Here is a 56,374-nt window from a genome sequence, read left to right as displayed (position 1 = left end):
GGGGCGGCGTGGTGGACGCGGAACGCCCGCCCCGGGTAGGTGGGGGCGGGCGTTGCCCGGGGTCGGTCAGGGGGCGAGGTAGGTGACGGTCACCTCTTCGTAGCCGAGGGAGCCGAGCAGCCCTTCGAGCATCTTGCGGGTGTTCTCCTCGGCGCGGGCGCCGAGCCCGCTGTCCCGGGCGGCGGCGGTGATCCGCTCCTCGGCGAGCCGGTAGACCTCCTGCTGCCGGTTGGGGTCGCTGGCGAAGACGTCGCCCAGCCGGTTGAGCAGGCCGCGCTTCTCGGCGAAGACGTAGCTCTTCTCCAGGTCCAGGTTGGTCTCGCCGAGCTGCGGCGCGGGCAGTTTGATCTCCACCGACTTGCCGTCGGCCGACTCGACCACGGCCCCCTCGGAGATCTTCGCGAAGTCCACGTAGGCCTCCACACTGCCGGCGCCGACGAACAGGGTGCGCTCGTTGAGCAGGAACTCCGGCACGTACTTGCGGTCGGTCTGGAGGTCGACCACGACCTGGAAGTTGCCCTCGGCCGCCACGTAGCGGCTCAGGTCCTGGATCGACTTGAGCAGCGTCGGCTGGCTGCGGTCGGTCTGCTGCTCGGCGAAGGGGTTGCGGAAGCTGGGCCAGAGCCCGCTGGTCTGCACGCCGAGCAGCACGACCACGGCGAGCGCCGCCGCGCCGAGCACCCAGAGCAGACCGCGGGCGGGACCCGAACCGGGCCGGGCGCCCGTCTCGGGAGGCGCCGTTGCCGACCCGGGAGGCGCCGTCGCCGGCTCGGGCGCGGCGTCGGAGCGGGTCTTGAGTGTGTCGCCGGTCGGGTAACCCGGGAACTCCCTGGTGGGCTCGGTGCTGTCACCGTCGCGGGCCATCGCCCTCACCGTCCTCGTCAGACAAAGCCGTCTGAGAATGACGGTACGTCCGCCGTACGACATGCGCGCGGCGAGCCGACGCTTTCGGCATCACCGCAGCTCAGGCGGGGTCAACGGACGCTCAGGCGAAGGCGCTGATCCCGGTGAGGCGCTGCCCGATCACCAGCTGGTGGATCTCCGAGGTGCCCTCGTAGGTGAGCACGCTCTCCAGGTTGTTGGCGTGCCGCATGACCGGGTACTCGCCGGAGATCCCGTTCGCCCCGAGGATGGTCCGGCACTGCCGGGCGATGGCCAACGCCTCGCGCACGTTGTTGAGCTTCCCGACGCTGACCTGCTCGGGGCGCAGCCGCCCGGCGTCGGCGAGGCGGCCGAGGTGAAGCGCCAGCAGGTAGCCCTTCTGGAGCTCCACGGCCATGTCGGCGAGCTTGGCCTGGGTGAGCTGGAAGCCGGCGAGCGGGCGGCCGAACTGGGTGCGGGTGCCCGCGTACGCCAGGGTGGTCTCCAGGCAGTCCCGGGCGGCGCCGAGCGCGCCCCAGACGATGCCGTGTCGCGCCTCGGTGAGGCAGCTCAGCGGCGCCTTGAGCCCGATCGCCTCGGGCAGCCGCGCGTCGGCCGGCAGCCGGACGTCGTCCAGCACGACCTCGCCGGTGAGGGAGGCCCGCAGCGACATCTTGTGCCGGATCTCCCGGGCCGTCACGCCGGGCGTGTCCATCGGCACGGCGAACCCGCGTACGCCGTCCTCGGTGCGCGCCCAGATCACCCCGACATCGGCGATCGGCGCGTTGGTGATCCACATCTTGCCGCCGGTGAGCACCCAGTCGTCGCCGTCGCGGCGCACCCGGGTGGCCATCGACGCGGGGTCGGAGCCGTGGTCCGGCTCGGTGAGGCCGAAGCAGCCGATCGCCTCACCGGTGGCCATCGACGGCAGCCAGCGCTGCTTCTGCTCCTCGCTGCCGTAGCGCCAGATGGCGTACATGGCCAGCGAACCCTGCACCGACACCAGCGAGCGGACCCCCGAGTCGCCCGCCTCCAACTCCAGGCAGGCCAGCCCGTACGCGACGGCCGACGCGCCGGCGCAGCCGTAGCCGGTGAGGTGCATGCCGAGCAGGCCGAGTTTGCCGAACTCCCGGGCCAACTCGCGGGCGGGCACCTGACCGTCCTCGTACCAGCCGGCGACGTGGGGGCGCACCCGGTCGTCGATCACCTGTCGCACGACGGCGCGGATCTGCCGCTCCTCCTCGTCGAGCGAGGAGTCCAGGTCGAGCAGGTCGAGCGGGGCGGTGGGGCGCTGGCTCATGGCAGCCACCCTAACGAAGGCTCAGCGCGCGACGCGACCGCGCGTCACTCCACGGCCTCGGAGAGCACGAGCACCCGGGCGTGGATCTGGTTGCGCTGCTGGAGTGCCGCGCGCAGCGCCCGGTGCAGCCCGTCCTCCAGGTAGAGGCCGCCGTTCCACTGCACGACGTGCGGGAACAGGTCGCCGTAGAAGGTGGAGTCCTCGGCGAGGAGCTTGTCCAGCGCCAGCTCACGCTTGGTGGTGATCAACTGATCCAGGCGCAGCGGCCGCGGCGGGATCTCCGCCCACTGCTTGAGCGTCAGGTTGTGCTCCGGGTAGGGACGCCCGTCCCGGACCGCTCTGAAGATCACGACGGCACGCTCCCCTCCCCGTGGCCGGGCCGACCGACGGCGCCGTGCCGGGTCGCGGCGTGGCACCGCGGGACGCGGCACCGATGACCGTGCCAGCCTAGCCGCCCGTCACACACCACGTTCCGCTCCCCGATGTCAGTTTCGCTACCTCCCGCCCGATCCTCGGCCGGGCGAATGCGGCATACCGCTCAGCTCCACCGTCCCCGCCGGATCACCTCGTCGTCCGGACGGCGTCCGCGACGCAGCGACGGTGACCGATGGTCGGGGGCACGGTAACCCACCGTCACCGCACCGATGGGCGCGAACTCCTCCGGCACCCCGAACGCCTCCCGGTAGCTCGCCAGGCGTTGCGGCGGGATGCCGAAGAAGCAGGCGCCCAGCCCCTCGTCCACGGCGGTCAGCAGCATCAGCAGTGCGGCGAAGCCGGTGTCCACGTACCAGTAGGGCACCGGCCAGCGCTCCGTCGCGCGGTCCGCCCAGCCCTTGTCCGGCTCGGCGTACCGATCGAGGTAGGCCGACCGGTTCGCGTGCGGCACGATGATCAGCGGCGCCCGCCGCATCCCGGCCAGCCAGCGTTCCCGCCCGCCGCCCTCCGGCGTGGCCGCCGTCCAGAAACGTTCCCGGTCCGCCGCGTCCTCCAGGACGAGGAAACCCCAGCCCTGCGCGAACCCGGCGGACGGTGCCCGGACGGCGTGGTCGAGCAGGCGCTGCACCACGTCGGGCGGGACGGGCCGATCCGGGTCGTAGTTGCGCACCATCCGTCGCCGCCGGAGCACCTCGGCGAACTCCATGCCACTCCCCCCGGATCGCCGGCCGGTCAGGCGCCCGGCCGGACACCCCAGACGCCGCGCCAGGTGGCGCCCGGCTTCAGCGTGATGACGTCCTTGCCGGAGCGGAACGCGTCGGGTGGACAGGTCATCGGCTCGACCGCGACCGAGCGGCGGTGCCGCTCACCGGTCAGCGAGTCACCGGTGAAGACCTGCCACCAGCCGAACTCCCGGTCGGCCCAGAGGGTCACGCCGGTCGACCCGTCCGGCGCGGCCAGGCTGACCGACGAGCCGCCGTCGGCGTCCCGGATCACCTCGCCGAAGGTCAGGTCGAGTGTGGCGCTGCCGATCCGGCGCGGGCTGGTCCAGTCGTACTCGGTGCCGCCCACCTCGGTCGCCCCGACCGGCAGCAGCCGCCCGTCGACCACCATCCGGGTCCGGGTCGGCAGCCGCATCGCCAGGTCGTCGACCGCGACGCCGGGCAGTTGGAGATACGGGTGCACGGCGAACCCGAACGGCGCCGGCTCGCCGCTGACGTTGCGCACCTCGTGCTCGGCCCGCAGCCCGTCCGGTCCGACGCTCCACCGGCTGACCAGCCGCAGCGCCCACGGGTAGCCCGGCTGGGGCGGCAGGTCGTAACCGATGGTCACCGCGTCGGCCGACTGCTCCAGCAGCCGCCAGGGCACCCAGGTGACCAGCCCGTGGATCGCCACGTGCCGCTGCGGCTCGGTCAGCGGCAGCTGGTGTGTCCGCTCACCGAACGTGTAGCGCCCGTCGCGGATCCGGTTGGGCCACGGCGCCAGGACCTGGCCCGCGCAGCCGGGGCAGAGCTCGTCCTCGGCGTACCCGTCGACGTAGTCCACGCCGTCGTGCCGGTACGTCCGCAGGCCGCCGCCCACCTCGACGATGACGGCCTCATGGCCGGCGGCGGAGATCGTCCACTGAGTGCCCGAGGGCGGACGCTGGTCGGGGGTGTGCATGTCGGCGACCCTAACCAATCAGTCCCGGTCGCCGCTCGACGACGTGGCCGCCCGGTAGCGCAGCAGGGCCGGGAAGGCGACGGCGAGCACCACCACCAGCACGGCCGAGGCGACACCGCCGGCGATCCAGGCGACCCCACCGCCGAACCCGGCGGCCATCGCCCCGGCGCGCAGGTCACCGAGGCGCGGGCCGCCGGCGACCACCACGGTGTTGACGCCCTGGAGCCGGCCGCGCATCCGGTCCGGCGCGTAGACCAGCAGCATCGACTGCCGCAGCACCGCGCTGACCAGGTCCGCCGCGCCGGCCACACCGAGCAGCAGCACCATCAGCCAGAGCTGGTGCGCGAACCCGGCCGCCGCGATCGCCAGCCCCCACGCGACCACCGCGACCACCAGTCCGAGGCCCTGCCGGCGCAGTCGGCTGATCCAGCCGGAGGTGAGGCCGCCGAGCATCGAGCCGATGGCGATGGCGCTGAACAGCCAACCGACCGACCCACCGCCGCCGAACCGGTCGTGCGCGATCTCCGGGAAGAGCGCCCGGGGCATGGCCAGGATCATGGCGATCAGGTCGACGGCGAAGGACAGCAGCAGCACCGGGGTGGTGGCCAGGTAGCGGAATCCGTCGATGACGCTGGCCAGGCCCGCCCGGGCCGGGCTGCCGTCACCGTCGGGGCTGGGCTCGGGCGGCAGCGCCGGCAGCCGCAGCGCGGCCCACACCATGGCCGTGAAGAGCAGCGCGTCCGCCCCGTACGCGATGGGGAGCGCGACCTGGGGATCGTCCCAGATGGAGAGGATCAGCCCGGCGGCCAACGGGCCGACGACGGAGGCGGCGGTGAACGTCGTGTAGTTGAGCGTGCTCGCCGCCGGCACCAGCTCGTCGGGCACCAGCCGGGGCAGCATCGCGCTGCGGGCCGGCGCGCTGATCGCGAACGCCACGGACTGCACCGCGACCAGGACGAGCAGCAGCACCGGGCTGCCGACCCGGAACACCGCCTGCAGCAGCAGGCCGAGCGTGGACGCCCACAGCAGCGCGGACCCGCCGAGCAGCACCAGCCGCCGGTCCCGCGCGTCGGCCACCGCGCCGCCCCACAGCCCGAAGACCAGCAGCGGCACGAACCCGGCGACACCCAGCAGACCGACCCAGAACGAGTCGTGGGTCAGCGCGTACATCTCCACGGGCACGGCCACCGCGGTGAACTGGAAGCCGAACATCGCGATGCCGTTGCCGAGCCAGAGCCGCCGGTACGCGGGCACCCCGAGCGGCCGCAGGTCGATCGCCCAGCGACGCGCCGCGCGCGTCGGGGCCTGCTGCACCCCGGTCACGGCGCCAACCGTTCGACGGTCCAGGCGGCACCTGCGGTCCAGGCGGCCCCGCCGGTCCGGCGGAACAGCAGCCGGTCGTGCAGCCGGCCGGCCCGGCCCTGCCAGAACTCGACGGAGTCGGGGCGGACCCGCAGGCCACCCCAGTGCGGGGGCGCGGGGATCGGCGTGCCGTCGGGGAACCGCTCGGCGGCCGCCCGGTAGCGCTCCTCCAGGGTGGCCCGGTCCGGGATCACCTGGGACTGGGGGCTCGCCCAGGCGCCCAGCTGCGAGGCGCGCGGCCGGGTCGCGAAGTAGGCCTCGGTCTCGGCGCGGTCCACCGGCTCCACGACGCCGGCGACGACCACCTGACGCTGCATGGGAAACCACGGGAAGACCAGGCTGGCGTACGGGTTGGCCGCGGCCTCGGTGCCCTTGCGCGAGGCGTGGTTGGTGTAGAAGACGAAGCCGTCCGGGCCGTACCCCTTCAGCAGGACCGTCCGGGCGCTGGGCCGGCCGGTGGTGTCGGCGGTACCGACGATCATCGCGTTCGGCTCGGCCAGCCCGAAGGCCACCGCGTCGGCGAACCAGCGGGCGAACTGGGTGTGCCAGTCGCCGGCCAGGTCAGCCTCGGAAAGGCCCACGTCCGCGGCGTACTCGTTACGCATCGCGGACGGGGCGGGTGTGTCGCCCGTCACGTTCCACTCCTTCTCGCCGGGCCGCCGCACAGCCGGAGGCGCTGGCCAGCCCGCAGTCTCCAGTCTTGCCCAGCCGGTGGCCGGATGCGCGCCCGGGGATGTCGTGTGCGGCACAGCCGCAGCGGGTCGCGCGGTCAGTACTGAGCAGGCAAGATGTTGCGAATCGAGGGAGACCGACCACACCCAGGAGAGCGAGATGGCCGATTTCAAGCCCGGGCTGGAGGGCGTCGTAGCCTTCGAGACCGAGATCGCCGAACCCGACCGCGAGGGTGGTGCGCTGCGCTATCGCGGGGTCGACATCGAGGACCTGATCGGCCAGGTCTCCTTCGGGAACGTGTGGGCCCTGCTGGTCGACGGCCGGTTCGGGCCGGGCCTGCCGCCGGCGGAGCCGTTCCCGGTGCCGGTGCACTCCGGCGACATCCGGGTCGACGTGCAGTCGGCGGTGGCGATGCTCGCCCCGTACTGGGGGCTGAGCCAGCTTCTCGACATCTCCGACGAGCAGGCCCGCGCGGACCTGGCCCGGGTCTCGGTGACCGCGCTGTCCTTCGTCGCCCAGTCCGCCCGCGGCCTGGGCCTGCCGGCGGTGCCGCAGAAGGAGATCGACAAGGCGCAGACCATCGTCGAGCGCTTCATGAAGCGCTGGCGCGGTGAGCCCGACCCGCGGCACGTCAAGGCCGTCGACGCGTACTTCATCTCGGCCGCCGAACACGGCCTGAACGCCTCCACGTTCACCGCCCGGATCGTCGCCTCCACCGGCGCGGACGCCGCGGCCTGCATCTCCTCCGGCATCGGCGCCCTCTCCGGCCCGCTGCACGGCGGCGCCCCGTCGCGGGTGCTCAGCATGCTGGAGGCGGTCGAGCGCAGCGGCGACGCGGAGGGCTACGTCAAGGGCGTCCTCGACCGGGGTGAGCGGCTGATGGGCTTCGGCCACCGGGTCTACCGGGCCGAGGACCCGCGCGCCCGCGTGCTCCGGCGCACCGCCAAGGAGCTGGGCGCGCCGCGTTTCGAGATCGCCGAGGCGCTGGAGAAGGCGGCCCTGGCCGAGTTGCAGGCCCGCCGCCCGGACCGGGTGCTGGCCACCAACGTCGAGTTCTGGTCGGCCGTGGTGCTCGACTTCGCCGAGGTGCCGGCGCACATGTTCACCTCGATGTTCACCTGCGCCCGGATGGGCGGCTGGAGCGCGCACATCCTGGAGCAGAAGAAGCTCCAGCGGCTGGTCCGCCCGTCCGCGCGCTACGTCGGCCACAGCCCCCGCAAGCCGCAGGAGGTCGAGGGCTGGGACGCCATCCCGCACGGCGTCTGACCCGCGTACGTCGAGGGGCCCCGTCCGTCGCGGATGGGGCCCCTCGTGCGTCCGGATCCGGGACGGGCTGTGGCGTACGCCTCAGTGGCAAGGGTCGGGACCAGCCGCGAGGAGAACGCCAGGGGATGGGAGGATGAAAACTCGGCAGTGCCGCCGGACCGTGCTCGGATCCCGGCCGCCGCGTGTCCACACGCTCGCCGCCGGTCCGCGCTCGCCAGCTCACCGGGCTCCCGGCCCATGCGGAAGGATCTTGAAGACCGTGGCTGACGCACCGACCATCCGGATTCCCGACGAGATCAAGCCCGCCGACGGACGGTTCGGCTGCGGGCCGTCCAAGGTCCGTCCGGCGGCCGTGTCCGCCCTCGCCGACGTGGCGACCAGCTACCTGGGCACCTCCCACCGGCAGAAGACGGTCCGCGACCAGGTCGCCCGCCTGCGGCGCGGCATCGCCGAGTTCTTCGACCTGCCCGAGGGCTACGAGGTGGTGCTCGGCAACGGCGGCACCACCGCCTTCTGGGAGGTCGCGACGTTCGGCCTGATCCGCGACCGGGCCCAGTTCGCGAGCTTCGGCGAGTTCGGCGCGAAGTTCGCCAAGTCCGTCAAGGACGCGCCGTTCCTCGGTGAGCCGACGATCCGCAAGTCGGAGGCCGGCAGCGCCCCGACGCTGGTCGCCGAGGCCGGGGTGGACGTCTACGCCACCCCGCACAACGAGACCTCCACCGGCGTGGCCGTGCCGATCTCCCGGGTGGCGGGCGCCGACGAGGGTTCGCTGCTGCTGGTCGACGCGACCTCCGGTGCGGGCGGGCTGGACGTCAACGTCGGCGAGACGGACGTCTACTACTTCGCCCCGCAGAAGTGCTTCGGCTCCGACGGCGGGCTCTGGCTGGCCCTGATGTCGCCGGCGGCGCTGGAGCGGGCCACCGAGATCAAGGCGTCCGGCCGCTACATCCCGGCCTTCCTCGACCTGGTCACTGCGATCGACAACTCGCGGCTGGAGCAGACCTACAACACCCCGGCGCTGGCGACCATCTTCCTGGCCGCCGAGCAGACCGACTGGATGAACGCGCAGGGCGGCCTGGCCTGGGCGGCCAAGCGGACGGCCGAGAGCGCCGCGATCGTGTACGGCTGGGCGGAGCGCTCGTCGGTCGCCACCCCGTACGTCGCCGACCCGGCGCTGCGGTCCAACGTGGTCGCCACCATCGACTTCGCCGACGGGGTGGACGCCGCCGCCATCGCGAAGGCGCTGCGCGCCAACGGCATCGTCGACACCGAGCCCTACCGGAAGCTCGGTCGCAACCAGCTTCGCGTCGCGCTCTTCCCGGCGGTCGAGCCGTCCGACGTGGAGGCGCTGACGGCGTCCATCGACTACGTCGTCGAGCGGCTCTAGGACGTGACGGTGGGTGGCCGCGGCCCGGTGCGGCGGCCACCCACCGTGATCATCGTGGCTGCTCATCCGCGACATGCGGGCGTGGCGTCTCCCACCTGAGGACAGATCAGCGTACGGTGGTCCGAGAAGCCCGGGTGGCCGACCCGTGGCATGTGGCCAGCGAAGCGGGACGGAGGCAACGCTATGCGCCCAGTACGCTTCGTCGCCCTCTCCGAGGACGGCCAGGCCCTGGTGCTCGCCGACGAGGTGGGGCGACTGCTCGCCCTGCCGATCGACGAGCGCATCGCCACCGCGCTGCACGCCGAGCCGGGCGCCCCGCCGCTCACCGTCGCACCGACCGCCGCCGATCCCGCTCCCTCGTTGTCCCCACGGGACATCCAGGCCCGGATCCGCTCGGGTGAGTCCGCCGAGGACGTCGCTCGCATCGCCGGGGTCCCGGTCGACCGGGTGCTGCGCTATGCCGGCCCGGTGCTCCAGGAGCGGGCGATGCTCGCCCAGCACGCCCGCCGCACCCGACTCAAGGGCGCGGAGAAGCCGACCCCGCTCGCCGAGGTGGTCAACGGCCGGCTGGCTCAGCACGGCATCGACACCGAGAAGATCTCCTGGGACGCCTACCGGCGCGACGACGGCACCTGGCGGATCATCGCCACCTGGCCGTCCGGCAAGGCCACCGCGCAGGCCATCTGGGATCTCGACAAGACCCGTCAGTCGGTCGCCCCGCACGACGACATGGCGCAGTACCTGTGCGCCGAGCGGCCCACGCCGATCCTCGGCCAGGAGCCGGCGCCGGAGCGGGGCGGGCACGCGCTGCCCGGTCCGTCGCGCGGCGAGCCGAGCCGGGGCGGGCACGGGCTGCCCGGTCCCACCGAGCACCGGCCCGGTCGTGACCCGATCCGCGCCGGCCGGGACGCCCTGCTCGCGTCCCTCGACCGGCCGCTCGGCGGCACGTCGGGGCGGGGCCTCGAGCCGCGCACGCCGGCCGCCCTGGCCGGGTCCGACGCTCCCCGGCAGCGGCCGGTGGGTGGGGGTGCCGCGGCGCTGCTCGGCGGTGGCCCCGGGTCCGCGTTCGACGACGACTCCGACGCGCCGAAGGAAGTGCCGGCCGTGCCGTCGCTGGCGGTGCTCCGGCCGCGCCGCACCGGGGCGGCCGCCGCTGCCGGTGGCGAGTCCACCGACGCCGCCGGCAAGCCCCGCAAGCGCCTGCCGAGCTGGGACGACGTGCTCTTCGGCAGCGGTCCGGCGGCCCGCGAGTCCTCCTGACCGACGCGGTCGACCGACGGTGTGACACCTGCCGTCGGCCACGTCCGGCCGGGCACGCCGCGCCTGCCGGAAGGCGGGGACGCTCCGGTGCCCGTCGCACCGGAGCGGTCAGATCGGCCAGGCGGCGAGCCGGTCGTAGCGGGGCCGGGGGCCGAGGTGGCTGCGCATGAGCAGCAGCTCGGTCGCCGGCCATTCCGGCCCCTCGTAGCCGTCCAGAGTGGCGCGGTCGGCCTCGACGTCGGCCCGGTCCACGCGGTCGCCGGGGCGGGCGACGGTCAGGTGCGCGCGGAACGGCTTGTCGTCGTGCGGCAGGCGGCCGGCGCGCAGGCGGGAGCGGATCAGCCGGGCGAGGACGCTCAGCGCGTCGGCCTCGCCGCGTACGTCAACCCAGAGCACGGTGAACTGGCCGCGACCGAACCGGCCGCCGCCGCCCAGCCGCAGCCGGGGCGAGGCGTCCCGGCCCTCGCGGAACCACTGGGCGGCGAGCCCGAGCGCGCTCTCCACCTCGACCAGCTTCGCCTCCTCGACCTCGCCGAGGAAGGCGAGGGTGAGGTGCAGGTGCGCGGGATCGGCGAGCCGGACGTTGGTGCCCGCACGGGACGCGGCGCCGACGCGGAGCCGTTCGATCTGACCGGTCAGGTCGGCGACGGCGGCGGCCGGCGGGTAGACCGCGGCGAAGAGCCTCAACCCGGGCCCTCGCCGACCTGCCGGAGATGGTCGGCCACTCGCTCAGCGCCCCGAGCCGTCGGCGCCCCGGCCACGCCGTTCGGCCCGGCCGCTGGGCCGACCGGCCCGGGCCGCCGGCAGGGTGAGGCCGGCGTCGTGCAGCAGCCCTTCCACGCGGACGCGCTCGATCTCCTGATCGACGCCGTCCAGTTCGCCGAGGTGCTCGGTGATGTCCAGGGCCCGGCAGGCGAGCCGCAGCCGGTCGTCGTACGCCTGGAGGATCGCACCGTGCCACACCATCGGCCGACCGGCGCCGCCGAGCCGCTGGCTGCCCAGCCGGCGCAGGTCGGCGGCGAGTTGTTCGAGTGGCCGCCGGTCCTCCCGGTCGAACTCGGAGAGGTCGATGTCCCTGGTCAGGGCGTCGGCTTCGATGGCCCGGTCGAGCCGGGCGATGGTGCGCCGTTCCCGGCGGCGGTCCCGCCACTCGGCGTAGCCGCAGACGACCCGGTCGAGAATCTCGTCGGCGCAGAAGATCAGGGCGAAGAGCGCGGGCAGGCTGGCCACGGCGAGGAACGCCAGGGCCAGCAGCAGTGCGCGTCCGACACCCACGCATCGACGCTAAGCCCCATCCTCCGCCTTCGCCACCGGATTGGCGGCATCCGCGCCATCCGCTCAACCGGACGAGACCGTGGGGTCGAGCGGACGGCGCGTGCCGTCACTCCGGCGAGGTCACGTAGAAGCGGGGCATCGGCAGCACCCGGAACCGGAGCCGAGCCCCGGCACGGCGCAGCTGCCAGGTGAGTGCGACCAGCGCGGTGGCCAGCGAGATCAGGCCACCGATCCAGATGCTCGCGCCGGCGCCGAAGTGCTCCGCCACCCAGCCGATCAGCGGCGCGCCGACCGGGTTGGTGCCCAGGAACACCAGCACCCACAGGGCCATCACCCGTCCCCGGAACGCCGCGTCCACGCCGAGCTGGACGCGCTGGTTGGCGGCCTGGGCGAAGAAGACCATGAAGAAGCCGGTCGGCACGAGCAGCGCGACCACCGCCCAGTACGTCGGGGCCAGACCGACCAGGGTGCCGAAGCTCGCGCACCCGACGGCCGCACCGAGCACCAGCCACACCGACGGGCGGCCGCGGCGCCCCGTGCCGCTCAGCGCGCCCACCAGGGCACCGCAGGCGAGCGCGGTGCTGAACAGGCCGAACGAGGCGGCCCCGGTGTTGAAAACGGTCTTGGCCAGCGCCGCCAGGGTGAGCTGGAAGTTGAACAGCGACATGCCGATGACGGACATGACGACCATCGGCAGCAGCAGGTCGGAGCGGCGCCAGACGTACCGCAGTCCGTCGATCACCCGGGCCGAGTCGCGCTCGTCGCGGGGTGGCAGCGCGGCCCGGTGCAGCTCGGACGTACGCATCCGGACGACGTTGACCAGCGGGGCGATCGAGCTGAGCGCGGTGAAGAGGAAGACCGGGCCAACGTCGAAGGCGGCGATGGCGAGGCCGGCGACGGCCGGACCGACGATCCGCGCGGAGTTGAAGACGGCCGCGTTGAGCGAGAGGGCGTTCGGCAGCAGCGGCACGCCCACCAGCTCGGAGACGAACGCCTGCCGGACAGGGGTCTCCACGGCGTTGGCGACGCCGAGCAGCGCGGCGAACGCGAACACGTGCCAGAGCTGCACCAGGTCGGTGAGGACCAGCATGCTCATGCCGAGCGCCAGCACCGTCCAGAAGGTGTTGGCGACGAAGAGCAGCACCCGCTTGTCGTACCGGTCGGCGAGTCGACCGGAGAGCAGGGTGAGCAGCAGCACCGGCGTGAACTGGAGCGCGGTGACCACGCCGAGCGCGGTGGCCGAGTTGTCGGAGAGCTCGAGGACGAGCCAGTCCTGGGCGATGAACATCATCCAGACACCGACCAGCTTGATCAGTTGCCCGGACGCGAAGAGGCGGTAGTTGCGGACCTGTAGGGACTGGAACATCGTGCTCAGCTTCGCCTGCACTCTTGGTGCGCCTCCTCGGGTCGTACGCGTCATCGACGATGGACGGCGCGGACCCGGTGTCGCGGGCGCGTGAGTCAGCCGCGAGCCAGCTGCTGGAGGATCTCCGCGGCCCGCCGAAGGGTCTCCCGGTCCGCCTCGGGGAGCTCGGCCAGCCGGGAGGCCAGCCACTCGTTGCGGGCGCGCTCGAACTGGTCGAGCACCGCCCGTCCCCCCTCGGTCGGCGCGAGGATGACCTGTCGGCCGTCGGTCGGGTGGGGGGTCCGCTGCACGAGGCCGCGCTCCTCCAACTTCGCGACGATCTTCGTCATCGTCGGCGGTTGGACCCGTTCGACGTCGGCCAGCTCCCGTGGGGTCAGCGCGCCGGCCAGCTTGAGGCTGGTCAGCGCCGAGAGCTGGGTGACCGTCAGGTCGCCCATCGGCCGGGCCTGTCGGACCCGTCGGTTGAGCCGAGTGATCGCATCACGCAGCTGGGGAGCCAGCTGCGCCGGTGGCACGCGTTTCGCCGTCACCGTCCGCTCCGTCACGATAGTTAGCTTAACTAATGAGCCTGGCTAACGACATGCGATATGACCCGGCTCACGGGAACCTTCCGACCTGCGCCGGGCTGGAACCCCGTAAGGAGCCCCAGCCCGGCGCACGGCTTTCACAGCACCACGGACTCGATCGGCCCGCGCAGGAAATACACGATGAAGAGCGCGGCCACCCCGTACAGCAGGGGGTGGACCTCCCGGGCCTTGCCCCGGGCCACCTTCATCAGCACGAACGTGATCACGCCCGCACCGATTCCGTTCGAGATCGAGTAGGTGAACGGCATCAGCACGATGGTGAGGAACGCCGGGATGGCGATCTCGTAGTCCGCCCAGTCGATCGTCCGCACCGCGGTCATCATCAGGAAACCGACCACCACCAGCGCCGTCGACGCCGCCTCGAACGGCACCACCACGACCAGCGGCGCCAGGAACATCGCCAACAGGAACAGCGCACCGGTGACCAGGTTGGCCACACCGGTCCGGGCACCCTCCGCCACACCGGCGGCGCTCTCGATGTACGAGGTGTTGCTCGACGTGCTCGCCGCACCGCCGGCCGCCGCGGCGATCGAGTCGACCAGCAGGATCTCCTTCGCCCGCGGCGGGGTGCCCCGCTCGTCGAGCATGCCGCCCTCCTGGCCGACCGCGACCATGGTGCCCATCGTGTCGAAGAAGTCCGTGATGAGCAGCGTGAACACGAACATCAGGACGACCAGCCAGCCGGCCCGGCTCCACGAGTCGAGCACGTTGAAGTTGCCGAGCAGCGACAGGTCCGGCACGTCCACCACGGTCTTCGGCAGCTCCGGGACGTTCAGCGACCAGCCCTTCGGGTTGGGCTGACCGTTGACCACGGACGGGCCCACGTCGGCGATCGCCTCCACGATGATCGCCAGCACGGTCGATCCGAGGATGCCGATCAGGATCGCGCCCCGGACCCGGCGTACGACCAGCACCAGGGTCACCAGCAGTCCCACCACGAACACCAGCAGCGGCCAACTGGACAGCCGCCCGCCGATGCCCAGCCCGACCGGCACCGTCGTGTTCGCCACGTCGGGAATGCGCCGGACGAAGCCCGCGTCGACCAGGCCGATGATCGTCAGGAAGAGGCCGATGCCGACGCCGATCGCCGTCTTCAGCTGGGTGGGCACCGAGCGGAACACCGCCGTACGCAGACCGGTCAGCACCAGCACCGCGATGATCACACCTTCGATCACCACGAGGCCCATGGCGTCCGCCCAGGTCATCTCCGGGGCGATCTCGTACGCCACCAGCGCGTTCACACCGAGGCCGGCGGCCAGCGCCAGCGGGAACCGGCCGACCACGCCCATCAGGATGGTCACCACACCGGCGACCAGGGCGGTCGCCGCGGCGATCGCCGGGATCGGAAGGGTCCTGCCGTCACCGTCGACGGCGCTGCCGAGGATGAGCGGGTTCAACACCACGATGTACGCCATCGTGAAGAAGGTGGCCAGGCCACCGCGCACCTCGCGGCTCAACGTCGAACCACGGGCGGAGATCTCGAAGAACCGGTCGAATCCGTTGCGGGGGTGAGCAGGGTCGGGGGGTGTGCCGTTCTCCGGCGGCGCTACTGCCATCAGCGTCCTCGCAGGTGATCTTCGGGGGTGACGCGCGCATCGTCCCAGATCAGTGGCGAGCGGGGAAAGTTGATCGCGTACGCTTGCCGCGTGCCGAAGGAGCAGCCGCGGCCCGAGCCGCTCGACCCGCCGATGGTGCCGTTCGCGCTCGCCGGGACGGCGGCCTGGGCGGTCGTCGGGCTGGTGCTGCTCGTGTTCTTCCGGGACTGGCTGACCGAGCACGGTCACCGCAACTGGCTCTGGATCTGCCTCGCCGGGTTCCTCTGGGGGTTCCCCGGCCTCGCGGTGATGATGCGGCACGACGCCAACCGTCGCCGCCGCCGCGCCGCCGCCGGCAACTGACCCCTGCGCCCCACCCGCTGACCGTCACCGGCTCGGCGGCGCCGGTCGATCAGGGGTGGCCGTACGGCTCCGCGGGCTCCGCCGCCTCCACCGACCCCGGCGCCCGGCTGACCGACACGGTCTCCACCGCGCTGTCGTCGTAGACGGTGGGCATCTCCTCGACCGACGTGTCGGGCGCCTCGATGAGCGTCTCGGAGTGCGCGCCGCAGCCGTGGTCGACGCTCACCACCCGGCCGTCGTCGGGGGCGTAGAAGTTGCCGCACGCGCCGAAGGCCTGCCGCAGCGAGCCGGCCAGGGGCAGGTAGAAGCCGCAGGTGCCGCAGCGGGCCGCCGCCGGGGCCGCCGTGGAGATCGGGGCGGACGGGCCGTGGTCACCGTCGTACCACCGCTGGGCCGCCTCGGAGCGGCCCTCTCGGGAGAGCACCCGCGCCCGGCCCAGGCCCAGCTCCCACGCCGTCTCCTCGACCGCCGGGTCGTCGGAGAGCAGGTAGCCCGGGGCGAGTCGCTCGTCGTCCGGCGGGGTGGGCAGCAGGTCGCCGGGGCCCAGGTCGCCCGGCTTGAGCCGCTCCTGCCAGGGCAGCCAGCCGGGGGCGAGCAGCGCGTCGGTGCCGGGCAGCAGGACCGTCTCGCAGATGGTCGCGGTGCGGCCGCGGGGCACCCGGGTGACGGTGACCGCCCAGCGCCAGCCGCGGTAGCCGGCGAGATTGCACTCGAAGTAGTGCGTGACGAGGCGGTCGCCCTCGGCGACGGCCTGCAGGTGGTCGCCGACGTCATCGGGGTCCACCTCGGTGATGCCGGCGCGCGCCACGTCGACGGCGGCGGCGAGGATCTGGTCGAGGCGGGCGGCACGGGCGGAGGCGGGCCTGGTCACCGGACCATTGTTCCCCATCCGTACGCCCGCCTGACAGGGACTCCCCGACCACGTTCTCGGCAACTGGTGCGGCATGCCTCGATCAGATGGGCGAGGATGGTGCACATGCCGCAGTCCTCCCGCGCCGGGCGGTCCGCCCTCGGGCGTACCGTCGGCACCGGCATTCGTGCCCTTCGCCTGCTCTTCCGCGGTTCGGTAGGCAGCGGACGCTGGGTGACCCGCAAGGCCGGGCGGGCCCGGGCCCGCGGGGCCGGCGGCGAGGTCGGCATGGTCCGCCTCTTCGACCTGCACGCGCTCTCCTGTGCCGGTGACACCCTGATCGCCATCGGTCTGGCCGGCACGATCTTCTTCAACGTGCCGCTGGGCGAGGCGCGCAGCAAGGTCGCGCTCTACCTGCTGGTGACCATGGTCCCGTTCGCCATGCTCGCCCCGGTGGTCGGTCCGCTGCTCGACCACTTCCGGCACGGCCGCCGCTACGCGCTCGCCGCCACCATGCTGGGCCGCGCCTTCCTGGCCTGGCTCATCTCCGACCACATCCACGGGTTCGGGCTCTATCCGGCGGCCTTCGGGGTGCTGGCGCTCTCCCGCGCGTACGGGGTGGCCCGCTCGGCGGCCGTGCCACGCCTGCTGCCGGAGGGGCTGGGCCTGTCCCAGGTGGGTGCCCGGGCCAGCGTCTACGGCACGGTCGCGGGCGCGCTGGTCGCCCCGATCGGCCTGGCCGCGTTCTGGTTCGGGCCGCAGTGGCCGCTCCGGGTCGCCTCGGTGATCTTCCTGGTCGGCATGGTGATCTCGCTGCGGCTGCCGCCGAAGGCGGATTCGGAGCCACCGGAGCGGGTGCCGCGACCGCTGCGGGCGCTGGGGCGGCGCTCCGGCGATCGGCCACTGGGCCGGGGCCGGCCGGCAGGTCGACTGGTGATCGCCACGCTGATCGGCTCGGCCACCCTCCGCGGGGTCTACGGCTTCCTGCTGCTCTACCTCGCCTTCGCGATCAAGAAGGGTGACCTGACCACCGTCGTGTTCGGCCGCGAGCTGAGCGACGAGGCCGCGCTGGGCCTGGTGGGCGCCGCCCTCGCGGTGGGCACCTTCCTGGCCACGGCCGTCGGCACCCGCCTGCGCATCCACCGGCCCACCGCCATCCAGTCCAGCAGCATGATCATCGTGGCGGGTGTCGCGGTGCTCACGGTGCTCACGTTCTCGCTGCCCATGGTGGCCCTGTTCTGCCTGGTCACGGCCCTGCTCAGCGGCGTCGCCAAGCTCGCCGTGGACGCGTCGATCCAGGAACGCATCCCGGAGCGGCTGCGGGCCAGCTCGTTCGCCCACTCGGAGACCGTGCTGATGCTCGCCTTCGTGGCCGGCGGTGGGCTCGGGCTGGTCCCCTTCCCCGGCCGCGTCGGCATCGGGGTCGCCGCCGGCGTGGGTGTGCTCGCCGCCATCCGGGGTGTGCTGATCGCCGCCCGCCTGCGCGGCGAGCGCCTGGCCGGCCGCCCGCTCGGCGACGACGAGCTGACCGAGACCGACGACGACCCGACGCCCACGTCGCCCGCGCCGGACCGGCTCGGTGACCCCACGCCGACCTCCCCCGCCCCGGCCACCAACGGCGCGGCCGGTTACGACCTCGCCCCGCCCGGCTATCACATCTACCGCCCGTCCTCGGCGGTCGGCGGCGCGAGCGACGACGATTCCCGCCAGGAACCACGCGGACCACGCCCGTGACGGGACTGCTCGTGGTGACCGCGGTACCCGCCGAGGCGGACGCGGTCCGGGCCGGCCTCACCGATCCCACGGTCACCGTGGCCCCGGTCGGGGTGGGCCCGGCGGTCGCCGGAGCGGCGACCGCCCGGCTGCTTGCCCTGGCCGAGGCCGCCGGCCGCCCGTACCGCGCGGTGGTCAGCGCCGGCGTCGCCGGCGGCTTCGTCGACCACGTCGCGGTCGGCGGCACCGTACTGGGCACCGCGAGCATCGCCGCCGACCTCGGAGCCGAGTCCCCGGAGGGCTTCATCCCGATCGACGACCTCGGCATGCCACCCGCGCTGTTGGGCACCGGCAGCACGGTCACCGCCGACCCGGAGCTGCTGGCCACGCTGCGCGCCGCGCTGCCGACCGCCACTGTCGGGCCGGTGCTGACGGTCACCACCGTCACCGGCACCGCCGTCAGCACGCGGGAGTTACGCCGCCGGCACCCCGAGGCCGTGGCCGAGGCCATGGAGGGGTACGGCGTGGCCGTCGCCGCCGCCCAGGCCGGCCTGCCCTTCGCCGAGCTGCGCACCATCTCCAACCCGGTCGGTCCACGCGACCGCGACGCCTGGCGACTCCGCGAGGCGCTGGCCGCCCTGACCGAGGCCGCCCCCGCCCTACGCTGACCCGCTCTACCCGCCCCGGCGCTATCCGCACGGCGTTGTCCACGCCCGGTGTCAGCGCCTGCGGTCCAGCCGCAGGGCCGACGGCCGACTCGCGTCCGGCGCGAAGCCGCACGCCTCAAGGAAGAAAATTCCACCGGAGCTCGCAACGGCACGGGCCGTCCGGATGCCCGCCCGCTCCATCTCCTCGGTGAGCAGCGTGACGAGCCGTCGGCCGATGCCGAGCAGTCGAAGCTCGGGGGCCACCAGGACGCCATCCAGAATGATGTCGCGTCGATCCCCCAGGTCCGCTCCGATGAGCAGATCGTCGCTCCGCTCGTGGGCCCGCAGCTCGCCCACGACCGCCTCGTCGGGCAGCTCGGCGAGGAGCCGCCAGGAGGTCTCCGGCAGCCCGTCCCGCGCGCGCCGCACCCGCACCAGCCGGCGCATCCCCTCGCGCCACCGTCGCTCGTCCCGGCGTCGACGATCGAGATCGAAGGTCACCTCGGGAACCCGCAGCGGCCACCGCTCCGGCGGGAGCGTGTACCAGTGCGCCCACCACGCACCTGACCAGTCCGTGAGTCGCCGCACCCGCCGAACGTCGAGGTGCGCCGGGTAGCGGCGCCCTGCCTCGTCCCGCGGCTCCTCCCGCGGCTCCTCCTGCGGCTCGTCATCGGACGCCGCCGGCACCGTGACCACCACACCGCCTCGCGGACCCATCGTCAGCTCTCCCCCGGCCGCCCGGACCAGCCGCTCCACCGTCCGGAACCTCGCGTCCGGGCCGTTGCCACTCTCGATCCGCGCCAGCGTGCTCTTCGGCACCCCCGAACGCTCGGCCAGCTCCCGTTGGCTCAGGTCAGCCTGCCGGCGCAGGCAACGAAGGACCGCTCCCACATCGATCGGCTCGGTGCCCGTGTCCGTCATGGCGCGATCGTCCCCACTGACGCATACCGATTTCAACAGCCCCGCCGAAACTGTGGATAACCCTGTGGACAACGTGGAGGACCCCGCCCTCACGACCCTGTTGCGCGTCCTGTCAAGCTGCCCCGTTTATGGAGCGGGAGCGGGAGCGGGCGCGTGTGCGGGAGCGGGAGCGGGCGCGTGTGCGGGAGCGGGAGCGGGCGCGTGTGCGGGAGCGGGAGCCGGCGCGTGTGCGGGAACGGGATCCGGCGCGTGTGCGGGAACGGGAGCATGCGCGGGAGCGGGAGCGGGAACGAGCGCGGGAACGAGCGCGGGAGCGGGAACGAGCGCGGGAACGGGCGCGGGAGCGGAACGGGAACGGGCGCGCTGCCGTACCGCCCAGCGGGTCGTGGCGCTCGGGCCGGTGGGTCACGCGGCGGTGCGCCTCACGAGTGCCATCGCCTCAGCCGTGCTGCCCGACGCCGACGTCTTCGCCCCCGCTCGCGGGACGGCGAGCCCTGGGGAGGCCGCAGTCGCGCTCACCTTCCTGCCCGCTCACCTTCCTGCCCACACTCGTTCCTGTCCACACTCGCGCTTGCGGGCGAGATCGGTGGCCTGGCGCACGACGCCCCCTTCACCCCGGGGAGCGCCCCATTTCTGGGGCAGCTCGACAGGACGCGACCAACCCCCCGGGGCCGGGACCGTCCACCGGCACCCGGTCCCGTCACAGCCGCGACGGGAATGAGCTTGCCCACCACACCGCCCCGGCCGGCGTCCGGTCGGAAACGGGCGGGGCTACGGTGGGGGTGTGGCGCTCTCCCTCGCGATCTCGCCCTGCCCCAACGACACGTTCGTCTTCGACGCGCTGGTGCACGGGCGGGTGCCCGGGGCGCCGCCGGTCGAGGTGACGTACGCCGACGTGGACGTCACCAACACGGCGGCCGAGCGCGGCGCGTTCGACCTGGTGAAGGTGAGCTTCGCGGCGCTGCCCTGGCTGCTCGACAAATACCACCTGCTGCCCTGCGGCGGCGCTCTCGGGCGTGGCTGCGGGCCGCTGGTGCTGACCCGCGGCGACCGCACCGACCTGTCCGGCGCGACCGTCGCGGTTCCCGGTGACCGGACCACGGCGTACCTGCTGTTCCGGCTGTGGGCGGCCGGTCAGTCACCGGCACGCATCGAGGTCGTGCCGTTCCACGAGATCATGCCGGGCGTGGCCGCCGGCCGGTACGACGCGGGCCTCGTCATCCACGAGGCCCGCTTCACGTACCACCGGCACGGGCTGACCGCCCTCGTCGACCTGGGTGAGTGGTGGGAGGCCGACACCGGCCTGCCCATTCCCCTCGGCGCGATCCTGGCCCGGCGCGGCGCGGTCGACCCGCAGGCCGCGGCCGGGTGGATCCGGGAATCCGTCCGGCAGGCCTGGGCCGACCCGGCCGCCAGCCGCGACTACGTGCTCGCGCACGCCCAGGAGATGGAGCTCGACGTCGTCGACCGGCACATCGGCCTCTACGTCAACGAGTTCACCGCCGACCTGGGCGACGCCGGCTTCGCCGCCGTCGATGCGCTGCTCGGCCGGGCCGCCGACGCCGGGCTGGTGCCTCAGACCTCCAGCTCGCGCGCCACCGCGTGGACCAGCTGAGCGATCTTCTGCGCCGTCTTCTTGTCCGGGAAGCGGCCCCGGCGCAGGTCCGGCTGGACCTTCGCCTCCAACACCTTGATCATGTCTTCGACCAGGCCGTGCAGCTCCTCCGCCGGGCGGCGGCGCAGCTCGGCCACCGACGGCGGCGCCTCCAGCAGCTTGACCCCCATGGCCTGCGCGCCCCTGCGGCTGTCCACCACGCTGAAATCGACCCGCTGACCACCCGTGAGGTCGGTGACACCCGCCGGTAGCGCGGCCTTCGGCAGGAACACGTCGCCACCCTCGTCACTGGTGACGAACCCGTATCCCTTGGTCGCGTCGTACCACTTCACTCGACCCGTAGGCACCTGAGAACCTCTGCTTCGCTTGAGACGTCTACTGCTCCAAGGCTAGCTGGATCATGCCGTCGAGCGCCGTCGGGAATTCGGTGAGATCATTCAGCACCGCTGCGGCACCGGCCGCCCGCAGCTCGTCCGCCGAGCACGGTCCGGTGGTCACGCCGATGCCGGGCACCTCCGCCGTCGCGGCCGCCACCATGTCGGCGACGTGATCGCCGACGTAGTGGGTCGCCCCGAAGCTGCGCAGCGCGGCCCCCTTCTGCTCCGCGAAGAGGTCCCCGGCCAGCTCGTCGACGACCAGGCCCAGGTGATCAAGGTGCAGCCGGGCCAGCCGGCCCAGCTTCGAGGTGACCACCAGCACCCGCCCGCCCCGGGCCCGGATCGCGTCGATCGCATCCCGGGCACCGGGCAGCGGCACGGTCGGGGTGATCGCGTACGCGGGATAGAGCTCGCGGAAGGTGTGCACGGCCGACTCGACCTGCTCCGGCGGGAACCACCGGGCGATCTCCGTGCGCAGCGGCGGCCCGAGCCGGGACACCGCCAGCTCCGCGTCCACCGGCACGCCGGTCTGCGCGCTGAGCGCCCGGTAGGCGGCGGCGACACCGGGCCGCGAGTCGACCAGGGTCATGTCGAGGTCGAAGCCGACAGTCAGAGGGGACATGCGGGACAACGTACCCGCTGAGGGTGGCCGACCAGCCGGACGTCCGAGGGGCGGAGAGGCCCCCCGCCGGGCTAGCGTGGAACGACGATGACCACCTCACTCGCCGACCACCTGCGGTCGCTGCCCGACGAGTCGCTGGCCGCTCTCCTCCAGCTGCGGCCGGACCTCGTCGTACCCGTGCCGGCCGACATCTCCGCGCTCGCCATCCGGGCCCAGTCCCGGGTCTCGGTCGCCCGGGCCCTGGACGGGCTGGACCAGTTCACCCTCCAGATCCTCGACGCCGCCCGCCTCACCCGCGACCCGGGCGACGGCACCACCTCCACCGACGCCGTGCTGGCCCTGGCGACCTCCGGCCCGAAGCCGCCCGCGCCGACCAGCGTCCGGGGCGCGGTCAACCGGCTGCGCGCGCTCTTCCTGCTGTACGGCCCGGAGAGCGCCCTCACGGTCGTGCCGAGCGTCGACGAGGTGTCCGCGTACCCGGCGGGGCTGGGCCGACCGGCGGCGGAGCTGGACCCGCGGACGGCGGCGCTCTGCGCGGACCCGGCGAAGCTGCGACGGACGCTGCTCGCCGCGCCGCCCTCGGCCCGGGCGATCCTGGACCGGCTCGCCGCCGGGCCGCCCGTCGGCAGCGTGCCCCCGGGCGCCCTCCAGGCCCCGCCGCTCGGGGCGGAGGACGCGGTGCCGCCGGACCCGACGAACGGTGGCGCGCCGACCGGGTCGCCGGTGCGCTGGCTGGTCGACAACCGCCTGCTGGTGCCCGTCTCCAACGGCAAATCCGGCTCGACCGGCACGGTGGAGCTACCCCGGGAGATCGGGCTGCTGCTGCGCCGTGACACCGGTCCGCTCGGCCCGCTGCGGACCAGCCCACCGGCGGTCGCCGCCACGCCGCGCGAGGCGAAGGCCGTCGACTCCGCCGGGGCCGGCCAGACCATGGAGGTCGTACGCCACACGGAGACGCTGCTCGACCAGCTCGCCGCCGAGCCGGCGCCGGTGCTCCGGTCGGGCGGGATCGGCGTACGCGACCTGCGGCGCCTGGCCCGCGGCGCTGCCCTGGACGAGTCGACGGCGGCGCTGCTGCTGGAGGTGGCGTACGCGGCCGGGCTGACCGGTGAGCTGGAGCTGCCCGGGGCCACCACCACCCGCTACGGGGCCGATCAGCAGGTGCTGCCGACGGCCGGCTACGAGGTGTGGCGGGCCGCCTCCCTCGCCCAGCGGTGGGAGCAGCTGGCCCGCGCGTGGCTGACCATGAGCCGGCAGGTGGGGCTGGTCGGGCAGCGCGACGACCGGGACCGGCCGATCACCGTCCTGTCGGCGGAGGCGGAGCGGGCCGGGGCGCCGGCCGCCCGACGGGCCGTGCTGGGGGTGCTCGCCGACCTGGAGCCGGCCACCGCGCCGACCCCCGACGAGGTGCTGGAACTGCTCGACTGGCGGGCGCCCCGCCGCAGCCGAGGGCGGGAAGCCGCCCACCGGGAGGTGCTCGCCGAGGCCGCCCAGCTGGGCGTTACCGGGTTGGGGGCGCTCACGTCGTACGGGCGGCTGCTGCTCGCCGACGTCACCGAGGCCGACGACCGCCCCGACGACCCGCTGGGGCTGCACGCGGAGGCGGACAGCGAGGAGCCGTCCACGGCCGTGCGCGCGCTGGACGCCCTGCTGCCCGCCCCGGTCGACCACTTCCTCGTGCAGGCGGACCTGACCGTGGTGGTGCCCGGCCCGCCCGACCCGACGCTCGCCGCCGAGCTGGACGCGGTGGCCGAGCCGGAGTCGGCTGGCGGCGCCAGCGTGCACCGGGTCACCACGGCGAGCGTGCGCCGGGCCCTGGACGCCGGCTACACGGCGGACGAGCTGCACGCGCTGTTCCGGCGACGGTCCCGCACGCCCGTGCCGCAGTCGCTGACCTACCTGGTGGACGACGTGGCGCGTAAGCACGGTGGGCTGCGGGCCGGGTCCGCCGGGGCGTACCTGCGCAGCGACGACGAGGCGCTGCTGACCGAGGTGTACGCGGACCGACGGCTGGAGTCGCTGTCGTTGCGCCGGCTGGCCCCCACGGTGCTGGTGACCCCGTACCAGGTGGGGCGGCTGCTGGGCGCGTTGCGCGACGCCGGTTACGCCCCGGTGCCGGAGGACGCGAGCGGCGTGGCGGTGCTGTCGCGGCCGAAGACCCGACGGGCACCGGCCCGGGTGTCGGTGGCCACCCGCACGGTGGATCCGCTGGTCGCGCAGAAGCTGCCGATGCCACGCCTGCTCGGGGTGGTGGAGCAGATCCGGCGGGGCGACGCGGCGGCGCGGGCGGCCCGGCGGGCTCCCGCGGTGGTGCGCGCCGGCGCCCGGGGAGCGACCGGTCCGTCCCCGGTGCAGGGGCACTCCGACGCGCTCGCCGTGCTCCAGCAGGCCGTACGCGACAAGGCGCTGGTCTGGGTCGGCTACGTCGACGCTCACGGGGCGACCGCGTCCCGGCTGGTCAAACCGGTGTCGATCGGCGCTGGCTATCTGCGGGCGGAGGACGAGCGGACGGAGATGCTGCACACCTTCGCCCTGCACCGGATCACCGCAGCGGTCCTCGCCGAGTGACGGGCCGCGCCGCGCCACCGCCGAGCTGACCGCCGGCCGGGCCGCCGGGGAGCGGCCCGACCCTCAGCGGCGGCTGCGGCGGACGGTGCCGACGACCGAGATGATCAGTAGGAGGGCGAAGCCGGTGCCGGCCGCCTCGCCGATCGAGTTGACGAAGCCCTGCCGGAGCACCAGCCAGCCCCACAGGAACCAGCCGAGGAGGGCGATCCCGGCGACCGCGTACGCGACGACGGTCGCCGTCGACACCCGGTCGGCCGGGGTCTGCGCGGTCGGTGGCTGCTCGTGCTCGGGGACCACCTCACGGTCGACCGTCATCGTCAGCCTCCCCGTCCGGTACGCGGCCAGATGTCCAGCGTGGCACCGTTGTGGCCGAAGTGACAGGGGATAAACCCGGACTCGCCGCCCCCGACCGGCTCAGGTGCCGGGGCGCCGACCGATGAGGACGACGCGGCTGCCGACCTTGCCCAGCTCCCAGTAGCGCACGGCGTCGGCGTGCAGCAGGTTGACGCAGCCGTGCGAGCCGATCGACATGTCGTGCAGGTACGTGGTGGTCTCGTGGAAGCCCATGCCCTGGGTGAAGTGCTGCCAGTAGGGCAGCCACACCTCGTACGGGTCGGACCACTCCTTGATGTTCCGGAAGTTGATCGTGAATGTGCCGGCGGGGGTGCGGTAGCCGGCCATCCCGGTGCGGGTCACGGTGGGCTTGACGAGCACCTTGCCGTCGCGCATGACCCAGGTGGTCTGCCGGGTCAGGTCGATGCAGAAGGTGGTGCCGGAGCCGGCCTTGCAGCGGCTGGTGTCGGTCGTGGCGAGCCGCTTCGCCACGTCGTACGTCGTGGGACCGGCGGGGCCCTGGGCCGGGCGGATGTCGTACCGCTTCTGGAACTTCTTGATGGCGGCGCAGTCGGCGGCCGACTGCCTGCCGTCGACGGTGACCGCCCCGAACCCGCCCAGTTGGACCAGGTAGGTCTCCACGGCGCGCTGCTGCTCGCCCTGGGGGCAGCCGGCGGGGCTGCTGCTGGTGGTGGGTTTCGCCGTGGTGCGGCTCGGCGTCGGCTTCGGCTTGACCGGCGTCGGCGCGGTCGTCCGGCTCGGGGTCACCCTGGGCGGCGTCGTCGCGGGGTGGTCAGGCTGGTCGGAGCCGGGCGCTGCGCTCGCCCCCGATCCCTGCGCCGTCGCCCCGGCCGGGGCGGCTCCCCCGCCGCCACTCCCGCCGGTCGACGGGTCGAGCGCGCACGCGCCGGCACCGACCAGCGTGACCACCACCAGGGCGACCAGCCGGGAAACGGGTCGAAGACGCCACATGAGCCCTCCCCAGGACAGTCGTCCATAACCTAGACGTCGGCAACCGCCGATCCGGTTGCACCCGGTGCGCGTTTTTCTTCGGGCCTCTCGTGCCGTGCAACACTGGATGGTCGGCCTGCGGTCGGTCGCGCCACGTGATGGGTAACCGGCCGGCGGCAACCCCGAGGAGAGGACGCTGGCGTGAGCGGTGGACCACTGATCGTCCAGTCCGACAAGACCCTGCTGCTGGAGATCGACCACCCCGACGCGCAGGCCTGCCGGATGGCCATCGCGCCCTTCGCCGAGTTGGAGCGCTCCCCGGAGCACGTGCACACCTACCGGCTGACCCCGCTCGGGCTGTGGAACGCCCGCGCGGCCGGGCACGACGCCGAGGGTGTGGTGGACGCGCTGATCAAGTACAGCCGCTACCCGGTGCCGCACGCGCTGCTGGTCGATGTGGCCGAGACGATGGATCGCTACGGCCGGCTCCAGCTCGCCAACGACCCGGTGCACGGCCTGGTGCTGCGGGCGCTGGACCGGGTGGTGCTGGTCGAGGTCGCCAAGAGCAAGAAGCTCGCGGGCATGCTCGGCGCGAAGATCGACGACGACACCATCGCGGTGCACCCGTCGGAGCGGGGGCGGCTCAAGCAGGCGCTGCTGAAGTTGGGCTGGCCGGCGGAGGACCTGGCTGGATACGTCGACGGCGAGGCGCACCCCATCGAGCTGGCCGAGGCCGGCAAGGACGGGCGCAAGCCGTGGACGCTGCGGTCGTACCAGCGGGAGGCTGTCGAGGCGTTCTGGGCCGGCGGGTCCGGCGTGGTGGTGCTCCCCTGCGGCGCGGGCAAGACCCTGGTGGGCGCGGCCGCGATGGCCGAGGCGAAGGCCACCACCCTGATCCTGGTCACCAACACGGTGGCGGGCCGGCAGTGGAAGCGGGAGCTGATCGCGCGGACGTCGCTGACCGAGGACGAGATCGGTGAGTACTCGGGCGAGCACAAGGAGATTCGTCCGGTCACCATCGCCACGTACCAGGTGCTCACCTCGCGGCGCGGCGGCGCGTTCACCCACCTGGACCTGTTCGGCGCCCGCGACTGGGGCCTGGTCGTCTACGACGAGGTCCACCTGCTGCCCGCGCCGATCTTCCGGTTCACCGCGGACCTCCAGGCCCGCCGCCGGCTGGGCCTCACCGCGACGCTGGTACGCGAGGACGGCCGCGAGGGCGACGTGTTCAGCCTGATCGGGCCGAAGCGGTACGACGCGCCGTGGAAGGACATCGAGTCGCAGGGCTGGATCGCCCCGGCCCAGTGCACCGAGGTGCGGGTGACGTTGACCGACGCGGAGCGCATGTCGTACGCGACGGCGGAGGCCGAGGAGCGTTACCGGATGGCGGCGACGGCCCGCACGAAGCTGCCCGTGGTGAAGGCCCTCGTGGACCGGCACCCCGACGAGCAGACGCTGGTGATCGGCGCATACATCGACCAGCTGCACCAGCTCGGCGAATACCTCGACGCGCCCATCGTGCAGGGTTCCACGACGAACAAGGAGCGGGAGCGGCTGTTCGACGCGTTCCGCTCCGGTGAGCTGCGCACGCTGGTCATCTCGAAGGTCGGCAACTTCTCCATCGACCTGCCCGAGGCGGCCGTGGCCATCCAGGTGTCGGGCACGTTCGGGTCGCGGCAGGAGGAGGCGCAGCGGTTGGGCCGGGTGCTCCGCCCGAAGGCCGACGGCCGGCAGGCGCACTTCTACACGGTGGTGTCCCGCGACACGATCGACACCGAGTACGCCGCGCACCGGCAGCGCTTCCTGGCCGAGCAGGGGTACGCGTACACCATCGTGGACGCCGACGACGTGCTCGGCCCGACGCTCCCGACGGTCGACTGATCCCTGGTCGGACCGGCCACCGACAGACAGTTCATCGAGGAACGCACATCTTTTCTGAATCCCGAGATTCCTGCAAACGCATCAAGAGTCCATTTCTTCAAGTGAACATCCTCTCGCCATCCATTGTGGATCAGCGCACCGTCGGACAGTACCGTCTCCGGCGAAGGTCGCTTCCGCGACGAATGACATGAGCCAAGGGGAAGTTCAATGAATCGACACGTGATTGGTCGGCTGATCGCCGCAGCCGCCATTACCGTTACCGGTGTTGCGGTGGCGCCCGCGCCGGCGTCCGCCGCCGTTGGGCTGCAGGTGTGGTTCGACGCGAACAAGAGCGGTCAGTACCGCAACATCCAGGGATCCATCTCCAACTTCGACGGTTACAACGACGTGGTCAGCAGCGTCGTGGCGAACGGCTCCGCTTGGTGCCTGTTCGAGCACAAGGACTTCGGCGGGCGGCAGCTCCGCGTCACCAAGGGCCAGTACATCGCCAACCTGACCAACGTCGGTTTCAACGACATTGCGAGCTCCGCGAAGCGTTGCTGATTTCTGGTTCCAGCGAAAACCCGCGGCCGGCACCTTTCAGCAGCAGTTGTCGGAGCTGATGCCGCGATCGACCGAGGCTCCGCGCGACCCGACTCGTCGGCCAGGTCGGGCGGGGCCCGGAGACGGTTGACGGGCCGCTACCCGCGGCCCGTCAACCCCGCGCGTCCCGGCTACTTGCCGCCGCCGGCGCGGAACGCCACCCAGGCGTCGCTCATCCGGTCGGCTTGGCCCGGGGTGAACATGTTCATGCAGGAGTCCTGCGTGTAGTCCATGAAGTTGTGGATCGGGTCCAGGCCCGGCGCGGTGCAGGTGTCGGCGCCCACCGGGCAGTCGAACTGCGGCGCCGCCTCGCGCGGGGTGTCCTCGACGAAGTCACCGGACGCGGAGCAGCCGTGCGCGAAGGTGTGCTCCAGCATCAGCCAGTGCCCCACCTCGTGGGTCAGCGTGTCACCGAGGGCGTACTTGCCGGCCGTGCCGCCCGGCATCGACTCGTCGAGCATCACCACGCCGTCGATGTAGTCGCGGCCGTTGTTGTAGCCCTTCGGGAAGTACGCCCAGCCGAGCAGCCCGCCACCGATGTTCGCCGCGTACACGTTGAGGGTGCGGGCGTCGCCGGTGTAGAGCGCCTTCTTCATGTCCCGCTCGTTCTTGCCCGGCACCACCGTGTACCAGGCGCTGTTCACCGTCCACGTGGTGTCGACCAGCGAGAAGCGGAACGGCGTGTCGGAGGCGTCCGCCGCCGTACGCCCCGCGAACGAGTCGTTGAGCACCGTCATCTGGGCCGCGATCAGGGTCTTCCACCGGGCCGTCTCCGCCGCGCTGAGCGGGTGGTCGGAGATCATGTGGAAGACCGTGGGGATGGTGACGCTGCCATTGGGCAGGCGCGGCGAGTCCTTGATGACGCCGTACGCGTTCGCCTCGTTCTTGGAGTAAAGCTCCGGCTCCTGGGCGGTGGCGCCCTCGGCGAGACGGGCCGCGCCGTGCGCGTCGCCCGGCTCGCACGCCGCCACCCCCGGCGAGACGGTCGCGGGTGCCGCCGCGACCGCGCCGGAGACGCCGCCGGACGCGAGGAACGTCGCGGCGGCGGCGGTGAGGACTGCCAGTCGGAAGATCGGTCTCCTGTGCATCGGTGCACCTTTCAGGGATGGACGCGGTGCGGATCTCGACGCGGGGTGGCCATGACCGGAACGTCATTGGCGTCGTCTTCCCGGTATCAGACCACGCCGGCCACGGAGACAAAAGGCCTGCTCATGCGGCTGGTTCCGATGTAACGAAAGGCGGCCGGACAGCGCTTGTCACAGGCCCTCGGGCGCGGCCAGTTCGGCCAGGAACGCCGCTATCGCCGGGCGCAGCGGTCCCGCGCCCCGGCTCCGGGTCACCGCGAAGATCCGCCGCTCTGTCACCGGGTCCACGAGCGGCTCGACGTGCACGGTCGGCGGCACCGTGCGCAGCGCCATCTCCGGCACGAGGGCCGCGCCGAGGCCCGCGCCGACCAGGTCGAGCGTCAGTGCGAAGTCGACGGCCCGGTGGCGGATGTCCGGCTCGAATCCGGCCAGTCGGCAGGCGTGCAGGGTGGAGCGTAGGCACGGGGTGCCCTCGGCGCTGGCCACCCACCGCGCGTCGCGCAGGTCGCCGAGCCGGCCGGACCGGCTGCCCCAGCCGACCGGCGTGATCAGGTGCATCGGGTCGTTGGCGACGGGGTGTCGGTCCAGGTCGGACGGGAGCGGCGTCGGAACGTGGTCGTACTCCTGGAGCAGGATGACGTCGAGCATGCCCGAGCGCAGGTCGAGCCGGCTCTGCCGGTCCTCCGCCTCCACGACGCGCACGTCCAGGTCCGGATGCCGGGCGATCGCCCGTGCCGCGGCCGGCGCGACCAGGGCGCCGGCCGCGGAGGGGAACGCACCCACGCGTACGACGCCGCTGACGTCGCGCCGCAGTGCGGCGAGCCCCGCCTGGGCCTGCTCGACCGCGTTGATGATCTGTTTCGCGTGCTCCGCGAGGACGTAGCCGGCCGGGGTGAGCACGACCCCCCGGCCGGACCGTTCGACCAGTTCGCAGCCGGCCTCGCGGGCGAGTTGACCGAGCTGTTGGGAGACCGCGGACGGGGTGACGTGCAGGGACGCCGCCGCGGCGGTGATCCCACCGCGCAGGGCCACCTCGTAGAGCACCCGGAGCCGTCGCACGTCGAGATCCATGAAGTGAGGCTACAGGGAGGCTTAAGAAGTGTGAACTTGTGCTAACAGGTAGCGGCCCGCAGGGTTGATCGCATGAGAATGTCCCACCGGTTCCAGGCCGTCCTGGTCGCCGCCATCTGGGGTGTCAACTTCGTGGTGGTCGAGGTCGGCCTGCGGGACCTGCCACCGCTGGTGCTGACCGCGCTGCGGTTCGTCGTCGTCGCCGTACCACTGGTCTTCTTCGTGCCCCGGCCGACCGCCCGCGCGCGCTACGTCATCGCGTACGGCCTGGTCCTGGGGGTGCTGAAGTTCGGGGTGCTGTTCAGCGCGATGGCCCTGGGCATGGGCGCCGGCCTCGCCTCCCTGGTGCTCCAGGCGCAGGCCCTGGCGTCGGTGGTGCTCGCCGCGCTGCTGCTGCGCGAGCGCCCCGCCAAGCGGCAGATCGCCGGCGTGCTGGTCGGCTCTGCCGGCATCGGCGTGCTCGCGGCCTCGGGCGGTGGCCACACCACCGCGATCGGCTTCGCCCTCACCCTCTTCGCCGCCGCGAGCTGGGCGGTCGCGAACATCGTGGTACGCGCCAGCGGCGAGACCCGGCCGATCTCCCTGCTCGTCTGGTCCAGTCTGGTGCCACCGCTGCCGCTGTTCGGCCTGGCGGCCGTCGTCGACGGCCCGCAGGTGGTGCTCGACTCGCTGCTCGACCTCTCCTGGCGCGCCGCCGCCGCGATCGGGTACGTCGCGTACGTCTCGACCCTGGTCGGGTTCGGCCTCTGGAACCACCTCATCGGCCGCTACTCGGTCGCCCGGGTCGCGCCGTTCAGCCTGCTCGTGCCCGTCTTCGGGCTCACCGCGTCGTGGCTCTTCCTGGGCGAGCGGATGACCGGCAGTGAGGTGGTGGCCGCCCTGATCGTGCTCGTCGGGCTCGCCCTCGTGATCGGCGGCGTCCGCCCGTCGCCCCCCACGGCGACGGGTTCGGCGCCGAACGCATCGCCGGCCACGGCACCGACCGACGCCGTCCGAACCGGGACTTAGATCGCCCACACACCCCGCCGGGCCAGGGCCGGCGGGGGTGCCGGAGACTGCAGCGGCCGCGCCCCCGACACGAGGGCGCGGCCGCTGCCGGGATGACTGCTGCCAGCCGAGCATCCTGACGGCCGAGACCCGACTGCCGTGCATCGCTGGCCGGAGCCGCGTCCACACCGGTGCCGACTGGGAACGGGCCAAGGTCTACCTAACTGGGAGACGTTTCCCCCGCCACGTAGACACCCTTGCCCTGGTGGCCTTCGATCAGCCCCTCGGCCTGCAGGCCGCCCTGGACTACCAGGACCGGCACCCGCAACACCACCGGGCCGCACCGCCCGATCCGGTGTTCCCGCCGTCGCCGCAGGCCCGCCGCGCGGCGCCCGTCGAGGAGATCGTGCCGCCCGAGCTCTCCAACGACCCGCTGGTCGCCGAGGGGGCCTGGTCATGAGCGAGCCGTACCTGACGGTGGAGTGGCAACCGCTGCTCAACGCCGGATTCCCGCTGCGCGACCCGCAGGACGAGCCGACACCCGTGCTGACCGTCGGGTGGGGACCGAAGCTCGGCACGAGCTGGTACGCGTACGACGACGAGGACACCGAGGAGCCCCACCGGCACTGACGCGACGCCGACCGTCGGCAGGAGATCAGCCGGCGGTCGGCGTGCTCTGCCCGGAGCCGGCGTCGGCCCGCGCGGGCGGCGGGCTCGGCCGACCCGCCTTCCGGGGTGCGGGGTCGGGTGGCGTCAGGTCCAGAGGGCGGCGACGGCTTCGGCGTGGGCCGCACCGACGGCCCGGCCCGCCCGGGCGGACGGCCCCCGCGTCGCGGGCGACAGCGCGTTGGTGCCGAACGCGTCGACGGACGCCTGGTCGGCGCTGATCACGGCCACGGCGGCCGGGGCGAGGGCGGCGATCTCGTCGTCCAGGTTGCCCCAGGGCTGCGGCGCCCCCGCCAGGGACGGCTGGATGATGAGCACCCGTTCGGCGCCGGCTGCCAGGTCGGCGTTGGTCATCGAGCGCACCCCGCCGTCGATGTAACGGCGGCCGCCGATCGCGACGGGCCGCCAGATGCCGGGTACCGCGCAGCTCGCGGCCACGGCGTCGACCAGGGACGCCCCGGACTCCGGGGTGAAGACGACGACCTCGCCGGTCTCCGCGTCGACCGCCGGCAGGCGTACGTCCCGGTCGGGCCACCGCTTCACCCGGAGCCGGGCGTCGATCGCGCCGAGCCGGACGGCCGGGTCGACGGTCCGCGCGGCGAGCGCCAGCGAGCCCAGCCGGCGGCGGGCCTCCTGCGGGTCGGACGCCCCGGCGAGCACGGTGCCGTACTCGGCGAAGAGCTTCTCCGTGTCGACGTCGACCTCCAGCTCGGTGGTCTCCGGGTCGAGCTGGACCTGGTACAGGTCGTCGAGTGGGACGCCGCTGGTGATCTGCGCGGCGACCGTCGAGCCGGCCGAGGTGCCCACGACGAGGTCGGCGGCGATGACCCGCTCGGCGAGCGCCGGATCGGCGTCGGCGAGGCCCCGCAGGACGCCGAGTTCCCAGGCGATGCCGGCAACCCCGCCACCGGCCAGCACGAGTGCGTTCGTCATGATCCGACCCTTCCACAGCGCTACGGCCTCGGAAAGCCCGTTCGTTGATCCACGCGGTTTCGGTGACGTCGGGAACCCGGAACGGGACCGGCCCGGGACCGACGGATCGGTCCCGGGCCGGCGTTCACCCGAACTGGTTACCTGATCAGCTTCCAGGGGCCGTTCTGGTCGCCCGGCTCCTGGCCGCGCGTCCACCACTTCGCCTCGTAGACGTGGCCCTTGAAGGTCACCCGGTCACCGGAGTTGTACACCCGGGTGGCCGTCCACGCCGCCGGGCTGTTGTCCGGCGGGGTCGGGGCGATCTCCTCCCAGGGGCCGTTGCGGTCGCCCGGCTTCTGGTTGCGGGTGTACCACTGGGCGCGCCACTTCTTGCCGTCGTACATCGCGAGATCGCCGGTGTTGAAGATCCGCGACGGCGTCCAGACCGCGGTGCCGTCCTCGGTCATGGCGATCTCCTGCCACGAACCGTTGGCGTCGGCGCCCGGCTTCTGGTTCTTGGTGTACCAGGAGGCCCGGAAGACCCGGCCCTGGTAGGTCACCCGGTCGCCGTCGTTGTAGACCGTCGACGAGCTCCACTCGGCCGGCAGGTTCACCGTCAGGGTGGCGGTGGCCTGGACGGCGGTGAGGTGCTCGTCGCCCGAGTACGACGCGGTCAGCGGGTGCCGGCCGCCCGCGAGGCCCACCGGGAGGGTGAACGACGCGGTGCCGTTGGTGACGGCGGCCGAGCCGCGAACGGTCGTACCCTCGCGCAGCTCCACGGTGCCGCTGACCGGCGTGCTGCCGGCCGCGACCTTCACGGTCACCGTCGCCGCGGTACCCCAGTTGGTGGGGGCGGCGGTGACGGTCACCGTCGGGACCTGCTTGGCGGTGCGGAACACCGCCGGCTGGGCCACCGCCTCACCGCCGTCGGCGCTGCGGGCGGAGACGATCCAGCCGTACGAGGTGCCCGGCAGCAGCCTGTCCCAGGTGGCCGTGGCGACGCCGTTCGCGGTCAACTCGTCGGTGCCGATCGTGCCGGACGGCACGAGGGCGGCGAGCGAGTCGGTCGAGAACGACGTCTTGCGGGTGGTGAGGTCCACCGGCAGGGTCAGGTTGTCCTCCGCGCCGTTGTAGCGCGGCTTGGCTTGGCTGCCGTCCTGGCGGATGTCGTACTCGGTCGCGCCGAAGTTCTTGAGGAACGGCGAGTACGTGTCGATGTGCATCTCGGCCCGGTCCACGTCGAACTGGAGCAGGCGCAGGAAGCTCGCGCCGAACTGCAGCCGGTCGGTGGCCTTGTGGTCCGGGGTGCCGTCACCGTTGACGTCGATGGTGCCGTCCGGGGCGACCTGCCCGGGCCACAGCTCCCCGGCGGTCACCGTGTAGAACTGGTAGTCCGCCAGCAGCTCCACCACGTCGTGGCTGACCGTGACGCCGACCTTCGACTTCAGGTTGGTGCCCACGCCGTGCTCGTGGCCGGCGAGGACCAGGAAGACGTTCGGGTTGGTCTGGACGACCTGCTTGAACAGCGGCGAGCCGTCCGGCGCGGAGAACTCCGCCCCCCGACCGTCGGGGTTGGCCGACGGCTTCAGGTAGTCGTGGGAGAGCAGGATCCCGTTGCGGTCCTTGTACCGCTTGAAGATCGAGTCGGCCCACTTGGCCTCCGCCGGCGTGACGCCGTACGACAGGCCGACCGCCACGAAGTCCAGCCCGCCCGCCGAGAAGAGCAGGTAGTTGTTCTGGTTGTCCTTGCCCGGCGTGACCGAGCCGTCGGCGTTGGTCACCTCGTCCCACGCGTGGTATTCGGTGCCCTTCGGCCAGGCCTTCGCCGCCCCGTAGTACCGGTCGGCGCTGAAGGTGCGGCTGAACCGGGAGGTCGGGCCCGTCTCGGCACCCAGCTGGTTGTCGTGGTTGCCCGCGACGACCTGGTTGACGACGCCGTTCTCGTCGAGGATCTTCTGGAAACCGGAGGCGGCGGCCAGCTCCCGCTCGACCTGCTCGTTCAGGCCGGGCCGCTTCAGTGTGCCGTCCGGGTTCTTCGCCAGCGGGTCGTAGTAGTCGTTCTCGATGACGTCGCCGGTGTGCGCCGCGTACGCGATCTTGCGGCTGGCGGAGTTGTCGGCGATCCACTGCATCTGGTCGCGGTACGCCGCCGACCAGATCGCCTGCTCCTCGGCCGTCTCGACGTCCGAGGGCTCGGCCACGCCGTCCCAGTCGTCGTACGTGCCGCCGGCCGCGCCCTCGGTGATGTACTGGGTGTCGGTGAAGTGGGCCAGCGAGAAGTCGTACGAGTTCGGGTCCTCGAAGCGGTCCTTGTCGTTCTGGGCCGTCGAGTCACGCGGCGACAGGTCGTCGGCGAACGGGTCCTCACCGGTGACCAGCACGTGGACGACGCCGTTGTCCCGATAGCCGGCGTCCACCGCCGCGGTCAGCACCGTGTCCTGCTCGGCGTGGCCACGGGAGCTGGTCAGGACGACCCACTTCCTCGTGTCCGGGTTCCACACCCGCAGCGCCACGATGCGCGCCGGGTCGATGGTGCCCGACCAGCGCAGCGTCGGCTCCTGCCTGGTCGCCCCCAGCGGCAGGTCGTACCGCTGGAAGACCACGTCCCGGCTGGACGGCGTGCCGATCGTCGCGCCGTCGAGCGGGCGCAGCGAGGAGACGTCCACGGTCTTGTCGTGCGCGACGTCGAGCGTGGTCGGCACATCGGCCGCCTCGCCCTGGTAGCCGCCGGTCGGCAGGACCACGTCCGCCTTGGTGAAGGTGGCGGTCAGCGCGACGCCGTCCGCGCCGGGGATCCGGGCGGTGAGTTCGGCGGAGAGCGTGTCGGTGCCCTTGACCGTCGCGGTCAGTTCGGTCGGGACGTCCGGGATGCTCGCGCTGCTGAAGCGCACCTCACGGACGGCGGTGTTGCCGAGCGTGTCGGTCACCGCCACCGCGAGCGTGTGCTCGCCGGCCGGCAGGCCGTGGCCGATCTGGTCGCCCTGCTTGACGGCCGCGCCGTCCAGGGTGATGGTCGGTGTGCCGGCCAGCCCGCTCGCATCCTTGATCTTGACGTTGAGCGCGATGGTCGACGTGAGCCGCTGCCCGGCGGCCGGGACGCTGCTCTCGATCTCCGGGGCGGTGTTGTCGCTGGTGAAACGCCGCGTCGAGGTCTTGTCGCCGACGACCGCCTTGATGGTGTGGGCGCCGTCCGCGATCGACGTGGTGTCGACGTCCGCCCGCTTGCCCAGCGCCGGCAGCGCCGCGCCGTCCGGCGCGGTGACGTCGAACAGGATCGTCTTGGTCAGCAGACCGTTGTAGCTGCTGCCGCAGGTGCCGTCACCGATGAACGTGGTCACCTGCGAGCCCACCGGGTAGGTGGACGAGCCGATGCTGACCGTCGTCTGCGCGATCGACCGGGTCAGCTGGGTCGCCTTCGCGCCGACCGGCAGCAGCTGGAAGTCCCGCAGCGTGAAGTCGTCGAAGTTGTCGCAGCCGCCCGGCTTGGCGCTGCCCCGGTCGCTGCCCGCGACGAACTCCACCGCGTTGACGCCCGGCGTCAGCCACTCGTTCGGGAAGGCGAGGTCGACGACCTCCTTCTCCCAGATGCCGAGGTCCAGCGAGATGCCGTTGATCAGCACCTTGTTGTCGTACCCGCCGTCGCTGCCGTTGCCGCCGACGAACACCTTCAGGTGCGCGTCACCCCCGCTGGCGAGGGTGTCGACGGTACGCGTCGTCGGCGCACCCTCGACGGTGAAGTGCAGCTCGGCGTCCTTGTTGGCCCCGCACGTGCCGTCGCCCAGCGCCAGCGACGCCGCGGTGGTCTCCGTCTTCGTCACGGTCGTGCCGCTCGTGGTGACGAGGTACGTGGTGCCGGCCGTCACCGTGCCCGCCGTGCTCAGCGTGAGGCTGGTCGCGGCCCGGGTGAGCTTGAAGTCGTCGTGGTTGGCGCAGGTCACGCCGTTCGTGGTGCCGTTGTAGTCACCGGTCTTCACCTCGACCACGTTGTCGCCGAGACGCAGGAACCGGGCCGGGATCGGCAGCGTGACCGCCTCCGCTCCGGCGGCCCCGTAGTCGCCACCGAGGTCGACCCGGTGGCCGTTGACCAGCGCGTAGTTGTGGTAGCGCGCCTCGATCGAGTTGCCGGCCTCGACCAGGAGGCCGAGCGTGGCGGTGCCGCCGGCGAGCGCCTCCGCGTTCCCCGCCGGCTTGTCGTCGATGGCCAGCGACTCGACCCGGTCGGTGCTGCCGTCGGGCAGCGCGGCGATCACCGGCTGGGTGCCGCGTACCCGGGCACCGTCACCGGGTGTCACCGCCGCCGCACCGGCCGGGGCGTTGTTGACGTCCACCGTCACGGACGCCGCCACGCCCGACAGGGTCGTGGCGGTGACGGTGTGCGTGCCGTTGCTGAGCTTGGTGGTGTCGAGGTCCGCACGCAGACCGGCGGTGCTGCCCGGCTCGCCGGAGATGACGAAGGTGAGGTCCTGGTTGAGCAGCTTCGACGAGCTGCCGCAGGTGCCGTCACCGAAGTTGTAGCTGAACAGGTTCTGCTCGCCGTCGGCGACCACGCCGAGCAGACTGAGGCTGATGCTGCTCAGCGCGTAGTCGTCGTAGTTGGGGCAGCGGCCACCCTCACCGTTCGGCAACTCCTCGTAACCGACAGCGCTCTTGTTGGTCGAGTCGACCCAGTTCGCTCCGGCGTGGACGGTCACCGTGTTCACCCCGGCGTGCAGCCAGTCGCCGGGGAAGTCGAGGGTGCCGATCTGCCCGCCCGCGATGTCCGGGAAGTAGACCCGGTCCGCCTCCGCCGTGCGGCCGTTGACGGTGACGTAGTTGTGGTAGCGGGCCTCGGTGCCGTTGCCACCCATCTCGAACGCGAAGTGGGCGGTGCCGGCGGTCTTCTCGGCGCTGATCCGGGTGCCGTCGACCGCGAGGGTCGTCACGGAGTCGTTCTCCGTGACGGGCTCCACGAGCACGGAGACCGTGCCTTCGAGGTTCTGCCCTTCGGTGAGGTTGATCAGCGGCAGGTTGCCGCTGGTCGGCACCGCCTGCGCCCCCGCCGTCGTGGGGGCGAACCCGGTCGCCGATCCGGCGACGAGGACGAGGGCGGCCGCGGCCAGGAGGCCGCGTGTTCGTCTTCTGCGCGCACGTGCGTCGTGCGTCATGGCGAGGTCTCTCCTTCATCGGTGGGACTGACCGCAGCGCTGCGGTCGCGCCGACGACCGGCACGGTGGGCACCGACGGCGGCGAGCAGGAGTGGGCCGGTTGGCCGGGGGGTCAGGACGACGGACGGGTACGCGCCGCCCTCCGACGGCGGCGCAGCAGCAGCGCGACGACCGGCACGAGCAGCACGCCGCCGACGATCGGGGCGATCTGCGCCGCGGCGCGGCGACCGAGGTGCGGTTCACTCGCCGGCGGGGCGTCACCCAGCACCCAGTCCTGCGTACGGCGGTCCGGCCCGTACACCGCGCGTTGCCCGTCGGGGCCGGTCGCCAGCGCCCGGTACCCGGGGTCCAGATCGGTGAGCAGCCGGAGGTCGAGGCGTGCGACACCGACCGGTCCCGGGCAGGTGTAGTCGACGGTGACGCCGGACTTCGCGAGGTCGCTCGGCGGCTTGACGGTCCCGACGCACGCCCGGCCACCGCTCGTGAGCGTCATCTGCCGCAGCACGTAGTCCACGAACTGCGTCGACGGTCCGAGCACGGTCGCGTCCGCGGGTTCGAAGAAGACCGCCCCGTCGAGGGTGACGCGGTCGGCCGGCAGCAACCCGAGGTGCACGCCGAGCAGGGTCAGGTCGTCGAGGCCGCCGGCCCGCCAGCGGACGTGCACGACCTCGGGTCGCGCCGGGTCGGCGGCGACGGCCACGGTCTGCGGGTCACCGAACGGGTGCGCCCCGGCCGGGGTGGCCGGGGCGAGCAGGGTCAGGGTGAACGCCACCGACGCGAGGAGGCTCGCCACGCAACGGCGGGGCGAGCGTTCGGGTGTGGACACTGCCGACGCTCCGGTCTACGGGTGCGGTGGCACGCCGGAGGGCGCGACCGGTCACGCACCCTGCCTGCTCCCGGCGAACGGGCCGGCCGACCCGGATGAGAAGCGAGCGCTGTGCGGGTGAACAGTTAGGGGATCACCGGTGATTCAGAGGACGCGGGTGACCCGTTCGGCAGCGGCCAGCGCGTCCCGGCGCGACGCGTCCACATTGGTGGCCAGCACCACGGACGCCCCGGCGGACAGCGGCGCGAGCAGCCACTTCAGCGGCTGCTCGTGCTCGGCCACGTCGACCAGGAGGCGGTCACCGGCCCGCAGACCCCACCTGTCGGCCAGCTCGCGGGCGAGGCCACCCCACTGGTCGTAGGTGGTGCCGTCGGGGCTGGCCGCGTCGGTCGGCCGGACGGCCGCGTGGTCGGGCGGGGCGTCGCTGTGCCGCAACACCTCCGCGGACCAGTCCAGCCAGCCCACCGGCACGTCGACCAGCGCGCCCGGGCCGGTGCCGACGAGGTAACGGTGGGTCCCCTCGGGCACGTCCTCCAGCCAGTCGTCCAGCCGCTCCGGCGTCACGAACACCGCGTCGTACGGCAGGTCCCCGCCCGGTTCGAGCACCGGCAGGCCGGCGGTCGCCCGCGGCCGGAACGACACCGCGAGCCCGAGCGACCAGGCGCCCAGCAGCACCGCGGCGGTACGCCAGTGCGGCGGCAGCAGCGCCGCCACCCGGTCACCCGGGGCGAGCCGACAGCCGTCGCGCAGCAGCGCCGCGCCGCGCGCCGCCCAGTGGCCGAGCTGCTGCGCGGTCAGGTCGACACGCTCGCCGGTGGCGGCGTCGAGCCACGTGAGCAGGGGGCGGTCGGCGTCGACCGGCGACGCGACGGTGGGCAGGGCCGGCAGGTCGGCCGTGACGGTCGGTTGCATCTCCACGCTCCCCGGTGCGACTGCCCACCCACCCTACCGACGGGCACCCCGCATCCGCCTTCGCCGCCTGTTCACGTCCCGGCAAGGTGCTGCTCCCCCGCAGGTGTCAGCCTCCGACCGGGCACGACCAACGGAGGACGTCCTTGACAGTGAGAAGAACCCTCACCGCGCTCACCGCGCTCACCGCGGCCGGCGTCGCGGCGGCCAGCCTGACCGGCGCCACCTCGGCGTCGGCCGGTGGGCACCACCACCCGAGCACGCCACTCGCCTTCGACCGGGTCGCCACCTACCCGGTCTTCCAGAACCGGCCGGCCGGCGCGGACCCCGCGTCCCCGACCGTCGCCGAGATCTCGACCGTCACGCCCGACGGCCGCACGCTGATCTACACGGACGCGCTGGGACGCCGCATCGGCTTCCTCGACATCTCCCGCGCCGAACGGCCCCGTGGCCTCGGCACCCTCTCGCTCGCGCAGCTCGGCGACGCCGAGGACGAGCCGACGTCGGTCAGCGTGGTCGGGAAGTACGTGCTGGTCGTCGTCAACACCAGCCGCAGCTACACCGAGCCGTCCGGTCGGCTGGACGTCATCGAGCTGGCCAGCCGCGAGCGCGTCGCCAGCTTCGACCTGGGCGGCCAGCCCGACTCGATCGCGATCAGCAAGGACCAGCGGTTCGCGGCCATCGCCATCGAGAACGAGCGCGACGAGGAGGCCACCCCGCCCGGTGGCGACGAGGGCGACCTGCCCCAGCTCCCCGCCGGCTTCGTGCAGATCGTCGACCTGACCGGCCGGTCGCCGGCCGGCTGGCGGCTGCGGCCGGTGCCGCTGACCGCCGCCGACGGCACCGCGCTGCCCGCGATGGTCGCGGCCGGGATCACCGAGCCGACCGACCCGGAGCCGGAGTACGTCTCGATCAACGGCCGCAACCAGCTCGCGGTCACCCTGCAGGAGAACAACGGCATCGCCCTGATCGACCTGCCCACCGGCCGGATCACGAAGGTGTTCAGCGCCGGCACCGCCACGGTCAGCGGGATCGACACCAAGAAGGACGGTGTCATCGACCTCACCGGCTCGATCACCGACGTGCCGCGTGAGCCGGACGCGGTGGCCTGGGTCGACGACCGGTACCTGGCCACAGCGAACGAGGGCGACTGGCGGGGCGGCAGCCGCGGCTGGTCGGTCTTCGACAGCCGCACCGGCGCCGTCGCCTGGGACGCCGGCAACACCTTCGAGCGGCTCGCCGTCACGTACGGGCTGCACAACGAGGACCGGGCCGGCAAGAAGGGGACCGAGCCGGAGGGCGTCGCCGTCGCCGAGTACGACGGTGTCCGCTACGGCTTCGTCGGCTCGGAGCGCAGCAACTTCGTGGCCGTGTACGACCTCAGCAACCCGACCCGGCCGGTCTTCCGGCAGGTGCTGCCCTCCACGAACGGGCCGGAGGGGCTGCTGCCCATCCCGTCCCGGGGGCTGATCGCCATCTCCAGTGAGGAGGACGACGCCTCGGTCAACGTCCGGGCTTCCGTCTCCCTCTACCAGCTGGGCAAGGGCACGCCGGCCTTCCCGACCATCGTGTCCGCGAACGACGGGCAGGGCACGCCGATCGGGTGGGGGGCGCTGGGCGCGCTGAGCGCGGTGCCGGGCAAGCCGGACCAGCTGTACAGCGTCACCGACGCCGCGTACAGCTCCACGCGGATCCTCACCATCGACGCCCAGCGGACCCCGGCCGTGATCACCGGCGCCCTGCCGGTCCGCGACGCGGCCGGCCAGCCGGTCGGTTACGACGCCGAGGGTGTCTTCGCCCGCCCACAGGGCGGCTTCTGGCTGGCCGTCGAGGGCGCCAAGGGCCCGGAGAACAAGCTGGTCCGCCTCGACGCGGCCGGGGTGACGAAGCAGGTCGTGCCGCTACCGGCGGACGTGGCCGGCGGGCTCGCCAAGCAGGGCCTGGAGGGCGTCACCGCCACCACCGACCGGCAGGGCCGGGAGATCGTGTGGGTGGCCGTGCAGCGTGAGGTCGCCACCGACCCGGCCGGTGTCGTCCGGCTCGGCCGGTACGACGTGCAGGCGGGCACCTGGAGCTGGTACGGCTACCAGTTGGGCAGCACCACCGTGCCCGGCGACTGGATCGGCCTGTCCGAGATCACCGTGGTCGGCGACCGGCTCGCGGTCATCGAGCGGGACAAGCTGAACGGCCCGAACGCGGCCCTCAAGCGGGTCTACACCGTGCCGATGCCGAGCACCGCCGCGACCGACGGGCCGCTGCGGATCCTGCCGAAGACGCTCGCGGTCGACGTGCTGCCCGCGCTGCGGGAGACGAACGGCTGGACGCAGGAGAAGCTGGAGGGGCTGACCGTGGCCGGCAACGGCCAGGTGTACGCCATCACCGACAACGACGCCGTCCAGGACGCCACCGGCGAGACGGTGTTCCTCCGGCTCGGCCCCACCCGAAAGGTCTTCGGCCGAGGCTGACCCGACCACCCGAAGGCCCGGCGCCCACCACTCACCCGGTGGACGCCGGGCCTTCGTCGATCATGCAGTTGTGGTGCCTCACACAAGGGGCGAAGCGGGATCGATCCGGCACCACACGTGCATGATCGCCGGGACGGGGGGCGGGGGCTGGGGGGCGCGGGGGGGGTGGGTTAGGGGTGGGGGTGGTGGAGGTGGCGGGTGCGGCGGCCGGCGTTGGTGAAACCCAGCCGGCGGTAGAGGGCGGCGGCCGGGTTGTCGTCGTTCACGCACAGCCACACCGCGTCCGCGCCGTCCTCCGCCAGCGACCGCAACGCCCGCACCACCAGGTACGCGCCGAGCCCGCGCCCGCGCCACTGCGGCACCACGCCCACCTGGTCGACCCACGTGCCGAGGACGTTGACGAACCCGACGGCCCGTCCGTCCGGCCCCCGGGCCAACAGGGACAGGTCGGGCCGGTACTCGTCGTCCGCGCGCAGCTCGCCCAGCCACTCCTCCGGCTCGGGCGCGTCGAAGCCGGGCCGGTCGGCGAACGACGCTCGGTAGGTCTCGAACAGCTCCGGGCCGATCTCCCAGGTCACCGGTTCGACGCGGACCCCGGCGGGCGCCGCCACCTCCGGCAGGGCACCGAGGTCGTGCCGCAGCACCCACTCCATGAACGTCCGGTCGAGGCCCCGCGCGGCGAAGAGCGCGTCCCCGCCCGCGCTCGCCGTCTCCGTGGTCACCAGCAGATCGGCGTCCCCGGCCTGCTCCTGCGCCCAGCCGAGCAGCCGCGTGCCGAGCCCGCGCCCCCGCCAGAGCGGACGCACGAGGCCCGTCGCGGTGACCGGCCGCCGATCGACGCCGACCCCGACGGCCGCGACCAGCTCACCGCCGTGCCACGCGCCGAGGGTGCGGGCCTGTAGCAGGCGCGCCCGCAGCAGCGGCGGCCGGGCGAACAGGGGCAGCCCTCCGTCGACGGCGAGGCACGCCTCGGCCAGCCCGGTCAGGGCCGGGAGGTGCTCCTCGCCGAGGGTTGTCCAGGTGAGCGTCGTCGTGTCCACCGTCGTCCTTCGTCGTCCGCCGCGGCCCCGTCGGCCGCGTCCCGGTGCGCCAGTAGGCGCGACGACCAGCGCCGACGTCAACCGGATTCAGCGGGACCCGGGCCTGCGCTCGGACCCCGTCCGCGACGAGCAGGCCGGCCGCGACGAGGGCTCGCGCGCCTCAGGCGTCGGGCAGCGCGGGGCCGCCGTCGAGGATCGGGGCGAGCAGATCGCCCGACTTCTCCACCCGCTGCAACACCTCGCCCGCCGTGTACGGCTTCGTCGCCGGTCGTTTCCCGGCGGCGCCCGCCGCCACCTCGTCCCAGGTCAGCGGCGTCGACACGGACGGCACCGACTGGGCCCGCAACGAGTACGGCGCCACCGTGGTCTTGGCCGCGCTGTTCTGACTCCAGTCGATGAACACCTTGCCGGGGCGCAGGTTCTTCGCCATCTTCGACACGACCAGCTTCGGGTGCGTCCGCTCCAACTCCTGGGCGATCCGCCGGGCGTACGCGGACACGTCGTCGGAGGAGCGCGTGCCGTCGACCGGGCAGCAGAGCTGCATGCCCTTCTTGCCGGAGGTCTTCGGGTAGCTGTCGATGCCGTCCTCGGCGAGCCGGTCGCGCATCAGCAGCGCCACCTGACAGCACTGCTTGAGCGCCGCGGGCGCGCCCGGGTCCAGGTCGACGACCATCATGTCCGGGTGCTCGCCGACCTTCCACTGCGGCGTGTGCAGCTCCAACGCGGCCAGGTTGGCCAGCCACACCAGGGTGGGCAGGTCGTCGCAGACCACGTAGTCGATGGTCTCCCGCCCCTTGCTCGACCCGGGGGCGGGCAGCGTCTCGGTGCGTACCCAGTCGGGGGTCGCGGCGGGCTTGTTCTTCTCGAAGAACGAGTTGCCGTCCACCCCGTTGGGGAAGCGGATGCGGGTCAACGGCCGGTCCCGCAGGTGCGGCAGGAGCACCGGGGCGATCCGCGTGTAGTAGTCGATCACCTCGCCCTTGGTGAACCCGGCGGCGGGATACAGCACCTTGTCGAGGTTGGACACCTCCAGCGGACGCCCCTCGACGTCCACCCGGAGCCGGTCAGCCGGCATCGTCGACCTCCTCGGGCGGCTTGTCCGGTCGCAGCCGGAGCACCCGGGGGAACCGTAACCGCCCGTCGGGGGTGCGCTGGCCGTACTTCACCTCCACCACGACCTGGGGCCTTACCCAGATCGCGCCCCGGGCATCCTCGCGCGGCACGTCACCGGCGAACGGCGAGTCCGGTGCCCGCAGCGGCTCCAACTCGGCGAGGAGCTGCCGTTCGATGGCGGCGCCGATGCCGCCGCCGACCCGGCCCCGGAAGGTGAGCCGGCCGTCCGGGCGGGGCACCCCGACCAGCAGACCGCCGAGCCGGCGGGCGCCCGGCCGCCAACCGCCGATGACGAAGTCGCCGGTGATCTCCAGCTTGACTTTCACCCAGTCCGGCGAGCGGACGCCCGGCCGGTAGACCGACCCGAGCCGTTTCGCCATCACCCCCTCCAGGCCGTGCTCGCCGGCCGCCTGGTAGGTGGCCGGCCCGTCGGGGAAGGTGGGCGGGACCGCCCAGCGCGCGCCGCCCAGCCCCAGGCCGTCGAGGGCCTCCCGGCGGCGCTCGTACGGCCAGCCGGTCAGGCTCTCACCGTCGAGCCGCAGCAGGTCGAAGATCATGTACGTCACGGGCATGACCGCCGCGAGCCGGGCCGCCTTGTTCCGGTCCCGGACGTGCATGCGCTCGGCCAGCGCGGTGAACGACGGCTGCCCGTCGGTGAACAGGACCACCTCGCCGTCGAGCAGAGCGTCGCCGACCTGGGTGCGCAGGGTGGCCAGTTCCGGGTAGGCGGCGGTGATCTCCACGCCGGAGCGCGCGTACAGCTGCTGGCGGCCGCCGGAGATGTCGGCGAGGGCACGGACCCCGTCCCACTTGAACTCGTATGCCCAGCCGGCACCCGCCGGGAGCTGCCCGGTCATCGCGAGCATCGGCTTCAGGGGTGCGCCGGGCACCTCCTGACTGTAGTTCGCCGCCGAAGTCCTCGCGCAGGCTTCGATCATTTGCGATCCTGGGCTTTACCGGGGAGAGGAGCCGGCATGCGTGCCATCTGGAAGGGAGCGGTCTCGTTCGGGCTGGTCTCGATCGCGGTCAAGCTCTACTCCGCCACGGAGGAGAAGGACATCCGGTTCCACCAGGTCCACCGGGAGGACGGCGGCCGGATCCGCTACAAGCGCACCTGCTCGATCTGCGGCGAGGAGGTGACCTACGACGACATCGCCAAGGGCTACGACCTCGGCGGCGGCGAATTGGTCATCCTCACCGACGAGGACTTCGCCGAGCTGCCGCTGAGCACCTCGCACGCGATCGACGTGCTGGAGTTCGTCCCGGCCGAGCAGGTCGACCCGATCCTCTACAACAAGGCGTACTTCCTGGAGCCGGAGGGCACGGCGACCAAGCCGTACGTGCTGCTGCGGGACGCGCTGCTCGACTCCGAGCGGGTCGCGATCGTCAAGGTGGCCCTGCGTCAGCGGGAGCAGCTCGCCACCCTGCGGGTCCGTGAGGGTGTGCTGCTGCTCAACACGATGCTCTGGCCGGACGAGGTGCGTACCCCCGACTTCGGTTTCCTGGACGAGGACCTGAAGGTCCGTCCCCCGGAGCTGGCGATGGCCAGCTCGCTGATCGACTCGATGACCGGCGAGTTCGAGCCGGACGCGTTCACCGACGACTACCGGGCCGCGTTGCAGGAGGTCATCGACGCCAAGGTGGAGGGCCGGGAGGTGGTCCAGCCGGAGGAGGTCGAGGAGGCCCCGGCGGCGGCGGTGGACCTGATGGCCGCGCTGAAGGCGTCGGTGGACCGGGCCCGGGCAGCGCGCGGCGAGCAGCCGGCCCGCGGCGGCGGGGCCGCCGAGCCCACCCCGATCTCGTCGGCCCGCTCGGCGCAGAAGGCCGCCGCGCAGAAGAAGGCGACCAAGGCCCCGGCCAAGAAGGCCGCCGAGAAGAAGGCCGCGCCGAAGAAGGCGGCGGCCAAGAAGACCACCGCGAAGAAGACCGGCGAGGCCGCGAAGAAGACCACCAAGAAGACGACCCCGAAGAAGACCGCCTGACCTCTCCCGGCCTTGCCTTGACGTCGGCGGCAAGGTCTAGCGTCGACCCGACGCCACCGGCGAGGGAGGTCCGATGCTGATCGGCGAGCTGGCGGAGCGTGCCGGCACGAGCACCCGGGCGCTGCGCTACTACGAGACGCACGGGCTGGTCCGCCCGGCCCGCTCGGCGAACGGCTACCGCGTCTACGACGAGGCCGAGCTGCACGTCGTACGCGAGATCCGGTCCCTGCTCGCGGTCGGGTTCGGGCTGGACGACATCCGTCCGTTCGTGGCCTGCCTGCGCGCCGGCAACGCCGCCGGGCACGTGTGCCCGGATTCGGTGGCGGTGCTGCGCCGCAAGCTCGCCGAGGTCGACGCGGGCATCGCGCGGCTGCACGTGGTCCGGCAGGAGTTGCGGGACCAGCTCGCCCACGCCAGGAAACAGCGGGAGGAAACATGCCTGAGGTTGCGCACGCCGCCCTCGTCACCGTGACCGACGACTCCTTCGACGGCACCGTGCTGGCCGCCGACCGTCCCGTGGTGGTCGACGTCTGGGCCGAATGGTGCCCGCCCTGCCACGCCATCTCCCGCAGCCTCGCGGAGCTGGCCGAGGAGTTCGCCGGACGGCTGACCATCGCCACGCTCGACTCCGACGAGAATCCGGCCACCACCCGCCGCTACCAGGTCATGTCGCTGCCGACCCTGCTGGTGTTCCGACGCGGCGAGCTGGTCGGGTCGCTCGTCGGTGCGCGGCCGAAGAACCACCTGCGCCAGGCGCTGGAACGCCACCTCGAGGAGTGAACGGGCACGCCGTCGCCCCCGTTGGGTAGGCTCCGCCGGCCGCCCACCCTCCGGAGGAGACCCGTGCCGTACACCCCTGACCTGGACCGGTTGCTGGCGCCCGGCGCGCGCTTCGCCGACGAACACCGCACGTACGTCATCGAGGCGCACGACGTGGACGACATCGTCCTGCCGACCGGCCAGGTGGTGGGCTGCGACCCGCTCGTCTGCCCGGAGAGCGACCCGTTCACGGTGACCGTGCCGCCGGGGCGGCACCGGGCCCGCGCCTGGGTGGCGGTGGTCCTCGCCGACGGCGCCGAGGTGGATCGGCGGGTGGCGGCGCTGGAGCTGGTAGTGGTGGACGACGAGCCGACGGTCAGCTGGGAGCTTGCCCTCGTCGGCGACCAGGACCCGGCCCGGCTGGGCGCCGACGATTACTACGGCTACGGGGTGGACGCCGGCACCGGCACGTTGGCCGACGTGGCGGCGCTGCGGGTGCTGGAGGACTGGACCTACGAGCGGGTCGAGGAGGTCTTCATCCCGGCCACGATCCCGGCGGAGCCGGTGCCCGGACTGATCACCGCGGTCCTGGACGAGACGACCGGCGCGAACGTCGTCACGGTCAGCTCGGGCTGGGGTGACGGCTGCTACGGGACCTGGATCGGGCGGGCCGCCGACGGGCGGGTGACCTCGTTCGTGACGGATTTCATGGTGGTCCCGGACGACCCGACGCCGCGCTGACGACCCTGTTCGGCGGCCCGATACGTGATCGTCACCGATCCGGGGAGGGCACGGTGGGCGTCCGGGCAGGTACCGTGTGCGTCGACTTTCTCCCCCCGGCACCGTGCCGGCCACACCTTCGCAGCAGGGAGTCGACGCCGTGAGCGAGCGTACGCAGAACCGGACCAAGTCGGAGCGGCGGTTGGCCGCCCAGCTTGCCGAACAGAAGGCCGCCGAGGCGAAGCGCCGCCGGCAGGCCTGGATCGGCGGGCTCGCCGGCGTGGCCGTGGTGGCGGTGCTGATCACCGTCTTCGTGATCGTCGGGCAGGGGAACGACGACGACGCGGCCCCGCAGGCCGGCGCGAGCCCGTCGGCGTCCGCCGCGCTGGACGAGCAGCCCACCGCGCCGCCCGCCCCGCAGCTGCCGGAGGGCGCCGACCCGGCCCTGGCCACCCGGCCGGAGGTCAAGGCGGGCACGGGTGACCTGACCAAGCTCACCGTCACCCCGCTGATCAAGGGCACCGGCCCGGCGGTGAAGGCCGGTCAGACGATCACCACGAACTACGTGGGCGTCTTCTACAAGGACGGCAAGGAGTTCGACGCCTCCTGGAACAGCGGCCAGCCGGCCAGCTTCCCGATCGGCGTCGGCCAGGTCATCAAGGGCTGGGACCAGGGGCTCGTCGGGGTCACCGTCGGCAGCCGGGTGCAGCTCGACATCCCGGCCGACCTGGCGTACGGCAACGACGGCGCGGGCGGCCGGCCGGCGGGCCCGCTGCGCTTCGTGGTGGACGTGCTCGACGCGCAGTAGTCCGGGCGGGGGCCCGGCGCTCGGCCGGGCCCTGCACCTGCCGGTGGTGCGGTTGATGACAGAGGGCTTCCAACCCGTCACACCCTCCCGATAGGTTCACTGGCGGCGGTGCCCGGACGACGCGGACGCGGAGGTGCACGTGACGGCACTGGACAGCCTCGGGCGGACCGCCCGCGTGTTGTGGACGCACTACGAGCCCGTGCACGCCGTCACCTACTTCCACCCCCGGGCGCGGGCCGCCTACGAGGCGGCCGGCCTGCGCGGCTACTGGCGGGGCTACTTCGCCGGCCGGGCCGCCCCGCTCGGCGAGACCGGGCCCGCCCCGGTGATCGCCGCGTTCTTCAGCTTCGCGCCACCGATGGTCACCCGGGCGCTGCCGGCGGTCTGGCGGCTGGCCACCCCGCAGGAGGCGCTGCGGGCCCGGCTCACCGGCGCCGTGCAGGCGCTGGCCGAGTTGACCTACGAGCTGCCCGAGGCGCACCTGGTCGAGGCGGCCGACCTGCTGGAGGCGGCCGCCGGAGCGGTCGAGACGGCCGGGCGGGTGCTCGGCGCGGCCAACGCCGCGCTGCCCGCCGGCGAATACCCGCTGGCCCGGCTCTGGCAGGCCGCCACCACGCTTCGGGAGCACCGGGGCGACGGGCACGTCGCCGCCCTCGTCGCCGCCGACCTCGACCCGGTCGAGACGCTCGCCTGGCGGGTCGCGGTCGACATCCCGGCGCGGCACCTGCTGGGCCGGGGCTGGTTGGAGGACCAGTGGGCCGCCGCCCGTGGCCGGCTGCGCGCCCGGGGCTGGCTCGACGTGGACGGCGTGCCCACTGAGCGGGGCCGGGCCGAGTTCCAGGCGATCGAGGACGCCACCGATGCCGCGGCGGCGCGGCCGTGGCGGGCGCTGGGGGCCGACCGCGCCGACCGGCTGCGCGACCTGCTCGACCCGATCGCCCGGGCGGCGCACAGCGTGATCCCGACGGACAGCCCGATCGGCCTGCCGGCGCCCGGCGCCTGACGTCCGCCCGGTGGGGCAGGATGGGCACGTGGTGGATGCGGTGATCTTCGACCTGGACGGCGTGATCGTGGACTCCGAGCCGGTGTGGGAGGAGGTCCGGCGGGCGTACGTGGCGGCGCACGGCGGGACGTGGCAGTCGGACACCCAGCGCCGGCTGATGGGGATGAGCACGGGTGAGTGGGCCCGCTACCTGAGCGACGAGCTGGGCGTCGACCGTGGGGCCGACCAGGTGGCCCGGGAGGTCGTCGACGAGATGGCGCAGCGCTACGCGGCGCGCGTACCGGTGATCGACGACGCCGACCAGGTGGTGCGCCGGTTGGCGGCGCGGTGGCCGCTGGGGCTGGCCAGCTCCTCGCCGACCCGGCTGATCGCGGCGACGCTGGCCGCGACCGGCCTGACCGAGGTGTTCGGCGCGACCCTGTCGACGGAGGAGACGGCGCGGGGCAAGCCGGCGCCGGACGTCTACCTCGCCGTGGCGGAGCGGCTGGGGGTGGACCCGGCGCGCTGCGCCGCCGTCGAGGACTCGTCCAACGGCGTACGCTCCGCGGCCGCCGCGGGGATGCGCGTGGTGGCGGTGCCGCACGGGTCGTACCCCCTGGATCCGGACGCGGCGACGCTCGCCGCGGTGACCCTCGGGTCGATCCACGAGCTGACCGTGGAGACCGTCGCCACGCTCGGCTGACCCCCGTCCGTCCCCGGCCTGCCCGGTTGCCCGGTTACCGCCCGCCCGTCCGGCTGCCCGGATCCCGGGCGGGCCCTGCGGCATGGGCCCGGACGGGCCGGGTACCGCAGCCGGGCGGCGCCCCACGCCGCCGGAGCCGCGGGAGTGAGGAGACGGTCATGAAGGCGATCGTGTACGAGCGCACCGGCGACCCGTCGGTGCTCCAGCTGGTCGACCGGCCGGTGCCGGAGCCGGGGCGCGGCGAGGTCCTGGTCCGGATGGCGGTTTCCGGGGTGAACCCGACGGATGTGAAGTCCCGCCAGCAGGGTCCGATGCCGGCCGACTGGCAGATCCCCGACCAGGACGGCGCGGGTGTCGTCGAGGCCGTCGGCGAGGGCGTCGATCAGGAGCTGCTCGGCGAACGGGTGTGGATCTGGGACGCCGCCTGGCAGCGGCCGTGGGGCACGAGCGCCGAGTACACGGTGGTGCCGGTCCGGCAGGCGGTGCGCCTGGGCGACGCCTCGTTCGACCTGGGCGCGTGCCTCGGTGTCCCGTTCCGCACCGCGCACCGCTGCCTGACCGCCGGCGAGTTCATGCCGGACGCGCTGCACGCCGGCGCGTTGACCGACCACACCGTGCTGGTGCAGGGCGGGGCGGGCGCGGTCGGCAACGCCGCCATTCAGCTCGCCCGGTGGGGGGAGGCCACGGTCATCGCGACGGTGAGCAGCGCGGAGAAGGCACAGCTCGCGGCGGCGGCCGGTGCCTCCCACGTGATCAACTATCGGGAGCAGGACGTGGTCGAGGAGGTCCGCAAGATCGCGCCCGACGGGGTGCACGCCGTCGTGGAGGTCGCCGCGGCGACGAACATGGAGGTCGACGCGCGGGTGATGCACGAGGCGGGAACGGTCTCCATCTACGCGTCCGACGGCGGCGACGAGATGAACGTGCCGACCATGCCGCTGATGCTCTCGAACGCCCGCCTTCAGTTCGTGATGCTCTTCAAGACGCCGAAGGCGGCCAAGGCGCAGGCGGTCCACGACATCGCCGCGGCGGCCGCGCAGGACGGGATCCGGGTGGGCGCGGACGCCGGCCTGCCGCTGCACCGGCATCCGCTTGCCGCGGCCGCGCAGGCGCACCAGGCGGTGGAGGACTCGACGGTCGGCCGTGTGTTGATCACCACGAGCGATCAGTGACACAACCGGGCTGAGCTGGGAGGATTCGGTTCACGGGTGAGGAGATTTCCCCGTCATCGGGACGTAGGCGAACAAGTCTCGCAATAATGGCATTGCGGGTCGCCCCGCATGGAACGGGCGGCCCCGGCGCGGTGCGAACGCCGGGGCCGCCCCTGGGGAGGAAAGTCTGCCGGGAGTTGCTCCTACCCGTACAGGCGTCCACCCGCGGAAGAACGTTACGGGCCGGCCAGCTCCTTGACCGTCAGTTCGCCCTCCGCGTACCGCGAACGGACGACCTTTTTGTCGAACTTGCCGACGCTCGTCTTGGGGACGGCGTCGATGAAGGCCCAACGCTCGGGCAGCTGCCAGCGGGCCACCGACATGGACAGGAAGTCGCGCAACTCCTCCGCCGTGACCGTGGCGCCCTCGCGGACCACCACCGTCGCCAGCGGCCGCTCGTCCCAGCGCTCGTCCGGCACCCCGACCACGCAGGCCTCCAGCACCGCCGGGTGCCCCATCAGGGCGTTCTCCAGCTCCACCGATGAGATCCACTCGCCGCCGGACTTGATGACGTCCTTCGCCCGGTCGGTGAGCGTGATGTAGCCGTCCGGGGACAGCATCCCCACGTCACCGGTGCGCAGCCAACCGTCGCGGAACTTCTCCTCGTCCGGGGTCTCGTCGCCCACGTACCGCGCGGTCACCCACGGGCCGCGGACCTCCAGCTCACCCACGGATGTCCCGTCGGCGGGCAGCGGCTCCCCCGCCGGCCCGACGATCCGCGCCTGGACCCCGGCCGGGATGCGGCCCTGCGTGTAGCGGTAGCGCCAGGCCTCCTCGCCGGTCGCCCCGGCCGGCGGACGGGAGACCGAGCCCAGCGGGGACATCTCCGTCATGCCCCAGGCGTGGATGACCCGGATGTCGTGCCGGTCCGCGAACGCGTGCATCAGGGCCGGCGGGCAGGCGGACCCGCCCACGATGACCTCCGTGAGCGACGAGGTGTCGACATCGTGGTTGTCCAGGTAGGCCAGCAGGTCGGTCCAGATGGTCGGCACCGCGCCGGCCAGGGTCGGGCGCTCGGCGGCGATCATCTCGGCGATCGGCGCGGCCTGGAGGAACCGGTCCGGCATGATCAGCGAGGCGCCGGAGAGGAACGCGGCGAACGGCAGCCCCCAGGACATCGCGTGGAACATCGGCACGATGGCCAACTCCCGGTCGGTCGGCCCGAGACCGAAGCCCTCCGGCATGCACACCTGGAGGGAGTGCAGGTAGATGGAGCGGTGCGAGTAGGCCACGCCCTTCGGGTTGCCGGTCGTGCCGGACGTGTAGCAGAGGGCGGCGGCATCGCGCTCGTCCACCTCCGGCCAGTCGTACGTGTCGGGGCGGCCGGCGAGCAGCGCGTCCCACGTGTGCACGGTGATCCGGTCGCCGGCCGCCTCCACCAGCGGGGCCGGGTCGCCGCCGCCGACCACCACCACGTGCCGCACGGTGGTCATCTGGCCGATGGCCCGGGCCAGCAGGGGGATCAGCGTCGTGTCCACCAGCACCACCCGGTCCTCGGCGTGGTTGGCGATGTAGGCGACCTGGTCGGGGAAGAGGCGCAGGTTGAGGGTGTGCAGCACGGCACCCATGCTCGGCACCGCGAAGTAGGCCACCAGGTGCTCGTTGTTGTTCCACATGAAGGTGGCGACCCGTTCGTCGCCGGTCACGCCGCACTCGGCGCGCAACCCGTGGGCGAGCCGGGCCGCGTCCCGGCCGACCTCGGCGTACGTCATCCGGCGGGGCTCGGCGCCGGTCCACGTGACCACCTCGGCGGTGCCGTGCACGGTGGCGCCGTGTTCGAGGATCCGGGCGACCTGAAGGTGGGCGTCCATCATCGTGCTACGCATGGGTCACAAGTTAGTGTCGCCGGTCACATGTTGGGAACCCCGGAAAGCCGCCCGGCCCCCGCCGCGCCTCGTAAATTGTCCGGGTGAGCATCTCCTGGGCGGACTCGTACGTCGGGCAGCTTCGAGCGCTCGCCGGGGACCGGACGCTGATGTTCGTCGGCGCCCGTGCCGTGGTGCGGGACAACGCGGGCCGCATCCTGCTGATCCGACGCTCCGACAACGGCCAGTGGGCGATGCCGGCGGGCGCGATGGAGCTGGGCGAGTCGATCGCCGACTGCGCGGTGCGCGAGGTCCGCGAGGAGACCGGGCTGCGGGCGCTGCGGGTGAGCGCGTTCGCCCTCTACACCGGCCCGGACCGCACCCACACCAACATGTACGGCCACACGTACCAGATCTTCACCACGGCGTTCCGCGTCGAGGAGTGGGACGGCACCCTGGCCCGGATGACCGACGAGACCACCGACGCCGGGTTCTTCGACCGGGACCGGCTGCCGGCGCCGCTCTCGACGTCGGTGCCGGAGACCCTGGCCGACCTGGACGTCTTCGAACAGACGAACCGGCTGATCCTCAAGTAGCCGGAGCCACCCGAGGACCAGCCGGTCCCGAAGGGTCAGACGGTCGGGTCCGTCGGCTCCTCCGACTGCTGCACGTAGCGGAACCAGACGTCGGCGTCGGCCCGGTCGTCACGCCACTGCCCGCTGGACGTGGTCACCGTGCCGTGGACGGTGAACGCCTCGTCGGCCGCACCGCCCGCGGCCACCATGGGGAGGGTGAGGCCGGCCGTCGCGCCGGCCTCCAGGGGGCCCGCCGTGCAGACGACCGGGTTGCCGGAGAGGTCGCACTGCCAGTCGGTGGTGCCGGACGGCGGTGCCACGTCGAGGGTCACCCCGGCCGGCCGCTCGACCGTGAGCCGCAGGTCCTCGGCCGGGCCGCTGCCGTTGTTGCGGACGGTGAAGGTGGGCGAGATCGCCCCACCGGTGGTCGGTACCTCGACCTCCGGCCAGACCCCGGTGTCGAGGCCCGGCAGCAGACCCAGGTCCGGCAGGTACGCGTACGTGCTGGCCGCCGTGTCCGCGTTGTTGGTCCGGGAGACCTCGCGGGCACTGGTGGACGCGGTCGCGGTCAGGGTGGCGACCGTGCCGGCAGCGGCGTCGGGCAGGGTGAGGTACATGCGCAGCGGTTCGGCCGACCCGCCGGCGGCCACCGGCCCGTAGACGTGGGTGCAGACGAAGGTGGTGTGGTCGCAGGCCCAGCTGGGGTCCCCGGCGATCCGGCTGCCGGCCGGCGCCTTGACCGCCACGGTGATGTCCTCGACGGTCGCCGCGCCGATGTTGTCGACGGCGACGTCCAAGCGCACCCGTGCGCCGTCGGCCGTGATCATCGCGTCGGTGGTGGCGAGGTCGAGCCGGAGGTCGGGCCGGGGCGCCGGGGCAGCGGCGGCGGGTGCGGCCGGCAGCAGAGCGGCCGAGGCGGTGAGGGTGAGGATGGTGAGTCCGGTACGCAGGATGCGGTCGGAGGTCATGACGTCCCTTGTTCGCAGGGAGCCGCGCCGCGGCGTCGGCCGCAGCGCGGCATGGGCCGAACGCCCCCGTCGACGCCGGCCGGGAGCCGCCCGGGGGCGACTCCCTACAAAGGATGTTGACCGGCCTCGCCCTGTTACACCGGGGTCAGATCATCGTCTGGGACTTGGCCTCCATCTCGGCGGCGGCCTCCTCCTTCGACTCGCGGGTCAGCGGCTTGCCGCCCGGCGCGGCGGCCTCGCCGCCGAGCGGGTCGGCGCCGCCCTTCGCGCCCTCCGGACCGGTGCCGCGCAGCTGCGCGTTCGGCATCACGAGCGTGACCAGCACGGCGGCGATGGCGATCAGCCCCGCGGTCAGGAACACCTGATGCAGGCCCTCCACGAACGCACCCTGGATGGCGGCCCGGACCGGCCCGGGCAGGGCCATGATGGTCGCCGGGTCGTTGATCGAGATGTTCGTGCCGCCGCTCGCGTCGACGGCGGCCTGCTGCGCCGGCGGCAGCTGGGCGATCGCCGACGGGAGCCGCTGGCCCAGCTCGGTGGCGAGCCGCGCGGAGAGCACCGTGCCGAGGATCGCCACGCCGAACGAGCCGCCCAGCGACCGGAAGAACGTCGCCGACGAGGTGCCGGCGCCGAGGTCGCGCACCGAGACGGCGTTCTGCACGGCGAGGATCAGCGACTGCATGCAGAGACCCAGCCCGACGCCGATCACCACCATGTAGCCGAACGCCGTCCAGAGCGAGCTGTCCACGTGCAGCCGGGTGAAGAGCAACATGCCGGCGAGCAGCACCACCGAGCCGGCGACCGGGAACCACTTGTACCGGCCGATCCGGCTCATCGCCCGGCCGGTGAGGACCGACGTGACGATGATGCCCGCCATCATCGGCAGCATCAGCAGACCGCTGCGGGTCGGCGAGGCGCCCTTCACGATCTGCAGGTACAGCGGAATGAAGATGATCGAGCCGAACATCACCAGACCGAGCACGAAGGCGGCCAGGTTGGCCAGCGAGAACGTGCGGTTGCGGAAGAGCCGCAGCGGCAGGATCGGCTCGGCGACGCGGGACTCCTGGAGCAGGAACAGGACACCGAGCACCACACCGGCGGCGAAGAGCCCGAGGATGACGCCGGACGTCCAGGCGTACTCGTTGCCGCCCCAGCTCAGCGCCAGCAGCAGCGAGCTCACCCCGGCCACCAGCAGGCCGGCGCCGAGCCAGTCGATCGCGTGCTCCCGCCGCTCGAACGGGATCAGCCGCAT

General features: G+C 73.0%; 53 protein-coding genes (1 of these 53 only partly in view). 23 read left to right on the top strand and 30 right to left on the bottom strand.

Translation table 11 applies throughout. From position 1 onward, the window contains the following. Positions 1-66 precede the first annotated feature (66 nt). From ACIBTV_RS07315 to pdxH, 7 genes are all read right to left on the bottom strand, one after another. Positions 67-864 carry a DUF4230 domain-containing protein gene (locus ACIBTV_RS07315; protein WP_396703141.1) on the bottom strand — a complete coding sequence of 266 codons (798 nt, stop codon included), beginning with the start codon at positions 862-864 and terminating at the stop codon, positions 67-69. 121 nt (positions 865-985) lie between these two features. Then, complete coding sequence (locus ACIBTV_RS07310; RefSeq protein WP_396703140.1) at positions 986-2,161, bottom strand: acyl-CoA dehydrogenase family protein; 1,176 nt, start codon at positions 2,159-2,161, stop codon at positions 986-988. 44 nt (positions 2,162-2,205) lie between these two features. Continuing rightward, entirely contained in the window at positions 2,206-2,511 is a 306-nt protein-coding gene (locus ACIBTV_RS07305) for a type II toxin-antitoxin system VapB family antitoxin (protein ID WP_091593012.1), read from the bottom strand. 188 nt (positions 2,512-2,699) lie between these two features. Continuing rightward, positions 2,700-3,302 (bottom strand): nitroreductase family protein, encoded by a 603-nt coding sequence (locus tag ACIBTV_RS07300; protein WP_396703139.1) that lies wholly within the window; start codon positions 3,300-3,302, stop codon positions 2,700-2,702. A gap of 26 nt (positions 3,303-3,328) precedes the next feature. Then, complete coding sequence (locus tag ACIBTV_RS07295) at positions 3,329-4,258, bottom strand: aldose 1-epimerase family protein (protein ID WP_396703138.1); 930 nt, start codon at positions 4,256-4,258, stop codon at positions 3,329-3,331. An 18-nt stretch (positions 4,259-4,276) separates the two neighbouring features. Further along, a complete protein-coding gene (locus ACIBTV_RS07290) occupies positions 4,277-5,581 on the bottom strand; it encodes an MFS transporter (RefSeq protein ID WP_396703137.1) in 1,305 nt (434 codons plus the stop codon). Further along, the gene (gene pdxH, locus ACIBTV_RS07285; protein ID WP_396703231.1) at positions 5,578-6,225 is read right to left on the bottom strand and encodes a pyridoxamine 5'-phosphate oxidase; all 648 of its coding nucleotides are present in this window, start codon (positions 6,223-6,225) and stop codon (positions 5,578-5,580) included. Before pdxH ends, ACIBTV_RS07290 begins: the two co-directional genes overlap by 4 nt. A 226-nt stretch (positions 6,226-6,451) precedes the next feature. Between pdxH and ACIBTV_RS07280 the strand changes: the two genes are divergently transcribed. The 3 genes from ACIBTV_RS07280 to sepH all read left to right on the top strand — a co-directional run bounded on the left by ACIBTV_RS07280 (position 6,452) and on the right by sepH (position 10,205). Continuing rightward, complete coding sequence (locus tag ACIBTV_RS07280; RefSeq protein WP_396703136.1) at positions 6,452-7,558, top strand: citrate synthase 2; 1,107 nt, start codon at positions 6,452-6,454, stop codon at positions 7,556-7,558. A 259-nt stretch (positions 7,559-7,817) separates the two neighbouring features. After that, positions 7,818-8,945, top strand: a complete 1,128-nt coding sequence (gene serC, locus ACIBTV_RS07275; RefSeq protein ID WP_396703135.1) for a phosphoserine transaminase — start codon at positions 7,818-7,820, stop codon at positions 8,943-8,945. 183 nt (positions 8,946-9,128) lie between these two features. After that, entirely contained in the window at positions 9,129-10,205 is a 1,077-nt protein-coding gene (sepH, locus tag ACIBTV_RS07270) for a septation protein SepH (protein ID WP_396703134.1), read from the top strand. A gap of 108 nt (positions 10,206-10,313) precedes the next feature. Here sepH and thpR read toward each other — a convergent pair whose 3' ends face one another. From thpR to ACIBTV_RS07245, 5 genes are all read right to left on the bottom strand, one after another. Continuing rightward, a complete protein-coding gene (thpR, locus tag ACIBTV_RS07265; protein ID WP_396703133.1) occupies positions 10,314-10,892 on the bottom strand; it encodes an RNA 2',3'-cyclic phosphodiesterase in 579 nt (192 codons plus the stop codon). Positions 10,893-10,934: 42 nt separating this feature from the next. After that, positions 10,935-11,480: a hypothetical protein gene (locus ACIBTV_RS07260; protein WP_396703132.1), complete on the bottom strand. Its 546-nt coding sequence runs from the start codon at positions 11,478-11,480 to the stop codon at positions 10,935-10,937. A 106-nt stretch (positions 11,481-11,586) separates the two neighbouring features. Next, a complete protein-coding gene (locus ACIBTV_RS07255) occupies positions 11,587-12,867 on the bottom strand; it encodes an MFS transporter (protein ID WP_396703131.1) in 1,281 nt (426 codons plus the stop codon). A 74-nt stretch (positions 12,868-12,941) separates the two neighbouring features. Further along, positions 12,942-13,391 carry a MarR family winged helix-turn-helix transcriptional regulator gene (locus ACIBTV_RS07250; RefSeq protein ID WP_396703130.1) on the bottom strand — a complete coding sequence of 150 codons (450 nt, stop codon included), beginning with the start codon at positions 13,389-13,391 and terminating at the stop codon, positions 12,942-12,944. Positions 13,392-13,510: 119 nt separating this feature from the next. Continuing rightward, positions 13,511-14,989, bottom strand: a complete 1,479-nt coding sequence (locus tag ACIBTV_RS07245; protein ID WP_396703129.1) for an NCS2 family permease — start codon at positions 14,987-14,989, stop codon at positions 13,511-13,513. A gap of 90 nt (positions 14,990-15,079) precedes the next feature. On the opposite strand from ACIBTV_RS07245, the gene ACIBTV_RS07240 reads away from it, so the two are divergent. Next, a complete protein-coding gene (locus ACIBTV_RS07240) occupies positions 15,080-15,331 on the top strand; it encodes a DUF2530 domain-containing protein (protein WP_396703128.1) in 252 nt (83 codons plus the stop codon). Between the two features lie 49 nt (positions 15,332-15,380). On the opposite strand, the gene ACIBTV_RS07235 is transcribed toward ACIBTV_RS07240, so the two are convergent. Continuing rightward, complete coding sequence (locus ACIBTV_RS07235; protein ID WP_396703126.1) at positions 15,381-16,220, bottom strand: DUF3027 domain-containing protein; 840 nt, start codon at positions 16,218-16,220, stop codon at positions 15,381-15,383. An 87-nt stretch (positions 16,221-16,307) separates the two neighbouring features. On the opposite strand from ACIBTV_RS07235, the gene ACIBTV_RS07230 reads away from it, so the two are divergent. After that, on the top strand, positions 16,308-17,915 hold the full coding sequence (locus tag ACIBTV_RS07230; RefSeq protein ID WP_396703125.1) for an MFS transporter: 1,608 nt from the start codon (positions 16,308-16,310) through the stop codon (positions 17,913-17,915). Then, positions 17,912-18,562, top strand: a complete 651-nt coding sequence (locus ACIBTV_RS07225) for a futalosine hydrolase (protein ID WP_396703124.1) — start codon at positions 17,912-17,914, stop codon at positions 18,560-18,562. The genes ACIBTV_RS07230 and ACIBTV_RS07225 overlap by 4 nt, the downstream gene beginning before the upstream one ends. A 51-nt stretch (positions 18,563-18,613) precedes the next feature. On the opposite strand, the gene ACIBTV_RS07220 is transcribed toward ACIBTV_RS07225, so the two are convergent. After that, positions 18,614-19,462, bottom strand: a complete 849-nt coding sequence (locus ACIBTV_RS07220; protein WP_396703123.1) for a GNAT family N-acetyltransferase — start codon at positions 19,460-19,462, stop codon at positions 18,614-18,616. Positions 19,463-20,246: 784 nt separating this feature from the next. Between ACIBTV_RS07220 and ACIBTV_RS07215 the strand changes: the two genes are divergently transcribed. Next, positions 20,247-21,077: a 1,4-dihydroxy-6-naphthoate synthase gene (locus tag ACIBTV_RS07215; RefSeq protein ID WP_396703122.1), complete on the top strand. Its 831-nt coding sequence runs from the start codon at positions 20,247-20,249 to the stop codon at positions 21,075-21,077. On the opposite strand, the gene ACIBTV_RS07210 is transcribed toward ACIBTV_RS07215, so the two are convergent. Continuing rightward, positions 21,038-21,424, bottom strand: a complete 387-nt coding sequence (locus ACIBTV_RS07210; RefSeq protein WP_396703121.1) for a cold-shock protein — start codon at positions 21,422-21,424, stop codon at positions 21,038-21,040. The genes ACIBTV_RS07215 and ACIBTV_RS07210 overlap by 40 nt on opposite strands. Positions 21,425-21,452: 28 nt before the next feature. Further along, positions 21,453-22,076 (bottom strand): HAD family hydrolase, encoded by a 624-nt coding sequence (locus ACIBTV_RS07205; protein ID WP_396703120.1) that lies wholly within the window; start codon positions 22,074-22,076, stop codon positions 21,453-21,455. Positions 22,077-22,163: 87 nt separating this feature from the next. Here ACIBTV_RS07205 and ACIBTV_RS07200 point away from each other — a divergent pair, with 87 nt between their 5' ends. Beyond that, positions 22,164-24,644: a helicase-associated domain-containing protein gene (locus ACIBTV_RS07200; protein ID WP_396703119.1), complete on the top strand. Its 2,481-nt coding sequence runs from the start codon at positions 22,164-22,166 to the stop codon at positions 24,642-24,644. A 63-nt stretch (positions 24,645-24,707) separates the two neighbouring features. Here the strand turns inward: ACIBTV_RS07200 and ACIBTV_RS07195 are convergent, their stop codons facing one another. Together ACIBTV_RS07195 and ACIBTV_RS07190 are read right to left on the bottom strand one after the other, a co-directional pair. Then, complete coding sequence (locus ACIBTV_RS07195; RefSeq protein WP_396703118.1) at positions 24,708-24,959, bottom strand: hypothetical protein; 252 nt, start codon at positions 24,957-24,959, stop codon at positions 24,708-24,710. A gap of 99 nt (positions 24,960-25,058) precedes the next feature. Next, positions 25,059-25,949, bottom strand: coding sequence for a L,D-transpeptidase family protein (locus tag ACIBTV_RS07190; RefSeq protein WP_396703117.1), 891 nt, complete (start codon positions 25,947-25,949; stop codon positions 25,059-25,061). A 180-nt stretch (positions 25,950-26,129) separates the two neighbouring features. Here ACIBTV_RS07190 and ACIBTV_RS07185 point away from each other — a divergent pair, with 180 nt between their 5' ends. Both ACIBTV_RS07185 and ACIBTV_RS07180 read left to right on the top strand, forming a co-directional pair. Further along, positions 26,130-27,809 (top strand): DNA repair helicase XPB, encoded by a 1,680-nt coding sequence (locus ACIBTV_RS07185; RefSeq protein WP_396703116.1) that lies wholly within the window; start codon positions 26,130-26,132, stop codon positions 27,807-27,809. 207 nt (positions 27,810-28,016) lie between these two features. Further along, complete coding sequence (locus ACIBTV_RS07180) at positions 28,017-28,352, top strand: beta/gamma crystallin-related protein (RefSeq protein WP_396703115.1); 336 nt, start codon at positions 28,017-28,019, stop codon at positions 28,350-28,352. A 170-nt stretch (positions 28,353-28,522) separates the two neighbouring features. Here ACIBTV_RS07180 and ACIBTV_RS07175 read toward each other — a convergent pair whose 3' ends face one another. After that, positions 28,523-29,479 (bottom strand): zinc metalloprotease, encoded by a 957-nt coding sequence (locus tag ACIBTV_RS07175; RefSeq protein ID WP_396703114.1) that lies wholly within the window; start codon positions 29,477-29,479, stop codon positions 28,523-28,525. Between the two features lie 168 nt (positions 29,480-29,647). After that, positions 29,648-30,547 carry a LysR family transcriptional regulator gene (locus ACIBTV_RS07170; protein ID WP_396703113.1) on the bottom strand — a complete coding sequence of 300 codons (900 nt, stop codon included), beginning with the start codon at positions 30,545-30,547 and terminating at the stop codon, positions 29,648-29,650. A gap of 72 nt (positions 30,548-30,619) precedes the next feature. Between ACIBTV_RS07170 and ACIBTV_RS07165 the strand changes: the two genes are divergently transcribed. The 3 genes from ACIBTV_RS07165 to ACIBTV_RS07155 all read left to right on the top strand — a co-directional run bounded on the left by ACIBTV_RS07165 (position 30,620) and on the right by ACIBTV_RS07155 (position 32,164). Beyond that, positions 30,620-31,555 carry an EamA family transporter gene (locus tag ACIBTV_RS07165; RefSeq protein WP_396703112.1) on the top strand — a complete coding sequence of 312 codons (936 nt, stop codon included), beginning with the start codon at positions 30,620-30,622 and terminating at the stop codon, positions 31,553-31,555. 244 nt (positions 31,556-31,799) lie between these two features. Then, the gene (locus ACIBTV_RS07160) at positions 31,800-31,994 is read left to right on the top strand and encodes a hypothetical protein (RefSeq protein WP_396703111.1); all 195 of its coding nucleotides are present in this window, start codon (positions 31,800-31,802) and stop codon (positions 31,992-31,994) included. Next, entirely contained in the window at positions 31,991-32,164 is a 174-nt protein-coding gene (locus tag ACIBTV_RS07155; RefSeq protein WP_396703110.1) for a hypothetical protein, read from the top strand. Before ACIBTV_RS07160 ends, ACIBTV_RS07155 begins: the two co-directional genes overlap by 4 nt. Positions 32,165-32,287: 123 nt before the next feature. On the opposite strand, the gene ACIBTV_RS07150 is transcribed toward ACIBTV_RS07155, so the two are convergent. From ACIBTV_RS07150 to ACIBTV_RS07135, 4 genes are all read right to left on the bottom strand, one after another. After that, on the bottom strand, positions 32,288-33,133 hold the full coding sequence (locus ACIBTV_RS07150; RefSeq protein ID WP_396703109.1) for a patatin-like phospholipase family protein: 846 nt from the start codon (positions 33,131-33,133) through the stop codon (positions 32,288-32,290). Between the two features lie 137 nt (positions 33,134-33,270). After that, positions 33,271-38,256 (bottom strand): carbohydrate-binding protein, encoded by a 4,986-nt coding sequence (locus tag ACIBTV_RS07145; RefSeq protein ID WP_396703108.1) that lies wholly within the window; start codon positions 38,254-38,256, stop codon positions 33,271-33,273. 112 nt (positions 38,257-38,368) lie between these two features. Continuing rightward, complete coding sequence (locus ACIBTV_RS07140; RefSeq protein WP_396703107.1) at positions 38,369-39,049, bottom strand: hypothetical protein; 681 nt, start codon at positions 39,047-39,049, stop codon at positions 38,369-38,371. Positions 39,050-39,226: 177 nt separating this feature from the next. Then, the gene (locus tag ACIBTV_RS07135) at positions 39,227-39,994 is read right to left on the bottom strand and encodes a TIGR03089 family protein (RefSeq protein WP_396703106.1); all 768 of its coding nucleotides are present in this window, start codon (positions 39,992-39,994) and stop codon (positions 39,227-39,229) included. A 149-nt stretch (positions 39,995-40,143) separates the two neighbouring features. On the opposite strand from ACIBTV_RS07135, the gene ACIBTV_RS07130 reads away from it, so the two are divergent. Further along, positions 40,144-42,456, top strand: coding sequence for an esterase-like activity of phytase family protein (locus ACIBTV_RS07130; RefSeq protein WP_396703230.1), 2,313 nt, complete (start codon positions 40,144-40,146; stop codon positions 42,454-42,456). Positions 42,457-42,626: 170 nt separating this feature from the next. On the opposite strand, the gene ACIBTV_RS07125 is transcribed toward ACIBTV_RS07130, so the two are convergent. The 3 genes from ACIBTV_RS07125 to ligD (ACIBTV_RS07115) all read right to left on the bottom strand — a co-directional run bounded on the left by ACIBTV_RS07125 (position 42,627) and on the right by ligD (ACIBTV_RS07115) (position 45,499). Then, on the bottom strand, positions 42,627-43,496 hold the full coding sequence (locus ACIBTV_RS07125; protein ID WP_396703105.1) for a GNAT family N-acetyltransferase: 870 nt from the start codon (positions 43,494-43,496) through the stop codon (positions 42,627-42,629). A 160-nt stretch (positions 43,497-43,656) separates the two neighbouring features. Continuing rightward, positions 43,657-44,571, bottom strand: a complete 915-nt coding sequence (gene ligD / locus ACIBTV_RS07120; protein WP_396703104.1) for a non-homologous end-joining DNA ligase — start codon at positions 44,569-44,571, stop codon at positions 43,657-43,659. Continuing rightward, entirely contained in the window at positions 44,561-45,499 is a 939-nt protein-coding gene (ligD, locus tag ACIBTV_RS07115) for a non-homologous end-joining DNA ligase (protein ID WP_396703103.1), read from the bottom strand. Before ligD (ACIBTV_RS07115) ends, ligD (ACIBTV_RS07120) begins: the two co-directional genes overlap by 11 nt. An 84-nt stretch (positions 45,500-45,583) precedes the next feature. On the opposite strand from ligD (ACIBTV_RS07115), the gene ACIBTV_RS07110 reads away from it, so the two are divergent. From ACIBTV_RS07110 to ACIBTV_RS07075, 8 genes are all read left to right on the top strand, one after another. Continuing rightward, positions 45,584-46,591, top strand: coding sequence for a Ku protein (locus tag ACIBTV_RS07110; RefSeq protein ID WP_396703102.1), 1,008 nt, complete (start codon positions 45,584-45,586; stop codon positions 46,589-46,591). Between the two features lie 73 nt (positions 46,592-46,664). Beyond that, positions 46,665-47,063: a MerR family transcriptional regulator gene (locus ACIBTV_RS07105; RefSeq protein WP_396703101.1), complete on the top strand. Its 399-nt coding sequence runs from the start codon at positions 46,665-46,667 to the stop codon at positions 47,061-47,063. After that, positions 47,027-47,371, top strand: coding sequence for a thioredoxin family protein (locus ACIBTV_RS07100; protein WP_396703100.1), 345 nt, complete (start codon positions 47,027-47,029; stop codon positions 47,369-47,371). The genes ACIBTV_RS07105 and ACIBTV_RS07100 overlap by 37 nt, the downstream gene beginning before the upstream one ends. A 63-nt stretch (positions 47,372-47,434) precedes the next feature. After that, positions 47,435-48,091 carry a DUF4241 domain-containing protein gene (locus ACIBTV_RS07095; RefSeq protein ID WP_396703099.1) on the top strand — a complete coding sequence of 219 codons (657 nt, stop codon included), beginning with the start codon at positions 47,435-47,437 and terminating at the stop codon, positions 48,089-48,091. 103 nt (positions 48,092-48,194) lie between these two features. Next, positions 48,195-48,878, top strand: a complete 684-nt coding sequence (locus ACIBTV_RS07090) for an FKBP-type peptidyl-prolyl cis-trans isomerase (protein ID WP_396703098.1) — start codon at positions 48,195-48,197, stop codon at positions 48,876-48,878. A 178-nt stretch (positions 48,879-49,056) separates the two neighbouring features. Next, positions 49,057-49,881, top strand: coding sequence for a hypothetical protein (locus ACIBTV_RS07085; RefSeq protein ID WP_396703229.1), 825 nt, complete (start codon positions 49,057-49,059; stop codon positions 49,879-49,881). A 28-nt stretch (positions 49,882-49,909) separates the two neighbouring features. Then, the gene (locus ACIBTV_RS07080; protein WP_396703097.1) at positions 49,910-50,563 is read left to right on the top strand and encodes an HAD family hydrolase; all 654 of its coding nucleotides are present in this window, start codon (positions 49,910-49,912) and stop codon (positions 50,561-50,563) included. Between the two features lie 158 nt (positions 50,564-50,721). Further along, positions 50,722-51,735, top strand: coding sequence for an NADPH:quinone reductase (locus ACIBTV_RS07075; RefSeq protein WP_396703096.1), 1,014 nt, complete (start codon positions 50,722-50,724; stop codon positions 51,733-51,735). Positions 51,736-51,950: 215 nt separating this feature from the next. Here ACIBTV_RS07075 and ACIBTV_RS07070 read toward each other — a convergent pair whose 3' ends face one another. Further along, a complete protein-coding gene (locus tag ACIBTV_RS07070) occupies positions 51,951-53,600 on the bottom strand; it encodes a fatty acid--CoA ligase (RefSeq protein WP_396703095.1) in 1,650 nt (549 codons plus the stop codon). Positions 53,601-53,683: 83 nt separating this feature from the next. Between ACIBTV_RS07070 and ACIBTV_RS07065 the strand changes: the two genes are divergently transcribed. Then, positions 53,684-54,175, top strand: a complete 492-nt coding sequence (locus tag ACIBTV_RS07065; RefSeq protein ID WP_396703094.1) for an NUDIX domain-containing protein — start codon at positions 53,684-53,686, stop codon at positions 54,173-54,175. A 35-nt stretch (positions 54,176-54,210) separates the two neighbouring features. On the opposite strand, the gene ACIBTV_RS07060 is transcribed toward ACIBTV_RS07065, so the two are convergent. Both ACIBTV_RS07060 and ACIBTV_RS07055 read right to left on the bottom strand, forming a co-directional pair. Continuing rightward, positions 54,211-55,122, bottom strand: a complete 912-nt coding sequence (locus ACIBTV_RS07060) for a hypothetical protein (protein ID WP_396703093.1) — start codon at positions 55,120-55,122, stop codon at positions 54,211-54,213. 145 nt (positions 55,123-55,267) lie between these two features. Further along, a protein-coding gene (locus ACIBTV_RS07055) for an MDR family MFS transporter (RefSeq protein ID WP_396703092.1) crosses the window boundary here: on the bottom strand, positions 55,268-56,374 show its 3' portion. The gene runs 570 nt beyond the window's last position; 1,107 of the gene's 1,677 nt are visible here — the last part of the coding sequence; its start codon lies off the right edge, out of view; its stop codon occupies positions 55,268-55,270.

The sequence above is a fragment of the Micromonospora sp. NPDC049366 genome (assembly GCF_044466625.1).
Classification (GTDB): Bacteria; Actinomycetota; Actinomycetes; order Mycobacteriales; family Micromonosporaceae; genus Micromonospora.
Note: the sequence above shows the minus strand (reverse complement) of the source record. Positions and strands in the feature narration are given on the sequence as shown.

Bases quoted from the DNA above. Each gene is read 5' to 3' on its own strand.
- ACIBTV_RS07315 (WP_396703141.1), bottom strand. From the start codon at position 864: ATGGCCCGCGACGGTGACAGCACCGAGCCCACCAGGGAGTTCCCGGGT.
- ACIBTV_RS07310 (WP_396703140.1), bottom strand. From the start codon at position 2,161: ATGAGCCAGCGCCCCACCGCCCCGCTCGACCTGCTCGACCTGGACTCC.
- ACIBTV_RS07300 (WP_396703139.1), bottom strand. From the start codon at position 3,302: ATGGAGTTCGCCGAGGTGCTCCGGCGGCGACGGATGGTGCGCAACTAC.
- ACIBTV_RS07295 (WP_396703138.1), bottom strand. From the start codon at position 4,258: ATGCACACCCCCGACCAGCGTCCGCCCTCGGGCACTCAGTGGACGATC.
- pdxH (WP_396703231.1), bottom strand. From the start codon at position 6,225: ATGCGTAACGAGTACGCCGCGGACGTGGGCCTTTCCGAGGCTGACCTG.
- ACIBTV_RS07280 (WP_396703136.1), top strand. From the start codon at position 6,452: ATGGCCGATTTCAAGCCCGGGCTGGAGGGCGTCGTAGCCTTCGAGACC.
- sepH (WP_396703134.1), top strand. From the start codon at position 9,129: ATGCGCCCAGTACGCTTCGTCGCCCTCTCCGAGGACGGCCAGGCCCTG.
- ACIBTV_RS07245 (WP_396703129.1), bottom strand. From the start codon at position 14,989: ATGGCAGTAGCGCCGCCGGAGAACGGCACACCCCCCGACCCTGCTCAC.
- ACIBTV_RS07235 (WP_396703126.1), bottom strand. From the start codon at position 16,220: ATGGGGAACAATGGTCCGGTGACCAGGCCCGCCTCCGCCCGTGCCGCC.
- ACIBTV_RS07230 (WP_396703125.1), top strand. From the start codon at position 16,308: ATGCCGCAGTCCTCCCGCGCCGGGCGGTCCGCCCTCGGGCGTACCGTC.
- ACIBTV_RS07220 (WP_396703123.1), bottom strand. From the start codon at position 19,462: ATGACGGACACGGGCACCGAGCCGATCGATGTGGGAGCGGTCCTTCGT.
- ACIBTV_RS07205 (WP_396703120.1), bottom strand. From the start codon at position 22,076: ATGTCCCCTCTGACTGTCGGCTTCGACCTCGACATGACCCTGGTCGAC.
- ACIBTV_RS07200 (WP_396703119.1), top strand. From the start codon at position 22,164: ATGACCACCTCACTCGCCGACCACCTGCGGTCGCTGCCCGACGAGTCG.
- ACIBTV_RS07195 (WP_396703118.1), bottom strand. From the start codon at position 24,959: ATGACGGTCGACCGTGAGGTGGTCCCCGAGCACGAGCAGCCACCGACC.
- ACIBTV_RS07190 (WP_396703117.1), bottom strand. From the start codon at position 25,949: ATGTGGCGTCTTCGACCCGTTTCCCGGCTGGTCGCCCTGGTGGTGGTC.
- ACIBTV_RS07180 (WP_396703115.1), top strand. From the start codon at position 28,017: ATGAATCGACACGTGATTGGTCGGCTGATCGCCGCAGCCGCCATTACC.
- ACIBTV_RS07175 (WP_396703114.1), bottom strand. From the start codon at position 29,479: ATGCACAGGAGACCGATCTTCCGACTGGCAGTCCTCACCGCCGCCGCC.
- ACIBTV_RS07170 (WP_396703113.1), bottom strand. From the start codon at position 30,547: ATGGATCTCGACGTGCGACGGCTCCGGGTGCTCTACGAGGTGGCCCTG.
- ACIBTV_RS07165 (WP_396703112.1), top strand. From the start codon at position 30,620: ATGAGAATGTCCCACCGGTTCCAGGCCGTCCTGGTCGCCGCCATCTGG.
- ACIBTV_RS07155 (WP_396703110.1), top strand. From the start codon at position 31,991: ATGAGCGAGCCGTACCTGACGGTGGAGTGGCAACCGCTGCTCAACGCC.
- ACIBTV_RS07150 (WP_396703109.1), bottom strand. From the start codon at position 33,133: ATGACGAACGCACTCGTGCTGGCCGGTGGCGGGGTTGCCGGCATCGCC.
- ACIBTV_RS07145 (WP_396703108.1), bottom strand. From the start codon at position 38,256: ATGACGCACGACGCACGTGCGCGCAGAAGACGAACACGCGGCCTCCTG.
- ACIBTV_RS07135 (WP_396703106.1), bottom strand. From the start codon at position 39,994: ATGCAACCGACCGTCACGGCCGACCTGCCGGCCCTGCCCACCGTCGCG.
- ligD (WP_396703104.1), bottom strand. From the start codon at position 44,571: ATGCCGGCTGACCGGCTCCGGGTGGACGTCGAGGGGCGTCCGCTGGAG.
- ACIBTV_RS07110 (WP_396703102.1), top strand. From the start codon at position 45,584: ATGCGTGCCATCTGGAAGGGAGCGGTCTCGTTCGGGCTGGTCTCGATC.
- ACIBTV_RS07105 (WP_396703101.1), top strand. From the start codon at position 46,665: ATGCTGATCGGCGAGCTGGCGGAGCGTGCCGGCACGAGCACCCGGGCG.
- ACIBTV_RS07100 (WP_396703100.1), top strand. From the start codon at position 47,027: ATGCCTGAGGTTGCGCACGCCGCCCTCGTCACCGTGACCGACGACTCC.
- ACIBTV_RS07075 (WP_396703096.1), top strand. From the start codon at position 50,722: ATGAAGGCGATCGTGTACGAGCGCACCGGCGACCCGTCGGTGCTCCAG.
- ACIBTV_RS07070 (WP_396703095.1), bottom strand. From the start codon at position 53,600: ATGCGTAGCACGATGATGGACGCCCACCTTCAGGTCGCCCGGATCCTC.
- ACIBTV_RS07060 (WP_396703093.1), bottom strand. From the start codon at position 55,122: ATGACCTCCGACCGCATCCTGCGTACCGGACTCACCATCCTCACCCTC.